Source organism: Pedobacter africanus (genome assembly GCF_040548825.1).
In the GTDB taxonomy this organism is placed as follows: Bacteria; Bacteroidota; Bacteroidia; order Sphingobacteriales; family Sphingobacteriaceae; genus Pedobacter; species Pedobacter africanus_A.
In genome coordinates, this window is record NZ_JBEPSL010000004.1 from 288,358 (window position 1) to 346,028 (window position 57,671).

Consider the following 57,671-nt stretch of genomic DNA (forward strand, 5'->3'; position numbering starts at 1 on the left):
AATGGATATTTCAACCGCCGATCCAGAAAGTTACACACTCCTCCCTGCTGTTATAAAGGCAAATAAATTTGAAGGTACATTGCCGGTATTGATCAGGAAAACACCTTCACTTAAAAACAAGGAGGGAAAATTGTGGATAGCCATTACCGCATCTGATGATTTTGATCCAGGAGTATCTGATCAGCTCAGCTATCTTATTAAGATCAATGATTTTCTTTCCAGGCCACCAAGCTGGTCTGATTCTTATTTCGGAAAATATAGCAGTGTCAAATATGGCTTTATGATACAGAAGACCGGTTACACTTCCTTTGATAATCTTGGCGTCAGTGAAATGCGTTTCATAGCCCAGAACTGTAAGAATGCCTTATTAGAATATGAAGCCCAAAATGGGAATATGTACGATGAAGTAGGCGACCTGGTAATTTTCCCTTAACCGTTTTAAAAATCAACAGTAATGAAAAGATATTGCATATTATTTATAATCCTGTCTTGTACACTGATTGCCAGCTGTTCGAAAGATAAGGGTAATTACGACCTGAATCCGATAAATGAGATAAAAATAACTGACAAGCAGCCAGAAAACATTCAAATTTTTCAGTTTGAGACCCTCAAGATCAACCCGATTATAGAACAAACCAGAGAGGTAGATGAAAATAAGCTCATTTATTCCTGGTCAACCTACCTTACTGCTAATCCTCCAACAGCTTTTGCGCTCGGCAGCACTAAAAATCTGGATGCAAGAATAGAAGTAAAACCTGGCAAGTATACCATTCTTTTTACGGTTAAGGACCCACAAACAGGAGTGTCTTTTTTTAAAGAGTATAAAATGGAGGTAAGCACAAGGCTGGGGGAAGGCTGGCTTGCGCTTGAAGATATGCCAAACGGCAAGCAGGAAATTTCTATGATCAATGTGGCAGAAGAGGTCATGCACAACCTTTATGGAAATGCAAACACCGGGCAAACGCTTCCAGATAACAGCTATGTTATAAAAGTATTGAATACCGCTTATGGCCTGCAAAATGTGTTTATTCTAGGCAACAAAAATGCCGTAGAAGTTGACTATATCAGCATGAAAAAATTTGATGAATTTAAAAGCTGGTTTTATACCCCACCGGCAACATTTAATATTCAGAACTATTTTTACGGTACTTTGGGCGCATCAGGCTTTATCATAAATAATGATGAGCTTTATTCTCTAAGTTTTTTAAATGCCAATGACAGGCTAAAATTTGGCGCGCCGATTAAAGGTGATTGGAAGATCTCTGACTTTGCTTTTCCACATACATACAGCGATTATACGCTGCTTTATGATACAAAAAACCAGCGTTTTTTACGGCATTTGTCGTCCGCAATTACCACACTTTCAAATCCGGCCGGATCCGCCTTTGATCCAAATAATGTCGGTAAACAACTGGTATTTGGTGGGCCGGGTTCCGGTAGTTTCTACAACTGTTTGATGAAGAACAATAACGACGATCAATTTGCTGTGTACCGCATAAATGCCGCATACAATGCTTCCGTGATTGCTGCAGAAAAATACGACGTAGAAAATGCTCCGGGGTTAAAAAATGCAAAACTTTTCGCTTCGTCGGGTTTGTACATGCACATTTATTATGCAGTAAATAATGAAATTTATTTGCTTGACATTCCTGCAAAGAAATCAAAATTGGTTTATGCCTTCCCGGCAGGGGTCGAGATCACATCCATTAAAATTAAGCAGTCTATCAATTTAATCGTTAGCTATCCCGATAACAACAGGCAATTTGTGGCTGCAACTTACCAGGCCGGTGAAGGAAAAATATACAAGTTCGCTATAAGCAACACTGGAGATTTTACTGGTAATACCTTTTTTAAGGAATATCATGGGTTTAACAGGGTGAAAAACCTGGAATACAAAAATGGGAGCGCTTATTAATTAACCAACTATTAAAAATAAAAAAATGAATACATTCAAATATCTGATATTACTTCTTTCATTTATTGTTATGAGTTCAGGCAGTTACGCCCAGAACGAGAATTTAACCAAAAAAATCTATGCCTTTGTGACTAGAATGGGCGAGCAAAAACAACTGGATTCTATGAAATCCATATACACTCAAATGCAAAAAACATATCCTGAGCAAGATCATAAGGACCTGCACTATATCTATAGTATAGCTAAAGGAAACCTTGCGCTAGCAATGATCAAAGCAAACGATCCCATGGCAAATCAAATGATAGGCGCCATTCCTGAAGGGCAAATGCGAAGAAACTACCTGGGCTCAATCATCAACCAACTGCTTAAATCGGGTAAAATGACGCAAGCAGAAAAGCTGTTGAAGGACGCGTTAGCCCCTGGTAAAAAAGACAGTGCAAATTATTATACATATAGCTACAACTATGCCGACTTATTATATCAGCTGAAAAGATATAAGGAAGCCCTTCAGTGGATTACGCCTGTAAAAGAAATAGTCGGGTTGAAATCTAAAAATCAAAAAACTTTATACGGATTTATTCTTTACAAGAATAAAAAATATGATGAGTCAATAGAGGTGCTTAGTTCAATGGTAAAGGAAGGCATGGCCAACGATGAAGCAAAACAAGTTTTAAGAGAGGCCTGGATAGCTTCTGGGAACAAAATAGAGAATTTTGACCTTTTTTTAACCGGTTTACTAAAAAATCTAAACACCGATAGAATTGAATACATGAAAGGGCATGAAGTAAATTATGACGCACCTGATTTTAAGTTGGTGAATCTTGAGGGTAAGGAAGTAACTTTATCTTCCTTAAGAAATAAAGTAGTAATGCTTGATTTCTGGGCCACATGGTGCGGGCCTTGTGTTGGTGCTTTCCCGGCTATGCAAAAAGCAGTGGATAAATACAAGAACAATAAAAATGTAGAATTTCTATTTATCAACAGCTGGGAAACCGAAAGCGATATGCTAAAAAGAAAGCAAAAAGTGAAAGAATTTTTGGCAGATAAACCATACAGTTTCAATGTGCTTTTGGATCCGAACCCTGGTACAAAACAAAGTGACTATCTGGTAATTTCAAAATATAAGGTTAAGGGCATCCCCGCTAAGTTTATTATTGATAAAGATGGCAAAGTGCGTTACGCTTTAACAGGATTTAACGGTGGCGATGATGCAACGGTTGAAGAGATCAGTATCGCGATTGATAATTTATTAAAATAATAAATCTCAAAAGATTAAAAAAAGAAGTACAGATAAATTTATCCGTACTTCTTTTTAAAAAAGGTTTATATGTAATTGGCGCATCTTAGTGGGGTACTTAATTTGATTGATCCTTCAAAAGCGAAATATCCTGAACAGGTTGCGGCAAACTTAACGCTGCCATTTCAGCATAGACTGCTGAGTTTACATTCAGGCCCCATTTCTTAAAGAAAATACTCAGATCTTTTCCCGAAACTACACAGGCAGATTTCATAAAGTAATTCATCTTTTGGTCGTCAGTGCCTACCACAGGTTTGTCTACTCTGGTCTTGCTTAATAGCTTTGGATAAAAATCATCACCAAAGGCCAGTCCTAATTGCTCAAACATGCAGAGTCTTACCCACACAGATGCCACATCATTATTAAAATTGCGCTGAGCATCCGGCAAAGCCAGATAAGCTGGCACCTGCTCCCATATTTTATCACTCACCAATCTGTTTTCAGCAGGCGTTAACTCCCTTTGCACGGCTCTCGAAAATATGTTGACTGTTACCTCACCAATTGCGCCCCATGTCCATACCTGTTGGTGTAAGTGGCCCAGTTCATGCCACGGTCCCCAGGTCACATCGGCAGGTTTTAAAATTGCAGAGATTGCAGTCCCGATATAAGCTGTACGGTAATTATAGGCAAACATGTAATAGGCTTTATCCTCATGCTGGGTTAGTAGATACCTTTGGTGAACATTAGGTTTATCCAGATCAGCAGCACTATTAAGTCCGCTAAAATCATCTTCTATCTTTATAACTCTGGATATTTTTGACAATAGCACTTCCTGATCTTCATCCTGATACCTGATGGCAGAAGCACGGTCTGCAACAATCATACAACGCTCGCCCTGCAAGATCACATCAGGCACTGTATTCAATTTAGAAAGCATATCTTTCCATTGGTTTTTTGTAGTAACACCAGCAACGTAGTAAGGAACCTTTTTAAAACCGCTGGTAAAAGTAAGCTTGGCCTTTGCATTGGGATAATCGTTTGTGTACCTGATCCAGATCAGACCATCAACAGTACTGGTAATTTCATTAAGCCCGGCTTTTAAATTAAAGGTAACCGGCTGGGTGTTCCATGTACCATATCTGGAGTAAGTACCAATTAATAAGGTTGGCAACCTTGTACCGGCCTGTTGCTCCACATTTACCTTAATGGTTGAAGAAGTTGCAACAAACAGACCTGTAGCAGAAAAATCGGTAGCTAGCCAGCTCAATTGTAACCTTTTCCTTTCACTTTCAGCCGAAAGGAGTTCTGTTTGTTCAAAAACTACAGGCGTTTCTGTAACGGTTGGGGGCGTAACTACTGGCGCTTCCGTTCCGGGATTATCAACAGGCCTAACTTCTTTTTTCTTACATAGGGTAAATGTAGAGATTACCAAAAGTGCAACAGACAAGTAAAATAACGAGGATGATTTCATAATTAAATTTTTAGTTGCTTCCGATTTGGAATTTATATGACTTCGTACGCCCTACACCTTTAACCTCGAAACCATTGGAATAAATCTCAAGGATGCCATATGCATTTTTATCAGATGTTTCGACCATACCTTCTAAAGTGATACATGGAATAGTGGAATGGTACCCAAAATCCCCGCTATGGTGATGACCGGCAAAAAGGGCTTTGATACAACTATATTTAGCAATTACCTTAAGGATTTCCTGACTGTTCAGGGCAGTAAAACCCCGGGAAAAATCGAGGGGATGATGGGAAAAGATCAGTACTTTATGGCGTTTGGCCTGAGCTTTGGCCAATAAATTGTCCAGCCATTGTAGCTGCCGGCTACTGATCCCTCCGTTGTATTCCTGTGCGTTTACCCCTTTAGCCTGCTTAATACTGTCTACCATTGCGGTTAATTCTTTCTCTTTCCATGTTCCTGCTATATTGGCATACGAAGCTACTTCATTAGTATTCAACATTATAAAAAGCCAGTCCTTTTGTTTAAAGGAATAGTATTCGGCAGGCATGTCAAGTTTTTCATATAAAAACTGATTATCCGTTATACCGTGATAATCATGATTTCCTGTAGTGGTATAAATTCGTTTCTTTAAACCTTTTAGAATGGATAAAACCGAATCCAGATCCTTTGGGTTTCGATCTATTACATCTCCCAGATTAAGAGAAAACTGTACTTTTTGTTTGTTGAGATCGTTAACACATTCTCTCAATTTTTTTAACGAGTTTCGATAATAACGTGTGCCCCTTGATTCTACATCAGCGTATTGAATGTCTGCTATAAGGCCAATACGTATAATAGGTTTCGATTGTTGTGTTTTACTTATAAAGCTATCTGTTGTTATGGCAAGAACGATAAAAAAAAGAGTTAACTTATTCATATGCTTAAAGTTGAATGATTTAGAAATATAAGGAATAACGGTTAGGTCAACACTACCTAACCGTATTTTATTCTTGTTACCAGCCTGGATTTGGTGTCAGTTTTGGATTGAGTGTAATTTCATTGGTTGGAATGCTTTCCAAATAATCGCGGTTGGTTTTAAAGCCATATCCATTCGGTAATTGAGTTTGGTAAGGGTCAAGAAAACCATTAGCATCAGTTTTATAGTTTATTTTTTTACCCACCCATTCCGTAGCGTCGTAAGGATAGCCTTTTGGCCTTTTATTTAATAAAAGGTTGTGGGCTCGCCACCTCATTAAATCTGCATAACGAAAGCCCTCGGCTCCTAACTCTACAGTCCGTTCCCGGCGAATCTCCTGTAATTCATCGGATATGGCATACCCATAATCCGCGTACGTATTGCGCAAAGGATCGGATTGCACTACGAAACCCGGCATACCCACACGATTACGAAGTAGATTTATGGATTTGGCATAGTCAACAGCTTCGCCCAATTCTGATTTAGCCTCCGCATAATTCAGTAAAGCCTCCGAATAACGGAATACAATAGCGCCGGTTGTACTGTTGGTGTTCCATGAAACGCCGCTTCCAGCCTGCGGGTCTTTGGGATCATTGCCTTTTCTGATTTGGAAACCAGTATTATTTAAAGTTTCACCAGATTGATCGAGGAAAGGCTTGCTGAATACACCCTTCCCAAATCCGTTATCCCACATCACCGCATTTGGGGTCCAGACGGTTTGCGCCAGCCTTGGATCACAGTCCTGACCTATTTTAGTCAGGAATTTGCTACCCTTGACGGCTTTACCCAAATTTATAAAATCGTATGGGGTACCTGCTTTTGATAAATAGTGCTGTACCTGCTGAAGTGTAAGCATATTTCCTGCAGTACGGTCTGAAACATAAATTTGGAAAGAATGCCCCAGTTGCAAGCCAATGTCATATTTTTTCCAAAGCAAAACTTCCTTATTATTCGATTGGTCGGTCAACGAAAATAGCTTGCAATAATCCTCATTTGGGTTACCCGTAGAATATATACCGGTATTATATTGCGCTTTCATTAATTCTTCTGCAGCGTTTACAGCAGCCCTGAAATATTTATTAGGGTCGGCACCAGCAGTTCCAAAATCTGTTCCGCTATGGTATTTTTGCCAGGAACCTTCAAATAAGGCAACACGTGATTTAAACAATAATGCAGCTTCCTTGCTCAACCGGTTATTGCCCCCAACCGCTGCTTTTAAAGGATTCAAATATTCAATCGCTTTATCCAGGTTCGATAAGACAGAGTCGATGACCAGGGTTCTCGGATCGCGGGCTTTGTACAATTCCTCTGAGTTCGTTTTCAACGGATCGCTGAACCAGGGTACATCCCCATAGGCAACCACTTTTTCAAAATAGAACCATGCCTTAAAAAAATGGGCTTCCCCTAAATAGTGTTTGTAGGTGTTAAAAGGTTCTTTACAGTTTTTATAGTTCGCAAAAAACACATTAACACTTTGAATATCTGCCCACCACCAGGTGGTCGGTGTTGTTGTGCCCGAAGCTGATGTTGACAGTGAACGTGACCCGTTCCATATTGTGCTGGGTACTGCGATGATCTGGGTATCAGAACCTCGGGTACCGTCCCATCCGATCAGACCGGTATAGCTTCCAACAACACCAAAAGATGGAAACCCCGCATAAAATTGAAGTGTATATTTCTCCAGGTCGCTGGCGGTTTTCCAATAGGCATCATTTGACACCTGGATTAAAGGTTCTCTATCCAGATAATCTTTTTTACAAGAACCAAGTATGATCACACATAGCAATCCAACTTGCAAGAGTATATTTTTTTTCATTTCCTGTTTGATTTAAAATTAAAACGAAATATTCAGGCCCATTGCCCAGATGGCTTGTGAGAATATAGACTTTCCATTCCCATATTCTCCCACATTGGCGGTTTCAGGATCAAACCCTACAGGTATCTTACTGGAGGTCCAGATGTTCTCTCCTGAAAAATACAGCCTTGCCTTGCCCAGTCCTACCTTACTGACGGCAGCTTTGGGCAAAGTATAGCCAACCTGTAGGTTTTTCAGCCGTATGTACGCCCCATTTTGTAAATAACGGGTTTGTACCTGTTGGTTTTTAACATATGTAGCTGCAGTACTATAAGGGCGTGGGAAATAGGCATCGGTGTTTGGCCCTAAACCGGAATACCTGCTTTCTTCAGCATCACGATAATAATTCAGGTGGTTAGGGAACAGAGAGGTCTGGTTCCAGTTGTTGAATCCCCAGAATATGTTTCCGGTTAACCACAGATCGCGTTTTGCTGTACCCTGAAGGAAAATGGAGATATCCAGGCTTTTATAATTTGCAGACAGGTTTAATCCGAATTGATAGCGCGGTGTAGTGTTTCCGATTACCTTACGGTCGCCAAAGTCGTTAACCGTATTTTTACCGTTATTGATCACCCCGTCGTTGTTCAGATCTTTATATTCTACATCACCGGTACGCCATACCTGGGCATTGATAAAATTCTGCATTTTGCTGGAATTGATAAAATCAGCCCTTTCCTGTGTCTGAATAAGCCCTAGGGTTTCATAACCCCATATTTCACCAACTGTTTTCCCTGTATAATCAGTAGTTAATATACCAGTTGGATTATTGTATTTGGTCACAACACTGGTATTGTCAAAAAGCATTCCTGTTACACTGTAATTAAAATCATTGCCAACTTTGTCTCTCCAGGTTAGTGAAGCATCCCAGCCCCGGGTACGCAGTTCCGAATTGTTTTCAAGTGGAATGGTAGCTCCCAGAACTGCGGGGAGAGCCTGTGCAGGTCCAAGCCTGTTAAATGTTAATCGTTGATAATAGTCAAAAGTAAGCTGCAATTTGTTATTGAATACTGCCATATCAATTCCCACATCAACTGTTTTTGAAGATTCCCATGTGAGGTCCGGATTGATCAGGTTAGGTGCAGTAGTGTATGCGGGGCGTTTAGAATTAAGAATCCAGTTTAAGTTTGGTTGTATCCTCAGGAGGGCAAGATCCTGGTAGGCAGTAACATCCTGGTTACCTAAATTACCCCATGAGCCTCTTAATTTTAAGCTGTTTACATGTTTTGAAATGTTGGCCCAGAATTTTTCGTTAGATACATTCCATCCTACGGAAAAAGAAGGGAACCAGCCCCAGCGATGATGCTTGGCAAATTTAGAAGTGCCGTCATATCGGGTGTTTACTTCCAGCAAATATTTATCCTGATAGTTATAATTAAATCTTAGAAAATAACCCTTTGTTGCCCAATGTGCAAGGGTATCAACAACCTGCATTTCTCCTGTCGCAGTGGTTATAGAGGGTACTTCGGGAGTGATCAGTTCACGTTTAAGCCCCCTCATGTAATCGTACCGGTTGGATTCCTGCTGATAACCTCCTAAAAAGGCAAAATGGTGTGCCTCCAATATGTCAAATTTGTAGGAAGAGAATACATTAAGCGATTTATAAGTTGAATTTGATTTGGATTTTGTGATGTAAGATGGAACTGTAGACGCAATTGGCGTAAGGGTTCCATCGACCTGATCTTCATAAGCAGTAAGATTTTCACCTACAAACTGTTTAAATGGAAGTGATACAGAATAATCTGCATTTATGGACCAGCCTTTCAAAGGGGTAATTTCAGTTGCAAGTCTTTGCAGCACCTCTCTTTTTGTGGTTTTTTCGTTACCTGTGCGCATCAAAGGCACTCTTGATAAAGCCGAATATTGTCCATTGGGGGATTTTAAATATTGGTTAGGATGGGTACGTAAGATATGGTGGATCACCATTGCGTAATTACCTTCACCATTGTAAACCGGATTTATCCTGTTTTCTTCTGTAATACGCGTATTTGAAGTTAGCTTCCACCAGCTGTTTAGGTTTAAGTCAATTTTGGAGTTCAGGTTAATGCGGCTATAGTTGTCCTCTGCCATTTTTAAGATGCCTTTTTCGTATGCATGTCCTGCAGATATGAAATAGGCTGCATCCTTTCCACCACCTTTTACAGAAATATTCTCCTGGCTCCGGCGCCCATTCCCGAAATGAATGTCAACCCAGTCGTTATTACCGTTTGAAAGCTGATAAGTTGCCCATTTGGTAGGGTTGCTTGGATCCGGAACGGTTTCAGGTAAGCTTGGGTCCGCCTGCCTTGCAAGAATCCTGTCTATTGTTTCCTCAGAAAACAACCTTGCTACACCCTGATTGTCATGAAATTCATTCATTGCTTTTACAAAAGTGTAAGAGTCAACCATCCTGGGTTTGTTGATAATCGATGTAATGCTGGAATTAGCAGATGCCTCCACCTGAATTTTTTGATTCTGCTTTCCGGATTTCGTCGTTATGATAAGTACACCGTATGGCGCCCGCGCACCATAAATTGCTGATGCAGCAGCATCTTTCAGAACGGATATATTGTCTATATCATTTGGATTAACGGTATTGATGTCGCCAGCTGTCCCGTCTATGATCACATACGGTTTTCCCTGTCCGCGTATTTGCATACCCGGACTTGCACCAGGTTCAAATCCGCCGTTACCGTAGCTGAAGTTAACACCTGATACCGTACCTTGCAATGCCTGTGTAACATTGGTTGTTGGACGGTTCTGGAGCTTTGAACCGTCTACTACCTGCACTGATCCGGTAAGATTTGTTTTCTTCTGGGTACCGTAGCCCACAACAACAACCTGATTAAGCCCGGTAATATCCTGCTCCAGCTTCAGGTTCAGATAATCCTGGTTCTTTACAGTGATCTGTAAGGTCTTATATCCGATATAGCTAACCTCTATAATGGCGTTCTCTGCCACATTCTCTATCGAGAATTCACCTTTTTCATTAGTTGTGGTAGTTTTACTCGTCCCTTTTACCTTAACAGAGGCACTTGGGACTGCCTTACCGGCTTCATCGGTAACCCGTCCGCGAATATTGATTTCCTTAAATTTTTCAATTAAAATCTGAACTACAGATGCTGGCTTCTGGCTCAGTATGATAGACTTTTTCTTGATTTCGAAGTCCAGGTTTTGATCCCGGAGAATGGTCTCTAAAGCCGATGTTATCGTTACACCATGCAAATTGACATTTATAACTGCCTTTTTCCTGACCAGCTCAGATTTGTACAGCACGATGTATCCGGTCTGCTTTCTGATATGTTCAAAGGCCGATCGCAGACTGATATTGTTTTCTTTCAGCGTTATCAGTTGGGCGGAAGTCGAGGCGCTCACCTGCATTAGAAAAGTGATCATAATGACGATAATTAGCTTCATAATACGCAACATTGAGCAAGGTATGCCATATGGAGAATTGCACCTGATTAGATGAATAAATTTCATAAATTTGTTTGTTTTGGTTGATTTGTGTGCGCCTGATGATCGTCGAAAATTAGCTGGCAAACACGTTATACAATTACATAAATCCTTACAGGATGATAAATCAAAACGTTTAATCAGGTTCCGGCTATAACCGGGATCTGATTATTGCTTTGAGCTGGGTCAAATTACTTCATAACCAGTATCCTCCTTCCCTCTATTTTAAAATGAATACTTTTTGTTGATTCCAGCATTTCCAGCACAACGGATACGTTGCTGTAACGCGATACCCCTCCGCCAAATAACTGGTTCTTGTCTACACCATCTGCAAACGTAACATCTACGTCGTACCATCTGGCAATTCTCCTCATGATACTTGCCAGCGTTTCGTCCTGGAAAAGAAAAACCCCATCCTTCCACGATATTTCGTCTTCGGCATTTACATTTTTAACATTAATGGTATTGCCATTTGATATTGACTGTTGATCTGGTTTGAGCAGTCGCGCAGAATTCCCGTTCGAGACCTTTACACTTCCTTCAACCAGAGTAGTCCTTGTCTCCGGTTCATTTGAATAACAATTGACATTAAAATGTGTCCCTAAAACTTCGACTTCCTGTTGATTCGTCTTTACAATAAAAGGATGTTTTTTATCTTTGGCAATTTCAAAATAGCCTTCGCCCTGAAGCTTGACTATTCTTTTGCCATTTTCAATTAAGGAAGTAGCATACGTGAGACTCGAAGCGGCATTTAAATAGACCAATGAGCCATCGGGCAAACGCACCTGGTAGGTTTCGCCTTTGGCAGTAGATAAAGTGTTTATCTTGTTGGCCATACTAACCGAACCGCTGACTTCATAAACCAATTGCCCATCAGCAGTTTTGTGGATGGTTACACCTGCTTCTTTAGCCAGTTCGCCCTTTACCACACCCGATAATCTGATCTTTTTACCATTGGCAAGTGTAAGGGTAGCGCCAATTTTTCCGGGACCGACATCCTGCACCAATAGGCTCGTATCCTTTTCATTATTCTCGTAAAAGAAGTAAACCCCAAGCAGGACAAAAACAATCGCTGCCGCCATACCTGCAATACGAATCCATAGCTGATCTGTTCGTAGCCTGGTTGGTTGATTTTCCTTGCCTTTATTGATTGCTGACCACATTTTATTGCTTATCGTATCCAGCTTTTTATCAGAGAGGTCAAGTTCTTTGTTTTGGTTAAGCTGAAAAAGCCAAAGCTTTGCAGCAAGTTCTTCCTCAGGACTGTGGTTGTCCCCATCAACTTTCTCTAGAATATCCTTTATATTTTTCTTTGCCATATCAGTAGCGGCTATAGTTCTCTTTAACTGATACTAAGGCGTAGAACCTCCCTTTAAAAATTACTCCAAATGAAGAAATAATTTCAAATACATTGAAAAATCATGCAATCACCTGAATTACAACAATTTTAATTTTATTTAAATTAGGGATTAAGTATAAAAAGTACGTACACCACCAAACCCAGCCTTTCTTTCAGGTGCTTGAGGCCACGTTGTAAATGCACATTTACCGTGTGTTCGGAAATATCCAATCTTTTGGCAATTTCAGCTGCATCAGCGTTTTCTTTATGTTTTAATTCATAAACTTCACGCATGCGGGGTGGCATTGTCGCAATTTCTTTATCGATCATTGTTCTGATATCATTTTCACGAATCAGATAATCCGTTTCATAGCTGTCGACCTCAACAAAATGGTCACCTTTGGTAATGTATTTCCGGATCGTATTTTGACGACGAAAAATATCGAAGATTCTATTCAGAACAGATTTGTATAAATAACCTGAAAGGGTAGTTTTCAGTGCAAATTTTTCCCTGTTACTCAGTATCCATACAAATACGTCCTGTACAACATCCATCGCCTCATTTTCGTCCTCCAGTTTTTTTAGAGCAAAAATATAAAGGAGTTTATCGTACCGGATATAGATTTCTTTAAACGCAGCATCGTCGCCTGCCCGGCATAGTCCTGCCAATTCTGAATCGCTGTGCTTACTATAATCTAACATTATTTTCTATTCCGATAAATTTACGAAATAATTAAAAAAACTCAATGCCACCCTGTTTTGTTTATAGCTACATGAAACAGAGTTATGGCATCCTGTTATACCGATGGAAAGCTGGCGAGCCGGAGTTTTTCCTGGTTCATCCAGGCGGTCCTTTCTTCGTCAATAAAAATGATGGTACCTGGACCATTCCCAAAGGAGAACCAAATGCAAACGAGGAGCCTCTGAACACTGCGATCAGGGAATTTGCAGAAGAAACTGGTTATCGCCCGTCAGGGCATTTCATTCCGCTTAATCCGATTGTACAAAAAGGCGGCAAACAGGTAAATTGCTGGGCGGTTGAAGGAGACTTAGATCCAGTCAAAATCCACAGCAATACCTTTGAATTGGAATGGCCTCCAAAATCGGGAAGAAAACAAAATTTTTCCGAAATAGACCATGCCGGCTGGTACCATTTTGAAGAAGCGAAAAAACTAATCAATGAAAAACAGCAGGATCTTTTGGTACAATTCAACAACCTTGTAAAAAGAAACATTTAAAATGTCAGGAAATTGCCGGAAACTTACATCCCAGGCAATAAAACACGCCGGTCAGGAATGCTATTGCCGCGTTAACAGTTCACTAGGCGCATAGCCAAATTGTTTTTTGAAAGCAAACGAAAAATGAGACAGGTTTTCAAAGCCTACTTCGTAGCAGACCTCCAGCGGTCTTTTTTTCTTTTGTGTAAGCTGGTAATGGGCCAGTTCCAGTCGTTTTTGCGTTAGCCAGCGTTGCGGTGTCATAGCAAAGGCTTTCTTAAAATCCCGTTTAAAAGTCGTAAGGCTTCTCCCGGTAAGGTAACCAAACTTCTCTATCGGCAGATTAAACATAAAATTCTTTTCCATGTAATCGCTCAGGTTAATCTTCCCGGGTTCTTCAAAATTGGCAAGCACATCATCAATCTCCTTATCCAGTGTCCTGAGGATACTGATTGCTTCCATAATCTTAAGGGCAGCAATATCTTCGGGTATAGCTTTCATTTCAAAATACGGAATAAGAGAGGCCAGGCAACTTTCCAGCAAGGGATGGTTGCTGAAACTATAGATTTTCCGGGATGTAAAGTGACCGGGATTTATATTTTTGCCTGCATAAAAATCCCTGAGCCTTTCTGTCGACAGGTGCATCACTACCGTTTTATGCGGATGCCCATCTTTAGGATAGTTGATAATGGTAGCCAGCTGATTCCTGGGAATTAAAAAGATATCACCCTTCCCAAAAACATAGGTCGCATCCGCCTGCACAATCCTGGTTTCACCGGAAAGGAACCATACCAGCATATGCTGATCAAACATGATATCCGACTTGAAAAATTTATCCTCATAACAGGAAAGCTTGATATCTTCAGTTATATACTTTGCTAAATATTCCATTTTATACCTGTTAATTTTTCACTTAGTTCCCACAACCGCTTTGCATTGCCTTCGTCCAGGGAATATAGCTTTACCCCATTCGAAGCAGCTGATTCAGGTGCTAATTTAGCAATATCTGCATCTTCACAATACACCCCGCCAATATTGTTTAATAAGGGGCTGGTTGCACACCAAGCTGTTGTAGCAGCACCTTGCGGAATTGTTTTTAATGAAGCAGCTACTTCGGGCAGCATATTACCCGTTGCATCTACGAAACCCATTTTCTGAAACAACTCCAACGGCGCCTCTCTTCCCAATTCGGTACCACCAATAGAACCGGGATGTACCGAATATGCGCTTACCTGAGCTGACCCGCCGCGATTGTCCAACTCCATTGAAAAGAGGTTGACAGCCGTTTTAGATTGCCCGTAAGCTTGTAATGTTTCGTATTCCCTGTGCAGAAAATTAGGATCATCAAAATCAAAAGGAGCAAATTGATGCCCCTGTGAAGACACATTGACTACCCTGGCACCATTTGCTTTTTTAAGGGCGGGCCACAATTTAGCAGTAAGCTGGAACTGCGCTAAATAGTTGGTAGCCAATTGTGACTCTATACCACGGCTGTCTCTGCGTAGCGGCACCCACATAATACCCGCATTGTTGATCAGCAGATCCAATGATCTTCCTGATGCAAGAAACCCTTCTGCAAATGCATCAATTGATGCCGGCAACATCAGATCCATTTCCGCGAGCTCCACACCCGCAATCCCCTGCAGGTTTTTCTTTGCTTTCTCCATATCCCGCGCAGGTACGATAACCGTTGCGCCTGCCCCGGCTAAAATGCGGGTAGTTTCCAATCCGATGCCGGTATTACCTCCGGTTACAATAGCAATTTTACCGTTAAGGTCAATACCTTTAATTACTTCGGCAGCGGTTGATTTGGCATTAAACCCCGATCCTATCGGACTTTGCAATGCTCCCTGGTTGTTGTTCTGTATCATTTTATTTCTTTTTATGGATACAAAATTAGGGCGCATGATTTTACCTTACTTTGTTTAAAAGGCCGAATTCACTTTGTTTAAAAGACCAGATAGAAATAACAAGCTTTTTAAATACTGTTTTCCATCTTCTAGAGCTACCGGTTATTCACTTCAAAACCTCCGTAACTGATGCGCATGCGTGTGAACAGGTTGTTTGCCGATCAGCATCACCAAAAATTGACAGCCAACACTTTCAGTACAAAAACAACGTTTAATCAAAAAAGAAAGGTACCATGAACAAAAAATTATCACTCTTACTTTTCTCTATGCTGGCCTTTTTAACAAGCTCTGGCCAGGATAAGCAGGGCAAAGATACCGGGGGGCAAATACAGCAGATCTCCAGGGAACAATACAACAGCATTTCAAAAGAAATCAAAACATTCAAGTACAATCCCACCTACCAGGTAAGGTTTACCGCTCAATTCTGTACCTATGAGATCTATATAAACGATATGCTCGCCAACTTCTCCTTTACCACCGGCAACTCCGCCGGAGAACAGCATGCAGACATTCCTCAATACATCCTGCAAAGCGGGCCACAGGAAATAAAAATAAAAATTTATCCCAAAGCGATCCAGGATGGCAAGCTGGAAGACAAATTAAGGCAAGAAGCTGCATTCAGCGCTAGAATCGTACACGGTGAATATGGAAAAACCGACTGGGACAGCTTCACTCAGGTTGCAGCGCTAAAAGTGCCCATAAAAGGCGGAGAAAATGCAATCGAATATAAAACCTCATTTAATGCTCAGGTACCTTACCAATCAGAAGGTTGGAAAAACGGCATTGATCTCAGTAAGGAACAAAAAACTGATCTGATCAAGGAAGCCCTGTCTATCAACCAACAGTTCGCCAGGGCTTATCGCTATAAGGATATCGAGCGCATTGCTTCTATGATCTATAACCGGGAAAAAGAAGTTACACAATCCTTCTTCTTTCGTTCGGGCGAACCTAAGAGTTATGATGATGGCTGGGAAAAAATACAAAAGGAAGCCGATGAAATTCAGAAAATCAAAATAAGCGTTCAATACGACCTGAGGTATTTCGGCAATGGCAAAGTTGTCGCCTTACTGCAACATCAGGGAGAAGACCGTGATTTCCCCGTAATAGAGGCAGAAACAAATGAAGACTACATTTACTATGCCTTATATCTTTACCGGCCGAAAGCAGGCGCTCCTTTAAAAATTATTCGCTAATTTAACACGACCTATGTTCAATATTTTTTTCCTCCTCTTAGTATTTACCGGGATTGTGACCTGGATCTGCTTCAGGCTTAAGGCCGGGAAACAAAGGCTAGTTTTTCTGCTGGCCCTCATCATAGGCATTCCTGCAAACCTGTTCTTTGACTTTAAATGGGGCTGGAAAAACCGGGAAGCGAAATTGATGAAAGCATATGCCGAATGCCTGCAAAAAAATTTACCGTTCGGGGCACACAAAAACTATTTTAAATAAATAATGAAAAGATAATGAAGTTAGCGCGACAAAAGTTTTACATCACCTTTTCCCTGGTTCTGGCCAGTTTATACAATTGTGCCCAAGAGCAGCCAGCCTTAACAGAAAGCAATTTTCTGTATAGTCATGAGCCGGCATGGAAGAAACTATATGGGGTTAAAACCCCGTTCCGAAAGCTGCAGGACCAGGTTACTGAATATCAGACCCCTGCGGCCGTAAATGCTCCGGATAAAAAACAGGTATATGCCATCAGTGTGACCAACTATGCAAAGACAATTACGGAAATTTCTGACAAATACAAACCCAATTACAGGCTAAAGGTTGTCTATACTTATGGGAATAACAACATCATCAAAAGCAAAACAATTTACGATGACAACCTTGATGGAAAAGGCTGGCAATTCAATGAGAAATTTCTTTACAGCTACCAAATTGATAAAAACGGAAACCATTACAACGAAGTTATGCAGTCTACCGATCCCAGGCCAGGCGCAGATGCACCGGTTCCCCGAAAAGTAAAAGCTCTTTACAATCCTAAAAAGCAGCTTGTTAAATATACAGAAGCAGGTTATACCTACCAGTTCAGCTATAATGACAAGGGGGATATCATTCGGGAGCATTACAGCGAAGCAGAGAAAAGTCATGGAGAAACCGTCTACAAGTACATTTATGATGCGAAAGGAAACTGGATCAAACGGGAAACCTTCCGAACCAATTCATTTAAAGACAATCTGCTCGAACAGGTTGTAAACAGAAAAATTGAATATTGATGCCTGTTACGAGCGTTAACCATTCATGTACCGTTATAGCAATTCGATATGAAACGAAAAAAAATAATTCTTACTTTCCTGTGGTTGGCCCCGCTGATCTTTGCTCTTATTACACTGGCCTCATACGATAAAGATATTGACGATATCAGGCTGGGCTTCCCCGAAACTTTTTATTCCAAAAATCATGGAATGAATCTGAATACCGGCCAAATGGGAGAAGCTGTATCATTTCGTACCGATGAGTTTCTAAGGAATGTCGGATTTGCATTGCTGGTTACACTGATATTACTGATCTGCTATGCACTGTTTAAAAAAAAGAATACAAATCGCTACAATAACAAAAAAAATGGTCATAAAAATAAATTCTGCATCCATCGATGAACTTGCAAATATCGATCCCGCACAGGTTAGCTCGGTTTCTATCGAAGGCTACTTAAGCAACGAGAAACTGGATATCCTCAACCAGTTGCTAAACACAAACACCCAAATAAACCTGGTTGTAGTGACTGACCCTGGAGAACCTGAAAAGAAAGACCATTTTACTGGTCTCCAGCTCATCAGCCAGCTGAATAACATCAGGAATTTAAACGTATTGTGCTTTGGATCCCAGCCCCTGGAAAACCTGGAACCACTGCGCGGCATCTACAACCTGGAACACTTTCGGCTTAGCGGGAATTATAACAAGAAGATCGATCTCGATCCTTTACTGGAATCTAAAGCGCTAAAGGTTTTGGAACTTGAATTCGGACTTGCTGATAAAAAGCAATACAAAATCATCAATCAGCTGACTCAGCTCGCTCAGCTGAAAGTATCCACCCTGGATGTAGCAGCAATAATGCCTAACGACAGAATTTCTGAACTAACCGTTACCAATACCCTGAAAAACCCGGAACTGATTACCGCGGCATTCCCTAACTTAAGCAGCTTCAGCATCAGTTATGCAAAAGGTCTGGAATCCTTTGACTTCCTTTCCAGCCTCAAAAAATTAACGCAGCTATCCATTGGCTACACCCAGAAACTCAACCAGCTGCCAAAACTGGCAAACCCGGAGAACATCAACTCTTTGATCTTTCTCCATACACCAAACTTCAAAGGCATCGAGCAAGTCCTGGCATTTGAAAACCTGGAAAGTCTGGCCATAAACGAATTCGATAGTATTCCGGTTGGCGAAGTGGCCAAACTTGAAAAACTAAAAAAACTAAAGCGAGTAGTCCTTAACTTTAAAAAAGATCCCGATCAGGAGCAATTTGAACAACTGGCTTTGAAGAGCGGATGGAAGACAGATTTTAGCCTTTAAACTCATCCACGCATCACCCACAGTTCAGCTCAGCTTATTTTCTCAACGCTAATATCCTCCAGCCGGTAGGATTCGTCAAGCTGGCAATTTATCTGCATATCCGGATACTCTTGTTTTGCTTCACATACCATCACTACCACATCTTCGGGATAAAAGTATAAGCCTACGACGACTAAGGAATGTTGGAGATCTGAATAATCACCTGCTGTAGGCCGATAATCTGATTGTTGAAAAGCAGCATCGGTCAGTTCAGTCGCGATTTCATTTTTAAGTGCCGCTAATCTATCGGCGCTTAGACCGCTCGCCCAGGCCGTTGCATTTGAGATCAGCTCCCTAAAATCCGACTCCTCGGGAACGTCCTCCTTGTCCAGATCGAATTCGGCCACAACTTTAACGAAGTCCGGCAGCGTAAAATAGCCAACCATGCAGCCGTCTTTTAATTTTATGTCTTCAAAAATTTTCATAGGATAGTCATTATTCTTGCCACAATTTCATCCGCAGAATACTCAAAGTATTTTCCGTTTTTATCTTTATTGCGTTGGAAAAGTTTAGGATCGTAACCCTTAAAATTAAATGATAGTAGTGAATGATAATAGCCATCGAGGTAAAGACCAAACTGATCAGAGAAACTGTCATCACCCTCAACCGGTTCACCAAAGGTTTTTAAGCGCTTAACAATCTCCCTCAGTTCTTCCCTGGTTATGTCTCCGTTAAAAACCGGATCAGGTAAACTTATTTTAAACGCAAGGGGTTCTGCCCCCTCTTCTTCCCACCATTCGCCCAGGTTAAACCGCGACATATCTTTCCCCGTAAGCGAGTGTAATTTATCCTCCAGCTTTTTGTACTCTGTCAGTTCCTCATCGCCATGCTCATCACAAAAGTTGGTATAGGCTAAAATCGCTTCCAAAACTTTCGGGTAGCGCTGCTCAGCTGTTTTCAGATCAGGTTCCAGTTCGTTTCTTAATTGCATAAGGCTTAAATTTAAATACGAATACATTTCAGGAAGATTTTAATTTCATTGTGGTTTGTTTTAATCGTTATGGATCACAATTGAAAAGGTTTATAAGATAATGCCTTGTCAACAATTTCTTCCGGACTCAGCTCATCGTACTCCAGTTCAAAAAAATAATTACTGGCATTGGGATCTGGCACATTTGCTAAAAATACTTCCAGCATCTGGTCATTCTCTGCTTTAGTTGCCCCTGAAGCATTCTGTATCTTTTCAGCCAGTTCAATTAGTTCGGTTCGTGTCATGTGGTTTGGAATGAAATTAAATTTAAAATCTTCTGATGAAATAAACAATCACGCAGATCAGTGGAATAAGGATCGTGATCGTGCCGCAAATCAGCATGATCGGCCCTAAGCCCATTCCATCCTGCGGGTCTCCTGTCCTTCGGGTAGCTACGTACCAGAACCAGAGCGCAATCAGGATGTTTATTGCAATACTTACCTGGTAAATAGTAATGTCTTTTCCTCCACTAAGGGAAGACCAGATCAACAGACTATACACGATACTTAATAAAATAGCGAGCCCGAGAATGATTTTGGTTAGTTCAGACATATGCTCAATTTGTTTGCTAAAATTATGCCATGATCTGCTTCCTGCATTTCCATTGAAGCGGGATACCTTTCATCTATTATTTCACTCTCCTTACCTTAAATAATCATAGATCGTTTGATTAACCGCCAGTCTTTTCAGTCTGATCAGAGATTCCAGGTAATAATAATCTGCATAGGTAATGGAACAATCCAGGCCACTATTTGCAGGTTTGTTCCCTGTCGTATGTAAAAGAAAGGCCGAATTGCTATCCCTGCTTTGGTAATGGCGGGATGACAGCTCCGATATCATTTGACCAGCCAGCTTAAAATATTGAGCGGCTTTAGTCCGGTCAGGTACAAATGTAGACAGTTCAATAAGCGCCGAAGCGGTGATGGCTGCAGCTGACGCATCTTTTAACCCATGTTCTGGGTCATCAAAATCCCAAAACGGGATTAAATCAGCAGGTAAACGCTTAATATATACATCTGCCAGCTTTTGCGCAAAATCCAGGAACCGGCTGTCCCTGGTCTCCCGGTAGGTCACTGTATAGCCGTAAATGGTCCAGGCCTGCCCACGGGCCCACATGGACTCATCCGAATAACCCTGATAGGTAATGCCCCTGATCTTTTTCCCAGATGCCGCATCATACAGCACCACATGGTAAGCAGAATAATCAGCCCTGAAATGATTTTTCATCGTGGTTTCTGCATGTTTGACAGCAATGTCATACAGAGATTTACTTCCCCCATTTTTACTTGCCCAAAACAACAACTCCAGATTCATCATATTATCAGCGATCGTGTTGTGAGGCCATTTCTCTTTTTTAATCATAAATGGCCAGGATAAAATCGTACCCACCTTCGGATTAAATAAAGTAGCCAGGGTATCCGCCGATCTCAAAATTGCTTTTTTATACCCCGGATCATGACTTAGCCGATAACCATTACCAAAACTGCAGAAAACCTGGAAACCAAGATCATGATCCACCGCAGGCCTCCGCGTGAGCGGATTCAGGTAACCCGTAAACCTGTCCGCCTGAATTTTCCATTTCGCATCCCCCGTATATTCATACAAGTACCATAAAATACCTGGCCAAAACCCGCTTGTCCACTCTTCTTTACGAACAAAGTTCCAACGCTTACCATCCTTTTCAATATCCCGGGGAAAAACACTGTCCCGGTTGATCTGAGCCAACGTTTTACCCGCCTGTGTTACACAATAATCAAGATTCTTTTCAACATCAACCAGATCTCTGGCAAGCTGAAAGCAGCACATTAAACTGGCCAAGGCGATTAATGGAATAATGACATTCCGTTTAGACAACATATCCGATCTCCTTTTTAATTTATTCATGCCGCTATCGTTCTTCAATGAAATCCAGATCAGTCGAAAAAGATTCTTTCATTTTAATCAATGACCAAAAAGCAATCGAAAGGCATAACAAACCCACTACAGCCCCTGCATAAATCAATGAATCATCCAACAAGGTATACAGGAACTGAAACAACAAGCTCAAAGGAACAACAGCTGCCCTTACAAAATTAGGTACTGTTGTAGTTACCGTAGCGCGGATATTGGTACCGAACTGCTCGGTAGCTATGGTCATAAAAATGACCCAGTAACCGACTGAAAAACCCAGAAAGACACAAATCAGATAAAAAGTTTGAAGGGACGCGTTTTCTATAAAAAAGTAACAAGTTATCCCAATCGTAGAAAGACATAAAAAGACAAATACCACTTTAATCCTGCTTTTCAGTAGCTGACTTAAGATGCCGCTGGCGATGTCTCCAAACACCAGCCCCCCATAACAACAGGCAACAGCTGATCCCGCATCTACCACTCCCTGCACCTTCAGCACCTTACCAAATTCAGGAGAAAGCGTAATTAAAATCCCAACGACAAACCACAAAGGAACTCCGATAATAATGCACCGGAGATACTTCAAAAAGATGCGCCAATTACTGAACAGCAAAAGAAAATTTCCCCTGGAAGTTTCTTGCTGACTGACTTTATAGAACATCCCGGATTCAGACACCCCTATCCTCAGCAACAGCAGGGAAAGACCAAGCCCGCCCCCAATAAAATAAGAGACCTGCCAGGTAAAATACTGGGCAATGTAATAGGCCGCAACAGCACCACTTACACCTACCGAAGCCACAATGGTCGTTGCCTGGCCTCTTTTCCCCTTAGGCATCAGTTCCGCAACCAGGGTAATTCCTGCGCCCAGTTCACCAGCCAGACCAAAACCCGCAATAAACCGCCAGAGCGCATAACTTTCAACAGAATGCACAAACCCATTGGCAATATTGGCTATAGAATATAAAAATATAGAACCGAATAAAACAGAAAGTCTTCCTTTCTTATCCCCTAAGATCCCCCAAAAGATTCCACCGAGCAACATCCCCACCATTTGGACATTCAGTAAAAAAATTCCGCTATCGGTCAGGGCTTTTCCGCTAAGTCCGATAGACTTCAAACTGGGCACCCTGACAATACTAAAAAGCAAAAGATCATAGATATCGACAAAATAGCCCAGAGCGGCCACAATTACTGCTGCATAAACAGCATAGGTATTGGTTTTCTTTGGTACCTGGTTTAACACGCTTAAATGATTCATATGATTTATTGATTTCCTTTTTTCATGCCATGGTATAAAAAGCGCAGCATATCGCCCCTGGATTTACCCTGAATGGTTTCCAGTTTCAGTCCGGACAATTGCGCCCATGAACTTGCTGTCTGCTGATCCAGCGCAAGGGAAAGGTCAGCTTTCCAGCCTGGCAAAAACCCCTTCAATCCCATAGACTGCACCATTTTAAAATCAGGACTGGAAACAGGAACATCCTGGTAATAAATTAAGGTTTGCCCCTGCTCCAATAGCCTGTCCTGCAGGGCACCAAGAGGAACATCCTGAACAGCAATTTTCTGCTCAATAGCCAGAGCCGCCGCAACTCCGGAAGCCTGCCCCATGGCCATCCAGCAGGGCTCCATTCTCAGGGTTGAAAAACCGATGTGGCTACCTGACACCGGCACAGGAAGCAACAGGTTTCTAATCACTTTAGGCACAATAACACCATAAGGAACCGTATACACCTCAGTATCATAACTCAAAAAACCATCGAGATGAACCTTACCCGGTTCCCTTTTCCTTACCCCATGAGAGTCTAGCGCATAATGACTGGAAGTAATGCTGCCGGTGTGTAAGGGCGGACGTTTTCCCGGTGCTACAGGAAGGGCATCCTTTGCGGTAAAAAAATAAAGACCTTCAAAACGCCTTCCTTCCCTGACGTACACCTGTCTTGGAAAATTGCGGTTGTCCGTATATTCATCTTTCGCCAGTCCCCATTTCAGCACCTCTTTTCTAAACGATTCAGGGAGTTCTGCATCGTGCTGCGCAAAATAAAAAAGCCCAAGGGTATAGTTTTTCAGCCGCTGAGCAAAGGCATCCCTCCAGTCCCAACCAGAGGTTGGCCATGGCCAGTTTTCCTCCGGCAGATCTGTAGAGATAAATGCCTGGTGCTGATTGTTCGCGTCGGTCTTGTTATTGGGCAGCATCACCGTATTCACCAGCTTTGCCAGTCCCCATTTATCTCCCGGAATATCAGATCTACCTCCTTTTAAAATTATATTTCGGTTATCTTCCAGCATCTGCCCCGTTACCTTTTCCATTTCAACACCGGTATTTCTACCTGTTAAGACATCACCGATCAGTGACAAATATTCATTACGGTTATAGCGCTCAGGTTTCTCTATAGCAACCTGTTTACCAGGTTCGCTGGTCAGACATACGCGATAATTGTAAGCCTGTACCGCGTTGTCTCCCTGCCCGGTACTACCTGCCTCCTCCGGGCCGCCCCAGTATTTATAAATCCGGCCGGCTCCAGGCTCGTTAAATTCCTTTTTTGCTTCCCGGCCTACCCTGAACGGAACACCTGCAGCAGCGCCCAGATCGCCTTCATAGGTCGCATCAATAAATACAGCGCCAGCATAGGTTTCCAAAGCACCAGTCTGTCTATTTGTAACCTGGATACGCTTAATAAGCCCATCTGTAATGCTGACGTGCTGAGGCTCGGCATCGAATTGCCGCATTTTTAATACTTTGATCCGATCGCCATGTTCCTGCAGCATTTGCTCAAAAACCAGTTCCGCCACAGCAGGCTCAAAATGGTAACCGTCACTACACATTTTCACCTGCATTGATGCTTTACCGAATTTTTTAACATAGTGTGATTTTACACGGGTCAAAAATTCCATAAAAAGCCCGGTTGTCGCTCCTCTGGTCGCAATATCAGTTGCACCCAAACCATTTGCAGGCAGCCCGCCTATATGAGCCGTTCTTTCCAGGATAACAGCAGTTTTTCCCGACCGGGCCGCCGCAATAGCAGCCATGATACCTCCCGGATTGCCACCTACAATAACAAGATCGTATTGGGCATAAGTATGCGTTGCGGTTATTACACAAACAACCATTAAAATATAATACTTAAACATATAACATCATTTAATAAGATTCAGGAAAGACATCTTTTGATCACCTTGAAATTATCCTGCTGGACCTTTTCCAGAAACATTTTTGCTTTTTCCACTTTAGCCAGTGCTACCGGATAGTGATGGTAGATTTCCAGAAGGGCAGCTGTGATTTCCGCAGCCGGAGTTTCATCTATCAGAAAATACCAATCCTGAAGGCCAATGTCCCTCCACATCTGCCCCTTCTTGGTATCACTGGGTTGCTTGACATGTATTGCCGGTATTCCATCGGCTATGGCCATAATGGGAGAATGTGGTTCTGCGCTGACCAGCGCTAAAGATCTGGCATAAACTGAAGCCGCTTCATCAGGCAGCCAAAAGCTATCCCGCCAGACCACGTTAGCCTTGATCTCATCGGGAAGCGGATCAAAAAGCGTTTCTTTTGAGAATTCCACCTGGTAGGTCACTTCCGGGCATAGTAAAACCTTAAGTCCGGTCTCCTTTACCCAGGAAATGATTACCTGGCGGAACTTGAGCGCATCTTTCTCTTTAAACAACTGCGAAACCTCGTCTCTCCATTTGTCTTCATCAGTAGGCACTTTGCCTTTGAGTTTCCAGTTGGGCGTGTAACGCAGGCGTGGAATCACGCAAATAAATTCAGCTTTTTTCATTCCCGTATGATGCAAATATTGATCGGCCTTCAGATCATTTTGCACATCGATCGCAAATGTTGCGTCGGGCGCAAACTCCTGAACCGGACACTTTAAGCTCATGGACTTAAGATATCTAAGGGACTCCGTATCCCGGCAATAAAAAAAGGAAGCATGATTGATCAGTTCTTTTAATTCTGTGCTGACCTCATCCAGAGAAACCCCATAAACGCCAAACGGCTTTTTGGTCTGGTCCCACCATGCCTGCAGGTTCGCATAACCTGCAACATATGGTCCTGAATTGTGCAGCATCAGGGTACATTCGCTGAACGCATTTTGCAGTTCTTCAGACATCCCCCCTCTGAACTTAAGGTCCTTGATGATGGTCAGTTTGGGAAAGCTTTCCTGCAACAGCACATCTACACCCCTGTCCAGGGTATTGGGCCACAGGATGACCTCCACCTGGGGCAGGTATCGTTCAAATAACTTCAGCACACCAAAAGTATGTCCGATATCTCCTATGTTGATGGTCTGCCAGGCTGACCGTAAAAGCACCTTGTGCTTCTTCCTCGCGGGTTCAGCCGAAAGCACTTCCATCACCGGCGCTAAAAATGCCAGAGCAGTTATAGCAGTAGCCTGTTTGATAAAATTTCGTCTTTGAGGTATCATAGATTACGGCCTTTTATCCTTCCATAGCGAAAAATTATCCCAATAGATCTGGAGAACCTTTCCCTGACTGATCATATAATCGATCAGGGTTTTGGAGGTATATAGTTTCATCGGATTCAGGTCTTTCAGGCCATCCGGATTTAATGCGCCCGGTGCGTGTGTACAGTTGTTCACATCCAGAATTACCTGCTTGGTTCCTCCATCAGGGGTCACTGCAAGATAAAATCTCCCATTTACCGCATCACCTTCCTTAAAATAATAATCAATAGTGACCCATTGACCTACAGGCACATCGAGTGTCGTATTGGTTTGCTTCCATATATCCGTAAACAGATCTGTTCCAGGATCATAGGTCTGCCCGGTTATCCTGAAATTAAGTTTGCTACCGACTGTTGCATTTGGTTTAACAATGTCCACCTTGATCCTGAAAGGATCCGGATTGGTGCTCCAGGTATTGTTGTTCCAGAACTCAAATATGGTAAGCCAGGTGAGTGTCTGATTCCAGTTTTTAATGGCACTAAAATCACTGCTCAGGTACATCCTCACCGACTGATAAAGCTCTCTGACCCCGTTACCATTGTTCGCATTGGCCTGTACCCGGCCCTTGCTAAAATTTAAGGCATTAGCCTCGGCCAGCCAGAGTTTTAATACTTTATTCCCCGGGTTCACCGGATCAGGAACAATCCTTGCATACCGCATGGTCGTATCACCACCCTCATAGCTGAAAAAGAAATTATTAAAAACCGGAGCAAGGTCCGTTTGCCAATTGTTCGGGGCGCTCAGCTGGTTGTCAATACCATTGATCTGGTCAGTCTGAGCAGCTAAAGCAGAGATGGCACAAGTGCCCTCGAAACCAGAATTGAAAATAAGCAGCGGATTAACAGGCGTCATTGCCAGATCTGAAAGATCGCTGACCACAACATCATCTAAATCGATAATGCCTGAGCTGGTCGTATAGGCGAACTTCAGATCACTCAAAGACTGGCCCGGAGTAAGCGCCGCTTTTTCATCATACACTTTTGTCGTTCCTACCCACAAATCCCATTTATCAGGCGACAGCAGATCCTGGGACCCGGCAGGTGTGGTATAACGGATCAACACATCTGAATTGTTAATTACCCAGGTTATTTTTTGACTACCCGCAAAAGCAGCGGAATTAACAGTGTTATCAGGATTTGACCTGAGGTAAAATTGTCCGGGAACAGCCCCCATAAATATACCCAACCTGGAATGGACAAGCGCATTGTTTTCTCGTGGTGTACCTGTCAGGGTATTAACGCCTTCCACAAACCCCGCTCCCAGCTGTAAGACAGCAGAAGTATTCTCATTGGCGACAGCATTGAACGAGGTACTGATCTCTAAACTGACCTGCACGACTGAAGGCAGGGGAGCAAAGTCCGTTGTCCTGGAGAAATAACCGTAATTGGCACTTGCCGTCCGGTCAAACCTGAGCTTACCATTGTTGATGGAAACTGCAGTGCCCGGCCCGGTGGTACCAATGGAATTAAACTGGTCTGTCCCGGGAAGTGTACTTACGTAGTCAGAAACCGTTGCCGAAGAATCAAAATTCTGCGTAAACAACGGCCCAGACAGCATGTTAGCCAATTCTTTGAACTGGATGGTTTCACTTTTTAATGCTTGTATCCCGATCTCTTTGCAAGAAATGTTGATTAGAACAGACAGCACAAGCACGATTAAAAATGGAAGATATACTATGGATTTCATAATCTGAGTGATTTGATGAATGATTGGATTATGGGTTGATGGTTACTGTCAATTCCTTTTTCAGTTCGGCACTCCCGGAAATGTTGGCATTATAACCGATAAAGACAGCTTTGTATATCCCTTCTTTGGTATACACATATTTGTACGTACTGATCTTGCTGTCTGCAATACCCTTGATTGGCACAGGCCTGTCTGGCCCGTAATCTTGTGTCCCGATGCTGAAGCCTTTACTGATGGCCCAGTTCTCGGTTTCAAGATTACGGTTGGCATCTGTGACTGAATGTGCAACCAGCGAGATCCTGGAATTGCTAAGTGTTGACCTTGAAGGAGCAATATTTGCTTGCTTATCAAAAAGCCGGAAGCCTGAAGTGGGAATATCTCCTTTCTTTTGCAATCCGACACTACTTTCCGAGTTCAGCAAGAAATTCTCTACCCGCCAGGTCCTTCCGATCCCGTAAACGCCCTGGTCCTTTACCTTATACCTGAAGGCGATAAAAATGGTTTGCGCATTTGCAGCAAGATCCGTGATGTCGATCTCCCTGGAATAAGTAAATACCGCGGTTGTGGCCAGCGTAAATCTGCTGGTTATATCTGTCCAGTTTGCCAGCTGAATGTCTGAAAAAGAACTGCCACCATTAAAATCTGTAGACACCAGGACTGAAAACTGTCCCTGTTGTGTCCCAAATTCAACACTGCTCTGAAAAGAAAGCCTCAGTTTTCCGGGCTGTACAATTCTGCCTTCCCTGAAAGTATAATCATGCAGGGGCTCACCGGAATAAAAGCTAATCAGCTGGGCATCTCCTTCAATTTTGAACTTCACTTCTTCCCCCACCTTATAGGCATTCTTCTCAGTAGCAATACTTAGATCAGGAGGATTAACGGCCAATTCGTCCTTACAGGAACTGAATGTGAGCGCAAATAGCAATAGGATATATAAAGATTTCATGTTCTTGTATGAGGTTACCAGTTGGGATTTTGGTTAAGTGCAGGATTTAAACTCAGCTCTCTTGAGGGAATAGGATATAGCAAATGCTTTTCAGCCACATTTTTATAGGCAAGGGCATAAAAACTGCCTGGTATATCCTTGGCCATTTTTGTCTCTGTACCTTTCATGGTCGGGATAAACAAACCCCAACGGATCAGGTCCGGCTTTCTAAGTGCTTCAAAGCACAATTCCCTTGACCGCTCATCGACCAGCGCATTAAAGAAATCTGTTTTATTGGTCAGGCTATTGGCTCCGGTAAATAAGGAGGCATGTGCCCTTGCTCTGACCAGGTTCAGTGCATCAACAGCAGCAGTTGTAGGGCCATTATGGACCTCGTTTTCTGCTTCAGCGTACATCAACAGTACATCAGCAAACCGCAGGAGCGGGAAATTAGTAGGTGTGGCATTGTTTGATTTTGGGAAAACCAGTTCCCATTCCCTGCGATATTTACCAACTCTTCGGGTGTACAAAGAAGCTTCTGTAGTTGAAGTATAATAAGTCTTGGTTCCTGTGGCGCTATAAATATAAGTAGCCACAACGCAGTCCCTTCGCACATCACTTGCCTCAAAAGAACGGTACAGTTTTGCTGTCGCATTTAAAAAGCCAAAGGCATTCCCAATGATGTCATTATTACTGGAGTAAATCCCGATCCAGGCGCCAACGGAACCTGTTTCACTAAAGCCATCTGCTCCATTCCCCCAAAATTCGACTTCGAAGATACTCTCCTTAATGTCGTATTTATCCTGAGCATAATTGATAAAGATCTGTGTATAATCAGGGTTTAGCATATGTCCGGCCTCCCCGTCATCGATGACTTTTTTTGCCCAGGCACTTGCTTCCTGATACTTCGAAAGATCTTTTAAAGGGTAACCTGCCATGTATAGACAAACCCTGGACAAAACGCCCCTGACTGCAGATTTATTGACCCGACCACCAAATCCAAAAGTTTTAATAGGGGCCACTAAAGCTTCCGCGCTCTTCATGTCTGAAAGTACCTGTTCGTAAACTTCCTTTAGGGGTGATCTGGCAATATCGGTATCATCCGGAGAACTTGCTGGCTGGAGTACCAGGGGCACAGCACCAAAATTCTGGGCCAGCAAAAAATAGTAATACCCTCTTAGAAACAAAGCTTCGCCCCTGATCTGTAACCTGATCGCTTCATTTACTTTCAGGTTATTGTCTACATTGGCCAGCAGCGTATTTGCCCTGTTTATGCCCATATACAACTCTCTCCAAAAACCTGAAACATAGGTGTCCGAAGAAGTAAAATTATAGACCTGCGGACCCGACACCACAGCACTGGTATTGTAAAAACCCTCATCCGCTTCTATCCCCACCCTTGAAATATAATGTCTGCCATATAAATCGAGCGAGCCCAGCGGATCATAGACCCCGGCCAGCGAGTACAGCAATTGCTCCTCGGTCTGGTAGTAGTAAGACGGTGGAAGAAAGTCCTTTGGCTCCACATCCAAAAATTTCTTGCAAGACATATTGGTACATAAAAGAAGGAGAGTTAAAAAGTAATAGATCTTTTTCATATTCATTTGAGGCTATGCGGTTAAAATGTGGCGTTAATACCCAATACAAAGGTTTTGGCCTGCGGATAAGCGGAAAAGTCAAAACCAGGAGTTAAATTGGAATTCCTGGCGGATACCTCAGGGTCCATACCTGAATAATTAGTCCAGGTGAGTAGATTCTGCGCAGATACATTGATTCGTAATCCGGAAAGGTAAAGCGGCCTGAGCATTTTCTCCGGCAGATTGTATCCCAGGGAAAGTGTTTTCAAACGCAGGTAAGAACCATCCTCAATCACTCTGGAGGAAAAGCGGCCTAAGGGGCCCTGACCACCTGACCTGTAATTGGCATTGGTCTGGTTTTCCGGCGACCAGCGGTTCAGGTAACTTGCAAACTGATTGGTCTCCAGCCTAATGAGCCCATTTCCTTCAAACAGCAAACGGTTAGCGTTATAGATATCATTCCCATAAGACCATTGAAAAAGCACGTTCAGATCAAAATTCTGATACGTCAGGTTGTTTGAAAAACCTCCGGTATGTTTAGCAAAACCACGTCCGATAATCGTCTGATCATAATCGTCAGTTGCCCCATCATTATTCAGGTCCCTGTATTTAATATCACCCGGCTGTATGGTTTCTCTGCTGTTGCCGTTTGTGGGCACATTGAGTTTTAATTTATATTTACCAGGTTCGGGGCTATCGAAATCGGCATACTGATACACCCCATCAAAAATATACCCGTAAAACATAGCAGCAGGCTGGCCCACTTTAGCCAGGTATAAGGATGAATTGTTATACTGGCTTTCCAGCTGGACGAAGGAGAAAAGATTCTCCTGTCCTCTGGTCAGCGCCAGGATTTTATTGCGGTTAAAGCTAATGTTGAAACTGCTTTTCCAGGAAAATACATCGTTTTTGATGTTTACAGTGCTTAGGCTTAACTCCAGTCCTTCATTTCTGATCTTTCCGATATTTTTATACTCCTGGCTAAATCCGGTCGTGTAAGGCAGGTCAGCATATAACAACAAATCACTTGTCGTTTTTCGGTACACATCTGCCGTAAAAGCCAGTCGGTCCTGAAACAAACCCAGATCGTAACCCAGATCTATCTGCTGGGTGACTTCCCATTTCAAATTCCTGTTGCCCAAACTGGTAGGAACAAGTCCTTTGGTGGGCATGGCATTGTTGAAAGAATAGGAATCAATAATGGGCATCTGTAAGGTCCCCAGGTAGGCAAAATCATTGACACGGTTATTCCCGGTATTTCCGATGCTGGCTCTGATCTTCGAGCTGGAGACCGCTTTAAAATTCTTTAGAAAAAGTTCTTCCTTCATGTTCCAGGCCACAGCCGCAGATGGAAAATAACCCCATCGGTGGCCGGGTGCAAATTTGGATGAGCCATCTGCCCTAATGGTAAAATCAAGCATATACTTTGATTTCAGGCTATAACTGAACCTGCTGTAAAATGAAGATAAAGTAAATTCAGAATCGGAAGCCATACTGTAATAAGGTGTTCCTTCATCAAAACCGGAAAACCGCAGCTTTTCATTGGGAAGGTTCTGTACAGAAACGCCTTGGATTCTGGTGCGGCTTCCCTGGAGTGAGAAACCGCCGAGAATATTGATTTTGTGTGTATTATTAAAGGTTTTCTGGTAAGAAAGTGTATTTTCGTTAGACCAGTTGTATAGATCGGTATACCTGACCTCTCCGTTTATTCCCCTTACATTTAAAGGATTCAACGGGGATCCCTGTGGGGTTTTAGAATTGTAAAATGCCTCAAACTGTCGCTTTCTGCTGTTGGCCGTACCAGTAACTTTTAAAGTCAGATTATTGCTGATGGCATAATTCAGATAAGCATTGGCAAGCAAATCTAAACTGGTATTGGTGCGGTCGAAATTTTCGGCTGTAACAATCGGATTTACCCGTGTATAATTGGCATCGATGATATCCGGATCGACGTCCTCGTCGATAAGGTTCAGGTTTGGATCACCACTAAGCGGCCGGTACCCCCATACATTAGAGAAAAAGAAAGAAGAAGAATTCCCTCCGTTCAACGCCAGTACCGGTACTCCATAAGATGAACTGTTGCTGTAATTTACACTGATACCGGTTTTTATCTTTTTGCTAAGACTCTGATCCAAAGAAAAACGTCCCTGGTACCGCTTAGAACCTGTATTAAGGATGATCCCATGCTGATCATATAGGGAACCCGAAACCGAATATTTAGTCAATTCATTTCCACCCCTTATGGCCAGATTCTGAATGAAATAAGGACTCTGTTTAAAAACCTGGTCATGCCAGTTAATGCCCTTTGTGTTTCTATAGGATTCAAGGGTACGCCCATCTTTCAGATACCTTTCTGTAGCATGGACGGTATTAATTTCCAGCTGGTATTTTACATAGTCATAGGGTTCCATAACAGGCAGTTCCTTACCCACCTGCTGGAATCCATAGGAGCTGTTTATCGTGACCACAGGCTTGCCTGCTTTTCCTTTTTTTGTCTCAATGATGACTACCCCATTTGCAGCCCGCGCGCCATATATGGCCGTGGCAGATGCATCTTTGAGGATATTTAAAGAAGCAATGTCCTCATTATTTAATGACCTGGCGTCAAAGTCCTCTACCGGAAAACCATCAATCACATATAAGGGAGCTGTACTCTGGGTCAGCGACCCAACACCGCGGATGATGATTTCCTGTGCGGCACCGGGCTGACCATCGCTGGCTGATACCTGGACACCAGCCACACGGCCTGCCAGCGCTTCAGAAAATGAAGCAACCGGTGCTTTATTCAGATCGGCTATATTGACCTGCCCTACCGATCCGGTCAGGTCTCCTTTCCTGGAAGTCCCATAACCGATGACCACCACCTGGTCCAGATCCGTCGCGGTTTCACGTAAAATGACATCGATGACTTTCCGGGAACCAATAGTAATCTGCTGGCTGGCGAAACCAATAGCAGAAAACAACAGCACATCTTCTTTTGCGAGGTGTTTAAGGTTATACTTGCCGAGCTCGTTGCTGGTTGTACCAGTCGTGCTGCCTTGAATTTTCACGCTGACTCCCGGAACAGGTTTTCCCTTTATATCAGTTACTGTTCCGCTCAGCGTCTGCTGCATTTCAGTTACCTGTGCTGCGCCTGAGGGATTTTTTTTTTCCAGAACGATCACACTGTTCCGCCTGACCTGATACCCAATATTCTTGTCTTTCAACAGGAAATCCAATACTTCTGATAATTTGGCCCCTTTAAAATTCAAAGTAACTTTTTCCTTATCATCCAGGAGTTGATTGCCGTAAAAAACGGTAAGCCCGGTTGCTCTTTTTATCTGTTCAAATGCTTCGGCTAAAGTAATGTTTGTTCCAGCTATGCTTATCCGCTGTTGGTCCCCCTGTTGGCTTTGGGCATAAGTGTTGCGCGCCATCAGCATCAAAAACAACAGCATAAGTTTTAATGACCTGGTTGTCCCGGCCCAGGTAAGAATCTGAATCGTCATGAAAGATTTTTATTTGGTTTGGTATAACTACACCCTTTTTGGGATAACGGGTGAATAAAATTTAATAAAAATGAAAAATATACCTCTATTTCAAATGAAGCACATTTCCCGAAAAGGAATGACTGATTTGCGAGGTCGTCTTCAAGTCATCTAAAAACTCATTTAAACGTTCTTTTTCAAGCAAGCCAGAAACAGCGTAAGTTCCCAATCCCGGGCGATCTAAAATGACCTTGACATCAAACCAGCGTTCCATGACATCTTTGATCTCAGCCAGAGGCATATTGTGAAAATAATAAACACCTTTCATCCAACTGAGCACATTATCGCCTTGAAAAGTGCGCTTGACAAGCCCACTTGCAGGATCATAACTGGATTGGTAGCCGGGCTCCAGTTTCAGCAAGCTACCATCAGTAGCCGTCAAGGCAACCCGACCTTCGACCAATGAGGTTTGTTCAATAAGCCCATAGGTATTTACATTAAATTTTGTTCCCAACACACGAATAGCGGTATTTTCGGTATGGACGATAAAAGGTTTATCCCTGTCTTTTACAACCTCAAAATATCCCTCTCCCTGCAAATAAACCTCCCTTGTATCACCCCCGAATAAAAACGGAAAACGCAGTTCAGAATCCGAATTCAGCCATACCTTTGTCCCGTCAGAAAGCACAATTCTATGGTCTTTTCCGGCCGGCACCAATAAAGTATTGAGTTCGGTAAGCGCAGGATGACTGGTTTCTTTTTCAAGTTCAGTGGTCGAGCTTTCCTTTTTCCCAACAATGGGCATGCTTCTGCCATCACCCAATACCAGGGCTACCTCCTTTTCTTTTTTTGATACCGGCACTGAAGCTGTCGGAGGCAAGTGTTCAGAATCCGAAAAATACCTGGAAGCTAAAAGACCAAAGATGAGCAGCACAAACATAGCCGCAGCGATATTTCTCCAATACGGCAGTCGCTTTGCCGGCACATTATTCATCTTAATTTTAACACCTTTCAATTCTGCTTCCGGATCAAGTCTTTCCAGAAAAGCTTCGGTTTCCAAATGCCTGTTTTGCTCCTCAAGCGATTCCCACAACAATTTAGCCGCAGGATCATTTCTTAACCTGCTTTGCAACAGCTGTTCATCGGCATCTGACAGCATACCCGCCAGCCGCTCCATATAATACTGCCTTATGTCTTGATCTTTAGGAACCATATATAAAATAGCTTGAAATCAGGTTAATCGGTTTTTGTTTTTATTAATGTACTCACGCAGATTCTTCAGCCCGATCTTAAGATGCGTCTTGACTGAATTGATGCTGATGCCCATTACATCGGCAGCTTCCTGGTATTTTTTATTGTGCAGATAAACGATCTGAATGGCCTCTCTGCGTTGTGCGGGGAGTTGTCCTAAAGCCTCGTCCAGGGATTGGAATATCGTTTCAGGCAAAGGTTCTTCTACACTTTCACCAGCATTAAAAACAGTGTATAACTCGCTCTTCTGCTGTACAGACTCCAATTGACGCAACTTATTCAGGCACCTGTTCTGAACGGACCGGTACAGGTATCCCCTGATCTCCCCCTCCAGCTTCATGTATAATTTCTTTTCCCATATCTCCATGAAAAATACCTGCACCAGATCTTTAGCCTCCTGCTCGTCCTTTAAAAAAAAATACGCATTCAGGCACAAAAGCTTAAAATACTTCAAAAAAATAGCATCATAAGCATTGATGTCGCCTTCTTTAAGTCTTAGCAAAAGTTCTGAATCAACTTTTTGGTTCATGAAGCGGGACTACACTAATTTTATATTTGGTTACAGCTTAAATTTATAAAAATTTCCTTTTTAATTTCAGGAAGCCTGAAATTAAAAAGGAAATTAACATGGATACATTAGACTACAACAAAAACCAACAATCGGGTGAATACAATTTTATTTTTTTCACATTTAAACCCAGGATCTTGACCGATGGACGCTTATCCGAGCATTCTGTATTTTTTTGTAAGACTGGGTCTGATCAAATAAATAACGGCAGGGAGCCAATCTGCGGGTTCGTTCCCATATTGTTTGCGAAATTCATCATCTTAGGGTTGAAATCGCGATCCATTGCTTTTCATAGCGGTGATGATGCGTTTGGGTTTTAATCACGGATAAGGCATTGACCACTATAAATGCATCGATACCTTTAAAATGGCAAGACATATTTGCCGATGAGCTGTGTAAACAGGCAGCATTGGCTGAAGGCAAGTTAACCTAATCGGTATCAATAAAAAAGAACTGAAAGCGTCTGCGTTTATAAACGCAGACGCTTTCAGTTCTTTTATAGATTTACAGCTGCCGTTGAAAAAAAGAGCCACTTATCTTATAGACCGGTTTGCCGGGTATCAAAGTATTTGGATAGTACCCACCTGAGTTGTTGCCCCAGAGTTTTGCTTCATTCGCTGTAAATGAGCCCCTGATCAGTACATTTTCCACGAACGTTTCCACTTTGATCTCCGTTGTGGATGGATTAATGAGGGGAACGGCGTACTCATCGATCATGGCTACACCGCTGCCATCGCTGATCATTAAAGCACTGGTCGGACCATAATCAGGATCTAAAGTTGTTTCTGAGGAATAGTTTCCTATTCCTTTAAAATCCGCAAGGTTAAACAAAGCCGTTGCCCCATCAAAAGGTGCCGTGCCAGAGGTGAGATATAGATTTGAAGTACCATTCCCTGTGTACCAGAAACTACTGCCATTGGGATCAGTACTGCCCTCATAGGTAAACACATCATTCAGATAAATTTCAAAATGATCGTAAACCAGGTTAAAACCCAGGTCGCTCAGGCTGATTCTTTTTGAACTCTCCGTTTTGTCCTGAATGCTCAGCTCATCAATCACACCGGCCACCTCATGGGTCAGGGGATCAAATTTCTCCAATCTTAGGCTCAGGTTGAATATAAATTTATCTTTTTGTGTGCTGTAACGGGTGTTTGGGAAAGTCGTACTGGCAGACGCTGCCCTATAGGCAATGTCCGTTCCATTCCCTTCCGTCGCCTCATTGTTTTGAATGCTGTAAGTGCCGGGTTTTGGATTACCGTTTTCATCTAAAGGCAAACTGACCCTAAGCGTTGAATAATCGTAAAGGTCATCATCCAGACGGACAATAAACTCAAACCCTTTTCGGTAGTGCGCAGTCGCCGAAGGTGTCCCAGAATAAACATCAATAAATGTTCTTCTGGCACTCATGCTGCTTTCTTTTTCTGCTCCATTGTATTTGAACTTGACATTCTTCTGGTCATTCGACAATGGAGGCGGTGGAGGTGGTACCGGCGCTGGCTGTTCTACAAACTCGAACAGGTCTTCCTGCTTCCGGCAACTGCTGAAGGCAATCAGCAGCGTAAGACAAATGTAAAGTAATCTTATGGTGTTAAATGTTCTCATTTTCTGTGTTTTTAAAGCATGCTAATTATAACCTGATGCCAACTCCGAGTGTATAATACGTTCCCTGGTAAGCCGACTGGTATCGGTTGTCTACACTGTCGAAGGCCCCTTCGGTTACCTTATATTTTCCATCACCATTGATGTCCTGCATCTGCAGGCTACGGGCATTTAAAATGTTCTGAACCCCGCCCTTTAGCTCCCATGTTTTAGAGAGTTTCTTAGAAAAACTAAAATCCAGTAAATTCTGTGGCAACTCATAAATATTGGGATAATCGATGTTTCCTATTCCGAATAGGCGTTTACCGATTACATTGTAAGCTACTGTCATTTTTAAACCGCTTTCATCGTCGGTATAATTGACAGCACTATTGATCAGATAAGGCGACTGTCCGTACATCGGCCTGTTTTTATCCTGAAGGCCAGCTCTTGCCCCTAAATTCACCCTGCTGTATACATAAGTGGCATTAAAAAGTACAGATACTTTTTGCATTTGCCTGTTCAGCCAGTTCTGTTCCGAAAAAAAGCGTTGCATCCCTAAGATGAACTCCAGTTCCGCTCCATAACTCTTCGCCGATTCCGCATTGCCCCATTGAAAATTATTCCGGCTGCTGGTACCTGCATAATAATAAAACTCTATGGGGTTCTTGAATTTTTTATAGAATGCCCCAATGCTGATCATTTCACCCAAACCAGGGTAATGTTCAAACCGCACGTCCAGGTTATCGATATCGGTTTGGGTTTTCAGATCGGGATTCCCGTAAGCCAGTCGTCCGGTATAATAATCCTTATAGAAAAAGCTGGCGATCTCCCTGAATTCAGGACGGTTCAGTGTTTTGGAATAGGCACTGCGGATCAGGCTACTTTCATTCAGGTTATAACTGATGTTCAGGGATGGCAACACACTGGTGTGTTTTCTGTCCAGATCAATTTTGCTATTTGCCAGTTCACCAGTGGTCTGATAGGCAAACGTATGCAGCTGCTGTCTGTTCTTTTCTACCCTGACACCACCGCTGATCTTTAAACTGCCGAGTGGAATTTCTGCGGCTAAATATCCGGCCTGGAGTAAGTTTGAAGCTGTATAGCTGTTCTGCCTGCCATAGGTTTCACCGATCACTTGTCCGGGGCCGTATTTGGGGTCATCACTCAGGTAGCCCAGTTGTATAAATTCGAAGGTTCGGTCTTTATCCTCTATAAAAATCCCGGCTTTCAGCTGAGGTTTGAAGCCAGAAAAGTCAAAGTTCTGAACAACATTCAGTCCAGCTGTTCTGGACGTATCGGGCAGGTTGATGTACTGACGGCCACGATTTGCCGCAGAAACAATGTTACGATCCAGGTTACGTTCCAGTAAGGAATAAGTGCCGTAATATTTCGCTGGATCCACAGAAAATTCCCTGCTTCGCTGGTCAGGATCGTTGTACCGGGTTTGGTTATAAGAAACCAGCCAGTCAATTTCCGTTTTCTTATTGAAAAATTTGTGACTTCCGGTCAGTTGCCCCAGGTAAGTACCCCTGTAATTGTTTAACAAAACTTTTTGTGCCAGATAACCCTCATCAGAATCTGAGGCCTCTTCTCCGGCAATTCCGGCGCGATCCACAAAAGCTGAGCTGCCCAGATGCGTATACAGATTTTTGAATGTAATCTCATGATCTGCGTTGATATTTAGCGACAAATTTAATAAACCATTGACCCTGACATCGTGTTCATAGGACTGATCGGCAAAAGTATATTCCCTGGTAAACTTATTTTCCCCACCTGCAAATTTCCCTGTATTTCTTGAGATGACCTGGTAGCGGTAGGAATTGGTATAACTTAATGCGGAAACCAATCCGAACTGGGTATTCTTGCCCAGGTAGAAACGCCGGGCAAGATCCATATTGAGCCTGGTATCCAATGGCGCAGTTTGCTGTCCGGCATCCCAGTTCTGGTTGAATGTTTTAGTCAGCGGTCTGCGGTCTTTGACCGGCATCAGGTCTATTCTGCCATCCAGGTTCCTGGCTTCCTTGAAAGCTTTGGGTAGTGCATACGTTCCGTCGTCATATCCCAGCCAGGATTTGCTGCCCTGCGGCTGCTGATAAAAGCTGCTTAGCGTCGTGCCTTGTCTGAATGAGGCCTGATAGCTCACATTGAATGCGTTTTTTACCGGCATTCCTGTGGTATACACCTTAACTACACCTCCGGCAAAATCACCCGGCAATTCCGGTACTGCAGTCTTATAGACCAGGATCCGGTCGATCATGCTGCTGGGCATAATGTCAAAGGAAAAGGCACGGCTATCGGCCTCAAAGCTCGGAGCTGTTACGCCATTGAGCAGCACTGAATTGTATCTTTGAGGGAGGCCACGAACGATAATGAACCGGTTTTGCATGACACTTACACTCGGAATCCGCCGCACCACTTCGGCGGCGTCCCTGTCCTGACTACGGGCGATCTGCTCTTTAGAGATCCCACTCACCACTGCATCGGCATTTTTGATCTCGTCAACGATTGCCGCGTTTGTTCCGGTCTCCTGTACCCTGCGGGCAGACACGGTGACCTGGTTCAGCTGTCCTTTATCTTTGGTCAGGGGAATGTTCAGTATAAAGGCTTTATTTTCAGTAACCAGGATTCCGGTGACCTTTTTGCTGCCATAACCAATGGAACTGACCTCTGCACTATAATTGCCTGCAGGGAGATTAAAATTGTAAACACCTGCGGTATCGGTACTGGTGCCTTTTCCGCCAATGCGGATGGAAGCACCGGCAATTGCGCTCCCGTCTTCACTATCGGTGATCTTGCCGGAAACCTTACCAGATTGCGCTTTTTTGACCGGAACTGGCCGGGCAATAATCAGAATACTGTTCCCAGCCTGCTTATAAGTAAGTACGGTACCGGCAAACAATTTGGTTAAGACTGCAGCAACCGTTTGTTGTTCTACCTTTAAAGTGATGAGGGGATTGTTGTTCTCGAAAAGGTTGTGCTGGTATTCAAAGCGCATCCCGGTGATCTTTTCGAGTTCAGGGATCAGCTCAAGTAGTTTTTTTCCGGAGAAATTAACCGAGATCTTGCTGGAATTGATGTCCTGTGCAGACACTCCTGCCGTAAAATTTAGGGACAGTATCAGCAGGAATAATAAAAATAGAAAGTGTTTTTTTTGTTTAACGATGTAATCGTATAGTTTAAAAATCATAATTTTGAGTAGTGAATTGTCATTAATAATTTGTTAATGGCCGTTTTTAGAGCCCTGTTAGCGCAGGGCTTTTTCTTTGATGTTCTTTTATCTTATAGGCACCCCTTTCCTTTTAAGTAAATGATATTTTTTTTGTGCTCAAATTCCAGACTACCCAACATTTTTAACTTGAGTAATACTTGTTCCAGTGGTAGGTTCTCAAAACTGGTTGTATAAAGGCAGCTGAGCATTCCCGGGTTTTCGGCCTGAAATACGACTCCATATTGTCTTTCCAGATCGGCTAAGATCTTCCCAAGCTCAGTACGGTTATAATATAGGCGGTGTTCGATCCAGCCATTGATGGCTCCCAGATCAATGGTAGATTTGTTGAAATGCTTACCGTTAAGGGAATAGTTCAACTGCTCAGCAGGCAGGAGGATCATTCCTTGTTTACCCGTTTTTTCAGTCACTTGTACCTTACCTGTTTTGACACTGACCTGCATCCCAGGTTCGCTTGCATAGCTTCTGATGTTAAATGAGGTACCCAGCACCTTGGTATTGAGCTGTTGCGAGTGAACGACAAAAGGTCTGGATGCATCTTTTTTGACCAGGAAAAATACCTCCCCATTGTCTAAATAGACTTCGCGCAGTTTTGCGAACTTTTCTGGCACCCGTATTTGCGTACCGCCATTCAACCAGATCTGGGAGCTGTCCGGGAGCAGGATCTTTTTTATCTCTCCATTTTTAGTGCTATAGCTTTGGAGTCTGGCCCTGATGGGCGCCTCTGGCTGTTGTTTGTAGATCCATAGTGTAGCCATACTGAACAAAAAAAGAACGGCAGCGACTTTCATCCACCAGAAGTTTCCGAACTGCTTTTTAGGTTTCGGGACTGTTGCGGAACGAATATTCTCCCAAAGACCAAACCTTATGGTTTCCTTTGTCGAGTCGTCGCGAAAAAGGTCGATCGGTTTATGGTCATCTGCAGAATTGAACCATTTTTCAAATTCATTTTTTATTTTATCATTCATCTTTTTAAGCTGCTACAATAGGATGTCTACCGGGAGCCAAAAAAGTCCGTTAATAAATTGTTAAATGTCAGTTAAATTTGATGAGCAATGATTTCGGATATCAGCAGGATGGAAAGTGTTTCTGCTGAATAACTGCCCAGATGTACCCTCAGACGCTTTAATGCATCCGATATGTTGTTTTTTACGGTTTTTTCTGAAAGCATCAGCTCAAGGGCAATCTCCCGGATGCTTTTTCCTTCCTCCCTGCTCAGGGTAAAGCACTTGCGAACATTATCCGGCATCCTTTCCAGTTCGTCCGTTACCAGGCGATCGACCTCCTTAAAAAGTACGAGCTCATCAGTTTGGGCTGAAACAGGCGTTTGGTATTGGAGTTCCGCTTCCCTGGTCAATTTTAGTTTTTCACGGCGATAAAGTGAATACAACTGATTTTTAGCTGCGGTAAACAAATAAGGCTCCATCCCCGTCCTTACAGAAAGTGAGGCCCTGCTGTTCCAGATGTAAATGAAAATATCCTGAACAATGTCCTGGGCCTGATCCCGATCTTTTAATCTCCGGTAGATGATGGAATACAGGTATTCCCAATACCTGTTGAACAAAACCTCAAAGGCAGCATGATCGTTACCCTTTATAGCACCCAGCAATTCCTGGTCAGTTGAGTTCTTCATTTAGAATTTATTCGATGCAAAGCTAATTCATTAGTATTAAAAAATTGTTAAAGGCAATTAAAGCTGCACAGGCTTAAGCTTCTATAAAATTCGGTTGCTCCGTGACTTGGCCTTCATCACCGCTTTCCTGCAATATTTGAGAATAAGCAGTGTTAGGTAGCTTTTTATCCATGAGATTTGACCGCAGGGTTAACTTTTCATACACTGCAAAGTAATTGTTAACAAAATGATAATTTACGGTTAGCTTAATGTTTCCTAATTTTGGCGCATGCAGATAGCAACCTATGTGGTTTATGAACTGTTGATCAGGCTTAATGAACTGAACGCAGATGTTGGGGACTTTGTTTCCTGCAAGAAAACAGAACAGGGAATTGCTGTACAGACAACCTCAGGTGAGCTTATTATACCAGAAAGCCTATATCATAGGCAATTTGCGAACCCAGCAGAAATCTCAACCATTGAACTTTTGTCTTTACTATAACTGTCTCGTTTAACACTTACTGGTTCGACTGCAGAATCCGAGTACCTTACTTAAGGCCTCCTTCGGAAAACCGGTACCTTTTTCCGAAGCAACCTGGGTTCAATCTGCATTTGATCTGCTTTCAATCCGAAAGCTGTTATAAAACAAAAAGCCACGACATCCATCGGGGCTCTTTGTTATCAACTAAACCTAAACTTTATAAATACTAACCAAATATTTATGCCACAAAAGTAAGGCAGCGATATTAAGGGTTTGTTAATTATGGATTATGATAAAAGTTTTTTGTTAAAACAACGAAATTCGTACTATTCTACTAATTGTAAACAAAGTTTGGATAAAAATGCTGCTTGATATAAATCGTGTCTCTCTCATACGATTCTTCATCAGCCCCTACTATCAGTTTTATCTCAAGCAACCATTTTGCCTGATCACCAGGCTTGTCAGGTGTTAAATTGATGCCTTTAACATAACCATCCAATTCCTTCAAAGGAATCATTGAACAGGCAGGACAAGACCTGATCAGTTTCACCCGCTCCTCCAAAATATCAGTCTTTCCTAATGAAAAGTCTTTCCCCTGCATAGGTGCTTTGATGTAAAGTTTCGCACTCATATCAGGCGTCTGCACTTCGCTCCAAAACACACGGTAATTACCTGTTTTAAAAATAATGGGTTCTATATTTAAATCGGTGTTTTCAGTAAACAAATATTGGCAGGTTGCTTTCTCCGGACAAGCGGTTAAATTCTTTTCATCAATTTCAATTTTTGGTTGTTTCTGTGGCTCCTTGTCTTTAGTGCAGGAAAGGTTAATCAGAATAACTGTCAATAGTATCAACAGATGAATACTTTTCTTTTTCATAATTTGTTTGTTTTTTAGCTAATACGGGTATGAGCGAAGCTTTGCTACAACGAGTGTGTTAAGCTTAGGTTAAGCTTTTAAAGAAGTATAAGAAGAAAGCTTAATATACAACACATGTTAATTATACGTATATTTAATGTAAACTAAATGTTAAGTAAAAATGACCCGTCTGCTCAAAATATTCGGTGTATGCTGCCTCCTACTGACCATGCCTTATGCTTATGGCCAGCAAAACAGTTACAACACTAGTTTTGAGTTTTACAACGATACCTTCAACCTGGAGGTAGATTCATCGATTATTGTGAACAATGATGTCACTTTATCCAAGCAACAGATTATTGCACACTATGACCGCGTAAGCCAGGGCAAGTACGATGTGATATTGAGCAAACTGCTAAACTATAAAAAGGAACACCAGCTGAACGACTGGCTGTATTACCAGCTGATCAGGAAAACAGCCCAGGCCATTAGCCCTAAAAAGGAAAACTATGAACGCTATACATTCTATAAATGGTTTTTTCTGGGTAAGTCGGGCTATGATGCCAGACTAACCATTTCCGATAACAGGATTATCTTCTATGTTTATAATGACGAAGATATATCCGATATTCCTTTTGTAAACTACCAGAATAAAAGATATATGTGCCTGAACCGCCACGATTATGCCTATGCCGACCTGAACAAGGTTCCTCCATACGAAATGATCAGCATGCCGGATGCCAAAGAAGCTTTTTCCTATAAAGTGACCAGGATGCCCGATTTTAAACCGGAAGATTATTATGAAAAGCAGGTACAATTTAACTACAAACATAAAACCTATCACTTTAACATTAAACTGAACTCAGACGTAGAGGCCATTTTTGCCAATTACCCGGTGGTAGATTTTGAATCCTATTTTAACATCCCATTAAGCAAAGAAACTTACGGCTCTTTAATTCCCATTCTTAAAAAGAACCTGAATGGGATGAACCAGAAGAAAGGCATTGATTATTTGATGCGCTTTACCCGTTACGCATTTTTATACGAGGATGACGACAAGCAGTTTGGCAAAGAAAAGCGGCTATCGCCCGAAGAAACATTGTTTTCAAAATACAGCGACTGCGATGACAGGGCTGCCTTATTTTTTTACCTGGTAAAGGAGATTTATGATCTGCCGATGATTGCCATGCTGTACCCAACACATATTACCATGGCCGTACAATTTGACAAGCCTGTAGGCCAGCCTATTGTTTATAAGGGTAAAACCTATTCTATATGTGAGCCTACTCCGCAAAAGGAGAACTTAAATATAGGACAGCTTTCTTCGAACTTAAAGAACCTGCCTTATAAAGTGGTTTATGCTTATGAACCTGGCTTAAAATAAAAAACCGGCTGTTCTTGGTTAGAACAGCCGGTTTTTTATTGCGCTTTATGTAAGCGTATTAATATTATAGGTTTGCCAGTAAGTTTACACCATCAACTGTAGCCCATTTGCCACCTGTTAAAGCAGCACCTGTTGCAGTTGTAGTAGGTCCCCAGTTAGTGCCTGGGAAGCTTGCAGCGCTAACAGTGAAACCCGTTGCTCCTGTAATAAATAGATTTGGTGTATTGGTAACTTTAACGTTTGTCAATTTGATTTTACCACCCACAACCTGGTTATCATAAGTAGCTACATCTTTAATTTGAACTGCACCACCATTAAAAGCTGTAGGTGTAGTTTGGCTAGCATAACCATCAATTATGATGTTGCTATAATCACCATTTCCTTGAGCTTTGAACTGAATAGCATCCAACTGGATTTCGCTTTGGTCTTCAGTTACCGTACCAGCAGCTCTTTTCAAGGTAATATTGGTTACTTTTGGTCCGAAAGCATTATTTACACCTTTTGCTTCAATTTCCATTCCGTAGTTAGCTTTAACAGTTTGGTAAGCAAACCAATTGCTATTGTTTTGGCCTTTCCAGCCATCTTGCCAGTCGAAAGAATCATCTGAGTTACCGTAAGAAATTAGGTTTTTACCGCTAACAGTACCACCGTAGAATTCGAAACCATCATCGTTACCTTTATAGGATACCAGGTTTTCCAATGTAGTACCTGCCCCTACAGAGTAGAACGAGAAACCATTATGTTCTTTTTTATTAGAAGTAATTACCTGTCCTGCATATTCTACCCTTACGTATTTTAATGAACCTCCATTATGTTGTTCGTTGCTTCCGCCGTAAGGTAAGTCTAATCCGTCTTCAGATTTTGCTGATTGTGGAGCAGGTGCTGTAGCTGAATTAACTATTGGGGCGTCTCCGTACATGATGATGCCTGCCCATGATCCGGCCACCTTAGACTTCTCCGTGAACACAATAGGTTCATCTGCTGTTCCTTCTGCAATCAGTTTACCTCCAAGTAAAACTATCAAGCCAGCTTCACCATTGGTTTTATCAGCGGTAATGGTTGATCCTTTTTCAAAAGTGATGGTAACTCCTGATTTGATTTTAACCATGCCTTTTAATGTATAGTTTCCGTAAGCAAAAACTTTACTAGTCGCCAATTCACCGCTGATTTCACCCTCTACCGGCTGCTTTACAATCGGATCATCGTCGTCACTAGAGCAGCCTGTAAATATTGATGCTGCGATTGCAATTGCGTAAAATACTTTTTTCATTTTTAAAAGATTTATGTTTATCTATCTATTTTTTCTTTAATACAAAACTACCTCTTGAATATTGCCTGTATGTTAACACCGGTTTACGCTTATATTACTGATTCGTTAAACCAATGTTAACAACAGTACTTTTAGAAAGTATAACCTAATCCTAAAGATATACCTACACCTCTTTTGTAATCCTTGACTCTCAGGTCATTTTCATAGATTGGCACCGAACTTTTCTCTCCAAGTTCTATTTTATAAAGCGGGTTCAAGATATTTTCTACTCCTACTTTTAAATCCCATTTATTTCCAAGCTTATTGTTCCAGATAAAGTCCAGCTTCCCGAAAGGCTTTTCATAATAATTATCCAAACCATTGGTACCTACCGCATAGATCCTTTCCCCATAGATACTATAGGCTAATGTCATTGTACTTTTCCATTTCTTGCTAAATTCAGTTTCGTGCTTAATATCAGCATTAACCAGCCATGGCGACGCACCTTGTAATTTTCTAGTATTGTCATTACCTATGGCAGCTGTTTCAGAACTATTTTTTATTTTGTCAATAGTTACTTCTGTAAACATCAGCGAGGTATTAAATCCAAAAGAGAAATCAGACAAAGATTCGGATATACGTCCTAGCTGTAGCAACAACTCTAGTTCAGCTCCATATAAGATGGCCTTCTTAGAGTTATTGTATGTAATCTGTAAACCACCACTACCTGCAGATTGAACAAATAAACGTTCAATAGGATTGTCAAGATATTTTGCAAAACCAGTCACAGCTATCATTTCCTTATCTGATGGAAACAATTCATATTTAGCATCCAGGTTATAGTTTTTACTGTTGATCACATTCGGATTACCTGTTTCAATGGTAGCATCCGGGTTCACAAATTCCAATGGAAATGCCTCCATAATTACTGGTTTAGTCAGCGTTTTAGATGCCGACACTCTAAAATTTGCCTTTTCAGTTAAAGCATATTTAAAGTTCAATGAAGGAAGAATGTCAAAGTTGTTTTTAGTCACTCTTTGAAAAGGATCGTTAAAACTTCCTGAGTTCCTGAATCTGGTTAGCCGCTGGGATTGTTCAAACCTCACACCGCCATTCAGATTAGCCTTATCACTAAGTCTCAACGCTAAATCTGCATAACCTGCGTTTACTCCTTCCTGCATTCTTGCCTTGTAGGTAGCATTTGAACCTTCTCTGTAAGTAAAATTACCCGCTGATATTTCAGAGGCTAGAGTTTGATCTGGTTTGTTCGTAGGGATAGTTACACCATTTGATGCCATATCCTGAGAAACTAAGAATCTAAAAACAGACTCCATCTTGTTATATGAACCATTGTAACCCAAAGACAATTTATGTGCTTTAGTCAGGTCTTCGTTTCCGAACTTCCAGTTATATTCCAGTAAGCCGGATGCGAAAAAGCTACCATCAAAGTCCATATACTGTCTTACTACGCTATTGCCTGAATAACTTATCGCAGTGCGTCCATCATCAAGACGCGCACCTTTGAAAGATTTTCTATCCGGCAACTGGTATTTAGTTAAAGAGTGAGATATACCTGCGCGAATATTGTGTCTGTCATCTTTAGTTAACTTATAACTGGCAAACAATTGGTTGTTTAGGAAATCTGTTTTCTGCAATTGGTTTAGCCTGATGAATGCATTTGTAACAGTTGCCTGGCTGTTGGTATAACCCAGTTGATCCTGGATCATATTTTCAGTACTCCTTAGATAAAAGGCATTATAACTTAAATTTAGGCGCTCGGAGTTATAATTGATTGATCCTAGTAAAGACGAATTGGTAGCAAATCTATACTTAGTAGTATATAAATTATTGTCATATACCCCTTGAGCCGTACTGAAAAAACGATCTACTCCCTCTCTAATCTGGAAGCTGTTGTCTGTGTTTACCGAAATAAGGTATTGTATAAACTGCTGGCCTTTTAAGTCGATTTTCCCGGTATGAAGAATACTAAAGCTCGAGTTTACAGGGGCAGTTATTTTTTCTACGTCAAAACCGGAACCAAATTGCGAATTGGCTTCAGAAGCCGACATCTGATAGGCTGCTGGTACCTTTCCAAATACTTTAGGTAAATCCCTTTCTTTTCCAGTGAGTCCAAGATAATCAGAAAAAGAGTTTGCTTCTTTTGAAACAAGGAATTTCCGGAAATTATTATTTGTAGTAAATCCCGCACCGAAACTCACTTTAGTTAAATTCTTTTGCCCCCTGGCAGTCAAAATATTAAATGTTCCACCAGCAAAATCTCCATACAAGCCCGAATTAAAGGTTTTGTAGGTTTCCAGTGCGCTTACAATATCAGTTGGGAATAAATCCAAAGGGATAATCTTTTTGAAAGGGTTGTTTGAAGGAACCGCAAGTCCGTTGATCAACAGGTTATTGTACCTGTCTTCCAATCCCCTTACAAAAAGGCCCCTACCATCTACCTTAGTAATACCGGTAATCTTGGTCAGCCCCTCTTCCACATCACTTACGCCCTTACGCGACATTTCCTGAATACCAATACCCTGCTTAATCTCAGTTGCATTCTTTTGGCTCATCAATATTGCTGTCTGGCTTTCTCTGCCAGCCTGCCCGGTTACTACTACTTCATTCAGCTTCTGTGAGTTGGATTCTTCCAAAGCAATATCGAGTACGGTAGTACCGCTTTTTACTTCTACATCAGCGATGGTTTTAACAGTGTAGCCAATATAAGTCGCTTCAAGCATGTACTTTCCGGCTGTCAATCCGCCTAGAACATATTTACCATCAACGTCAGTCGAGGCACCTTGTGTCGTACCCTTAATCTTAACTGTAACACCAATCAGTGTTTCGCCAGTTTTCTTATCTGATACTTTACCTGAAATTTTTCCTGTTTGCGCAAATACTGTAGCGCCGATAATTAAAAACAGCACTGTAAATAGTGCTTTTTTGAGGTGTAGTTGTGATTTCAATTTGCCGTATATTAATTTCCAGCAAAGCTATTACCACAATGTTAGCTATATGTTAGCTTCAAATTACCATTCGTTTACCCAAATGTTAAGAAATCATTAAATGGCTTTCAGATCAATATCTTAGGCCTACTTTTTTGCAAATAAAGTGCAATAACCAAATTGGGCCGATTAACAGGAACTTAACATCTTCTAAAAATGAAGGTTTCTTCCCTTCAATCTTATGACCTATAAATTGCCCTATCCAGGCCAGCACGAAAATTACCAGGCAAACCAGCCATAACGCAGGGCCGCCAGCGGCTTCAACTTTCTCCAGCTGCACAATAAGAATAGACATTCCAAAGATCAGCAGCAACATCAGGTACGACATTACCGGCGACAGCCTGTAATAATAATACACCGAAAAGGCAATCAGAAATGAGGCCCAGTTTACATAACCATTGTACCTGCCCAGAAATTCCAGATGTGGAAATGGGATGGCCCAAACCAGGCCCAGCAGGCTAAAAACAATTAAAGGAACGCAAACCCAGTGAATGGTTTCGTTGGTATGGTTCTGGTGGCTTTCCGCATACTTGTCAAAAAGCATATCTACCTCACTTTTGGTATTGGCCCCTGTCCCTTTGTTTTGCTCCTTCTTCATGTCGTTATTGGTTTAACTGTAAAAATAAAAAAAAGCGATGGGTAATCCCATCGCTTTTCTAAAATATAATAGGTTAACTATTTCGCAAATGAAACGGAACGTGTCTCCCTGATCACTGTTACCTTAATCTGACCAGGATACGTCATTTCTGTCTGTATACGGTTAGAGATATCAGCAGCAAGCAATTCGGCCTGCTGATCGGTTACCCGCTCGCTCTCTACTACCACGCGCAATTCCCTACCTGCCTGGATGGCAAATGTTTTCTCTACACCAGGGTAAGAAAGCGCCAGCTCTTCCAGCTCTTTTAAACGTTTGATATAACTTTCTACAACCTCACGACGGGCACCCGGACGCGCACCTGAAATCGCATCACAAGCCTGGATAATCGGCGAGATCATAGAAGTCATCTCTATCTCGTCGTGGTGGGCACCAATGGCATTGCAAATTTCAGGGTGTTCTTTATATTTTTCAGCCAGCTGCATACCCAGGATAGCGTGTGGCAGTTCCGGATTGTCATCAGGCACTTTACCTATATCGTGTAGCAATCCGGCACGTTTAGCCATTTTAGCATTTAAGCCCAGTTCTGCCGCCATAGTAGCACAGAAATTGGCTACCTCGCGCGAGTGCTGTAATAAGTTTTGTCCATAAGACGAACGGTAGCGCATACGTCCAACCATTCTGATCAGCTCTGGGTGTAAACCATGAATACCCAGGTCTATCACCGTACGTTCCCCAATCTCTACAATCTCATCCTCTATCTGTTTCTTTGTTTTGGCAACAACCTCTTCAATACGGGCAGGGTGTATACGGCCATCTGTTACCAAACGGTGCAGGGCCAAACGGGCAATCTCTCTTCTTACCGGGTCAAAACCAGATAAGATAATGGCCTCCGGTGTATCGTCTACAATGATCTCGATGCCTGTAGCGGCCTCAAGTGCACGGATATTACGTCCCTCGCGTCCAATTACACGTCCTTTGATCTCGTCGCTTTCGATGTGGAAAATAGATACGGTGTTTTCAATGGCCGCCTCAACAGCGGTACGCTGTATGGTTTGGATGACCACCTTTTTAGCCTCTTTGGTAGCGGTAAGTTTAGCCTCGTCTACAATATCCTTTACCTGGATCATGGCCTGGGTACGGGCTTCCTGCTTCATGCTTTCTACCAATTGCCCGCGGGCCTCATCAGCACTCAGGCCGGCAATGGTTTCCAGCTGTTTAATGTGCTGGTTTTTCAGCACCTCAACTTCTTCCTGTTTCTTTACCGCAATTTCTGTTTGCCTTTCCAGGTTCTTTTTATGGTTATCCAGTTCCTGCTCTTTGCGGCTCGCATTTTCCAGTTTCTGGTTCAAAGACTGCTCTTTCTGTTTCAGCGAGTTCTCGCGCTGGTTGATCTGGTTGTTCTTTGAGTTTACTTCCTGCTCGTGCTCAGATTTCAGTTGCAAAAACTTCTCTTTTGCTTCCAGCAACCTGTCTTTCTTCATGATCTCGGCTTTGCTCTCGGCATCCTTGAGCATCTTTTTCACCTTGGTCTGGGCAGCAGTCTCCTGCGCTTTCAGCAGGTTCCTGAGCAGGAACCTCCCTATTAAAACACCAACCACAAGGCCGGCCAGTACATATCCTAGTATTTCCATTCTCTATTATTATTTGTTGTTTAATCAGATACAATCCTCTTGCAAGCACCAATCCCTCCGGGACTTTAATCTTATCTGATTACTTATAATTCTTTTTATCTATATCCTGAAACCACACCATCCGTAGTTTCAAAAAAAAACCGCAACTAAATCCTTGAGCCCCTCGTTTTAAAAACCTCAACTAATTATAATTAGGATTTAAGTCATTTTCAGGTGCACGAATGCAGATGAAATACACCCTCTCAATCCTATAAATATTGAAGTGTTAAGTTTTAAAAATAGTGAAACTCAAAAACCTAGCTGCGGCTATGTCTTTGTGCTAATCTTAACTTATGTAAAGAACGTACTTATTTTGAAAAAAAATCGTTTAATAAACTATCCAGTTCTTCCACCTTCTCGGCAACAGCTGTGTCCTGATTCTGGACCTTGTTTTCTACCCTCAGTACTGCCGTTGCATAATGCAATACTGCCATAGAAAGCAAATCCTGCTTATCTCTGACCGCATAATTTTCCTGATAGTCTTTTATGCGCTCATTAATAATCTTGGCTGCCCGCCTTACAATTTCTTCTTCCTCGGTATTTACCTTTAAAGGGTAGATACGGTCGGAAATAGTTATTTTTATCGAGATTTCTCCCATTTCTTAGCTTTGTTTCACTTTTCAGATATTGCTTACTTTTTAAGCAATACAACACACTTATCTATTTCACGCACAAATTCGTTAATTTTTTGCTTTATATCAAGTGTCTTTTCACTTGTGCCTTCAATACTTTTCGCCAACTTTAAAACCCTCAACTTCTCTTCAAGGTCTGCATTCTTGTTTTTTGAAGTATCAAGCGCAACCTTAACCGACTCATTTTCCAGCTTTAACAGGTCATTTTCTTCTTGTAATGCACCACAAAGCTCTATTAAGCGAGCTGTTTTCTGCAATACGGAGGTTAATTGATCTGCAACTGATGACATGAAAAATATTTTATTTTCTAATTTCTGCTTTAACTGTTTGTGCTAAGTTATGTATAATTTTTTGCATAACTGCATCAATCTGTTTATCGGTTAAGGTTTGCTCCTCATCCTGAATCGTAAAATTCAATGCATAAGATTTTTTACCCGCCGGCAGCTTATCCCCAACATACACGTCAAACACCTGTATGTTCCTGATCAGCTTCTTCTCGGCCTTTAAAGCAACCGCTTTTAAGGCATCAAAAGTAATATCTGTATCTACCAGCATAGACAGGTCCCTTCTTACAGCAGGATATTTAGGCACCTCCTGGTTCACAATTTTATTCTTCCTTACCATATCCAGCAACAGCGCCCAGTCAAAGTCTGCATAATACACATCCTTATCTACATCTGCCTTTTTCTTATCAGCCGCAGTAGCCCCACCAAAAGTCACGATAGCCTTCTCGCCCCTCAAATATTTCAGGCCGAAAGCGAAATTCGCATCCTGTACTTCCTCAGTTTGATAGCCTGTAATGCCCAACCTGCCAATAACCGCATCAACTGCAGCCTTCAAATGGTAAAAGCTAACCGGCGCAGGCTTCTGGTTCCATTGTTCTGACTGGTTTGCTCCTGAAAGCAGTACCAGCAGGCGCGGGCGCTCCACATATTTTCCTGCAATCAAATGATAGGTTTTGCCAAACTCATAAAACTTAATGTCGGCCGTTTTCCTGTTCTGGTTATAAGCAACACTTTCCAGGGCAGGCATCAGCAGTTCCTGGCGCATTACGTTCAGATCTGAACTTAAAGGGTTCAGGATCTGTACCGCCTCTTCCGGATTTTTAGAATAAGCCCCCTTGGTTAAAGAATTGCACCAGATTTCTAAAAAGCCATTCGCAGTAAGCATATCAGCAATTACATGCTGGGTTTGCTCTTTATCGGGTTTGGCACTATACGATAAAGACGCATTTATTTTACTTGGGATCTCGATGTTGTTGTAACCATAAATCCGCAGCACTTCTTCCGTAACATCACATTCACGGGTCACATCTACCTTAAAAGCAGGCACTTTCAATCTCAGTCCCTCAGCAGTCTCGGCCTCTACGGCTATTCCTAAAGCAACAACAATTGCCCTGATCTCTGCCGAAGGGATCTCTGTACCGATTAACCTGTTGATATTGGCATAACTTACTTCCACATCAAAAGGCTTAACGGGCTCCGGATAAATATCTGAAACCTGGGAAGCAATTTTGCCGCCAGCCAGCTCACTGATCAGCAATGCTGCACGTTTTAAGGCAGTAACCGTCATATCAGGATCTGTACCGCGCTCAAACCGGAACGAAGCATCTGTTTTAAGCCCATGTCTTTTCGACGTTTTACGTACAGAAACCGCGTTAAAATAGGCACTTTCCAAAAACACATTTGTTGTGGTTTCGGTAATACCAGAACTCTTGCCACCAAAAACACCCGCAATACACATCGGCTCTTCTGCATTGCAAATCATCAGGTCTTCGGCCGAAAGCTTGCGCTCAACACCATCAAGTGTTACAAAAGGTGTTCCTTCAGCACATTTCTTAACGATAACCTTTGCCCCTTTGATCTGGTCTGCATCAAAAGCGTGCAAAGGAACGCCCAGGTCATGCAGTACATAATTGGTGATGTCTACAATATTGTTGATTGGCCTGATGCCAATTACTTTTAACTTATCCTGTAACCATTCTGGTGAGGCCTTAACCGTAACACCACTGATGGTTACACTACTGTATCTTGGCGCAGTGGCAGTATCTTCCACCTGCACTTCAAGCTTCAGCCCCTCATTATCTACCTTAAAACCAGAAACATCAGGCATCTGTAACGATGAACGGAAATACGCGGCCAGGTCCCTTGCCACACCTAAATGTGAAGCGGCATCGGCCCGGTTCGGGGTAAGGCCAATTTCAAAAAGATAATCATCTTCCAGTTTGAAATAAGTTTTTGCAGGAGTACCTGTCACTGCATCCTCAGGCAAAACCATGATTCCGTCATGAGATACGCCCAAACCGATCTCATCTTCAGCACAGATCATACCTTCCGACACCTCGCCTCTTATTTTTGATTTATTGATCTTAAATGGTTCTCCTTCGTTTGGATAAACGGTAGTACCTACCGTGGCTACCACTACTTTTTGTCCCTGTGCCACATTGGGTGCGCCACAAACAACCTGCAAAATTTCGGGTCCGCCAACATCAACAGTAGTTACCCGCAGCCGGTCTGCATTCGGGTGCTGCACACAGCTCAATACATGACCTATAACCAAGCCCTCCAGGCCACCGGCAACAGCCTGTACTGTTTCCAGGCTCTCTACTTCCAGGCCAATATTTGTCAGTATCAGCGAAAGCTCCTGCGGGGTTTTATCCGTTTGAATGAATTGTTTAAGCCAATTGTATGATATCTTCATGTCGCGTATTCAAATAAAACGCAAAGATATTATTTAATGGCGAAAGCGGAAAGCCCAAAAAGCCCTGTGAAATTAAAAAGATAAATTGTTAATGGAAGCTCATATTGCTCAGAATGGCCACACATGCGCCGGCACCAACTACCAGCAGTATGACGCCAATGATCAGCAGCCTTAGTGCTGGTTTTAAGGGCTGATCGTTAACGGCTTTAATGATGAGCTGGATAAATCCGATCAGCAGCAAAATGCCTACAGCGACCCAGTAAAGTAAAAAAACTGCCATCTCTATTGCTTTGGTTTACAAATGTAAATTAATTGAGGTTTAATTTTTCTCTTATTGCATCTATTTTATGGTCCCTGTAAAAAATATTCATGGTTTCGAAAGGGATGATTTTCAGCTTATCACTTACAATATGCACACATGATTTTTTAACGGCCCTAACATCGAAGTCCAGTGGATCCATAAAGTTCATGATAATGATCCTGAACAGATTGTTGTAACTCAGACTGTCAGACTGCACCCTGGGCAAACAGCACATCAACTCTCCGAATGTCCCCTCGGCACAATCTACAGAAACCCCTGTGCTAAACAAATTGAGCATATGTGCTTTTAGTTTTTCATCGTGCTCAAAAACAATGGTATTTTTTGAATTGTTGAGCAGATCTTCCGGGTTAACAAGATGCGTCATGGGCAATACTTCCTCGTCCAGCTTTAAAGCATAGGCCATACAAAGCGCATCTGGATTGCAAGGCACCGGGATCAGGTCCTGCGGTTTAAACAGCGGGTATTGCTCATAAATTTTACGCCTCACCTCTGTCAGCGTGATCCTGCCCTGCTGATCATTATAGTTGTCGTTCCTTCCCGCCACCTGGGTAGGCTGAAAAGTTACGCCCCTTATACATTTCTGCTTTAAAGCATAATCCAGTATTTCCCCGATTTCATGATCATTCACCCCTTTCTGAAGGGTAACTACCAGCGTTGTGGAAACATTGAACCGGTTCAGGTGATCAATGGCTTTCTTCCTTACCTCCGTCAGGTCCTCGCCCCTCAGCTTTTCCAGTACATCGGCGCTAAAACTGTCAAACTGCAGGTAAATTTCAAAATCGGGCATATAAGAGGCCAGCTTTTCTACAAAGCCAATATCCTTTGCTATCCTGATGCCATTGGTATTTACCATCAGGTGTTTAATAGGCTTGGTTTTGGCCAGGTCAAGTATTTTAAAGAAATCCGGATGCACGGTAGGCTCCCCTCCCGAAAGCTGCACTACATCCGGCTCACCTTCATTGGCAACCACCACGTCCATCATTTTATTGATTTCCTCCAGTGTGCGGTGCCGTCCATAATTTGGGGATGACATGGCATAACAGGTCGGACAACTCAGGTTACAGCGGTCCGTTACTTCTATTATCGTAAGGCAGGAATGCTGCTCATGATCTGTACACAATCCGCAATCGTAAGGACAGCCATAATGTACCTTGGTATTAAACTTCAGGGGCATCTCCGACTGCTTATTGTAATTCCTGATCTGCTTGTAATATTCAACATCATCAGCAATCATGACCTTACTGTCGCCATGTACCCTGCAGTTCTTCAGCATAAACACTTTTGCGTCCTGAAACACAATCTTGGCATCGCAAAGCTGCAAACATTCCGGGCAAAGGCTTTTGGTATAATCGTAGTAAATGTAATCTCTGGTCTTCATAGGTATAATCGTTTCGCTGTGCGGATGATGAATTTATAATAATACAGAAATATAAACAATGCCGACCAATGTATACTGCTTAAATTTAAAAAAAGAGGCTGGTAAGGTTTAATGAACTCCACGGCAAACCGGTATAAAAAATACAGCACCATAAACAGCTTAAAGCGATCGCCATTGATCATCTCTTTTTTGCTCAGCCCGATAAAAAGACCGCATAGCAAAACCATATACAGCATCTCGTATAACGCTACCGGATGCCTTTTTAAGCCATCACCCAGATCCATTCCCATAAAAAACTTAGTCGGGTTCCCAAACACGGGCTCATCAATACCCATCAGGAAACAACCAATCCGTCCTATAAACAGCGCCACAATAATGGGGATCACATAAATGTCGCCCGATGCTATTTTTACCCCGATTGCCTTTTTAACGAGCTCTACCCCAAACAGGCCGCCAAGTAAGCCCCCGGCAATGGTTTTACTCTGATACAGTACTAAAAAACTAAGCTGCCCAAGTTGCCCTGGTGTTTCCAGTATGGCAACTACCCTGGAACCAACCAAAGCACCCAGCATTGCTCCAAGCATAATCCACAGCCTGTTTTCATCAGAAATCGAATCTTTAATCCCTTTTTTCAGGAAATAGTATAAACGCACGCCAACAAAGAAGGCCAGCAGCTCAAAAATATAGTGCCAGTGGTATAATTCTCCAAAGAGCTTAAATTGAACGGGAAAACTCAAAACCAATACTTAAAAAAACAACCGGGCCATAATGGGCAGGTGATCCGAAGGATAACGCCGGTTTTTACTATCACTCAGCACGCCGAACTTCTGTACCTTAAAGCCTTTGTTCACAAAAATATAATCGATCTTGTCCTTCAATGGAGCATTCCATTTAAAGCTGTTAAACGTACCATCAGGCCCATAAGCGGGTTCCATGGAGATTTCTTTGGTATCACTTAAAAAAGTTTTGATGGTCGCAATAGCTTCTGTTTCCGGTGTAACATTTAAATCGCCTGTCAGCACCACAGGCAATTTAGGTGCAATTTCCTGGATCTTCTTTTTGATCAGCTTAGCCGATTCAATTCTGGCCTGTACGCCCACATGATCATAATGGGTATTAAAAACCATAAACTCTTTTTTATTCCATTTGTCGTACAGTCGTACCCAGGTACAAATTCTGACAATTGCTGCATCCCAGCCCCTGGATGGCTTTTCGGGCGTATCCGATAGCCAGAAAGTACCGCCATCTTTTTTTACAAATCTTGTTTTATCAAAATAAACAGCAGAAAACTCGC

The 57,671-nt window shown here is 42.3% G+C and carries 49 protein-coding genes (2 of these 49 only partly in view); 11 read left to right on the forward strand and 38 right to left on the reverse strand.

Translation table 11 applies throughout. The annotated features are described in order from the left end of the window. The 3 genes in view from ABIE26_RS20860 to ABIE26_RS20870 are tightly spaced (at most 25 nt apart) and all read left to right on the forward strand, a layout consistent with a single transcriptional unit that may run on beyond the window. Positions 1–433 carry the 3' portion of a DUF4843 domain-containing protein gene (locus tag ABIE26_RS20860; RefSeq protein WP_310145414.1) on the forward strand. The gene continues 260 nt to the left of window position 1, outside the view, so the window shows 433 of its 693 coding nt (coding positions 261–693); the start codon falls outside the window, past its left edge; its stop codon occupies positions 431–433. Between the two features lie 21 nt (positions 434–454). Beyond that, complete coding sequence (locus tag ABIE26_RS20865) at positions 455–1,915, forward strand: PKD-like family lipoprotein (RefSeq protein WP_310145416.1); 1,461 nt, start codon at positions 455–457, stop codon at positions 1,913–1,915. Positions 1,916–1,940: 25 nt separating this feature from the next. Beyond that, the gene (locus ABIE26_RS20870) at positions 1,941–3,173 is read left to right on the forward strand and encodes a redoxin domain-containing protein (RefSeq protein ID WP_310145418.1); all 1,233 of its coding nucleotides are present in this window, start codon (positions 1,941–1,943) and stop codon (positions 3,171–3,173) included. Between the two features lie 97 nt (positions 3,174–3,270). Here ABIE26_RS20870 and ABIE26_RS20875 read toward each other — a convergent pair whose 3' ends face one another. The 6 genes from ABIE26_RS20875 to ABIE26_RS20900 form a co-directional block, all read right to left on the reverse strand. Then, a complete protein-coding gene (locus ABIE26_RS20875) occupies positions 3,271–4,623 on the reverse strand; it encodes a M60 family metallopeptidase (protein WP_310145420.1) in 1,353 nt (450 codons plus the stop codon). A gap of 10 nt (positions 4,624–4,633) precedes the next feature. Then, positions 4,634–5,539, reverse strand: a complete 906-nt coding sequence (locus ABIE26_RS20880) for a metallophosphoesterase (protein ID WP_310145422.1) — start codon at positions 5,537–5,539, stop codon at positions 4,634–4,636. Between the two features lie 76 nt (positions 5,540–5,615). Beyond that, a complete protein-coding gene (locus ABIE26_RS20885) occupies positions 5,616–7,394 on the reverse strand; it encodes a RagB/SusD family nutrient uptake outer membrane protein (RefSeq protein WP_310145423.1) in 1,779 nt (592 codons plus the stop codon). A gap of 18 nt (positions 7,395–7,412) precedes the next feature. Then, entirely contained in the window at positions 7,413–10,826 is a 3,414-nt protein-coding gene (locus tag ABIE26_RS20890) for a TonB-dependent receptor (protein ID WP_310145425.1), read from the reverse strand. Between the two features lie 230 nt (positions 10,827–11,056). Then, positions 11,057–12,184: a FecR family protein gene (locus ABIE26_RS20895; protein WP_310145427.1), complete on the reverse strand. Its 1,128-nt coding sequence runs from the start codon at positions 12,182–12,184 to the stop codon at positions 11,057–11,059. Between the two features lie 143 nt (positions 12,185–12,327). Then, a complete protein-coding gene (locus ABIE26_RS20900) occupies positions 12,328–12,906 on the reverse strand; it encodes an RNA polymerase sigma factor (RefSeq protein WP_310145429.1) in 579 nt (192 codons plus the stop codon). A gap of 71 nt (positions 12,907–12,977) precedes the next feature. Between ABIE26_RS20900 and ABIE26_RS20905 the strand changes: the two genes are divergently transcribed. Next, on the forward strand, positions 12,978–13,442 hold the full coding sequence (locus tag ABIE26_RS20905; RefSeq protein WP_310145431.1) for an NUDIX domain-containing protein: 465 nt from the start codon (positions 12,978–12,980) through the stop codon (positions 13,440–13,442). A 60-nt stretch (positions 13,443–13,502) separates the two neighbouring features. On the opposite strand, the gene ABIE26_RS20910 is transcribed toward ABIE26_RS20905, so the two are convergent. Next, positions 13,503–14,312 (reverse strand): AraC family transcriptional regulator, encoded by an 810-nt coding sequence (locus tag ABIE26_RS20910; protein WP_310145433.1) that lies wholly within the window; start codon positions 14,310–14,312, stop codon positions 13,503–13,505. Then, a complete protein-coding gene (locus ABIE26_RS20915) occupies positions 14,300–15,292 on the reverse strand; it encodes an SDR family NAD(P)-dependent oxidoreductase (RefSeq protein WP_310145434.1) in 993 nt (330 codons plus the stop codon). Before ABIE26_RS20915 ends, ABIE26_RS20910 begins: the two co-directional genes overlap by 13 nt. A 272-nt stretch (positions 15,293–15,564) precedes the next feature. On the opposite strand from ABIE26_RS20915, the gene ABIE26_RS20920 reads away from it, so the two are divergent. The 5 genes from ABIE26_RS20920 to ABIE26_RS20940 are packed head-to-tail and all read left to right on the forward strand — an operon-like array spanning position 15,565 to position 18,847. After that, a complete protein-coding gene (locus ABIE26_RS20920; protein ID WP_310145435.1) occupies positions 15,565–16,524 on the forward strand; it encodes a hypothetical protein in 960 nt (319 codons plus the stop codon). Positions 16,525–16,537: 13 nt separating this feature from the next. Continuing rightward, positions 16,538–16,780, forward strand: coding sequence for a hypothetical protein (locus ABIE26_RS20925; RefSeq protein WP_310145437.1), 243 nt, complete (start codon positions 16,538–16,540; stop codon positions 16,778–16,780). Positions 16,781–16,794: 14 nt separating this feature from the next. After that, positions 16,795–17,550, forward strand: a complete 756-nt coding sequence (locus ABIE26_RS20930) for a hypothetical protein (RefSeq protein WP_310145438.1) — start codon at positions 16,795–16,797, stop codon at positions 17,548–17,550. A 48-nt stretch (positions 17,551–17,598) separates the two neighbouring features. Then, entirely contained in the window at positions 17,599–17,931 is a 333-nt protein-coding gene (locus ABIE26_RS20935; RefSeq protein ID WP_310145440.1) for a hypothetical protein, read from the forward strand. Then, positions 17,897–18,847, forward strand: coding sequence for a hypothetical protein (locus ABIE26_RS20940; protein ID WP_310145441.1), 951 nt, complete (start codon positions 17,897–17,899; stop codon positions 18,845–18,847). The genes ABIE26_RS20935 and ABIE26_RS20940 overlap by 35 nt, the downstream gene beginning before the upstream one ends. 29 nt (positions 18,848–18,876) lie before the next feature. Here ABIE26_RS20940 and ABIE26_RS20945 read toward each other — a convergent pair whose 3' ends face one another. The 18 genes from ABIE26_RS20945 to ABIE26_RS21030 all read right to left on the reverse strand — a co-directional run bounded on the left by ABIE26_RS20945 (position 18,877) and on the right by ABIE26_RS21030 (position 42,123). Then, a complete protein-coding gene (locus tag ABIE26_RS20945) occupies positions 18,877–19,311 on the reverse strand; it encodes a hypothetical protein (RefSeq protein WP_310145443.1) in 435 nt (144 codons plus the stop codon). Further along, complete coding sequence (locus ABIE26_RS20950) at positions 19,308–19,817, reverse strand: hypothetical protein (RefSeq protein WP_310145445.1); 510 nt, start codon at positions 19,815–19,817, stop codon at positions 19,308–19,310. Before ABIE26_RS20950 ends, ABIE26_RS20945 begins: the two co-directional genes overlap by 4 nt. 74 nt (positions 19,818–19,891) lie before the next feature. Beyond that, positions 19,892–20,101: a hypothetical protein gene (locus ABIE26_RS20955; protein WP_310145448.1), complete on the reverse strand. Its 210-nt coding sequence runs from the start codon at positions 20,099–20,101 to the stop codon at positions 19,892–19,894. A 22-nt stretch (positions 20,102–20,123) separates the two neighbouring features. Beyond that, positions 20,124–20,408: a hypothetical protein gene (locus ABIE26_RS20960; protein WP_310145450.1), complete on the reverse strand. Its 285-nt coding sequence runs from the start codon at positions 20,406–20,408 to the stop codon at positions 20,124–20,126. Positions 20,409–20,498: 90 nt separating this feature from the next. Further along, positions 20,499–21,740, reverse strand: a complete 1,242-nt coding sequence (locus ABIE26_RS20965) for a glycoside hydrolase family 88 protein (RefSeq protein ID WP_310145452.1) — start codon at positions 21,738–21,740, stop codon at positions 20,499–20,501. Positions 21,741–21,744: 4 nt separating this feature from the next. Further along, complete coding sequence (locus tag ABIE26_RS20970; protein ID WP_310145454.1) at positions 21,745–23,004, reverse strand: MFS transporter; 1,260 nt, start codon at positions 23,002–23,004, stop codon at positions 21,745–21,747. A 5-nt stretch (positions 23,005–23,009) separates the two neighbouring features. Then, entirely contained in the window at positions 23,010–24,875 is a 1,866-nt protein-coding gene (locus ABIE26_RS20975) for an FAD-dependent oxidoreductase (protein ID WP_310145456.1), read from the reverse strand. A 20-nt stretch (positions 24,876–24,895) separates the two neighbouring features. Continuing rightward, on the reverse strand, positions 24,896–26,170 hold the full coding sequence (locus tag ABIE26_RS20980) for a polysaccharide pyruvyl transferase family protein (protein WP_310145458.1): 1,275 nt from the start codon (positions 26,168–26,170) through the stop codon (positions 24,896–24,898). Between the two features lie 3 nt (positions 26,171–26,173). Continuing rightward, the gene (locus tag ABIE26_RS20985) at positions 26,174–27,895 is read right to left on the reverse strand and encodes a hypothetical protein (RefSeq protein ID WP_310145460.1); all 1,722 of its coding nucleotides are present in this window, start codon (positions 27,893–27,895) and stop codon (positions 26,174–26,176) included. A 28-nt stretch (positions 27,896–27,923) separates the two neighbouring features. After that, positions 27,924–28,841 carry a DUF5017 domain-containing protein gene (locus ABIE26_RS20990; RefSeq protein WP_310145462.1) on the reverse strand — a complete coding sequence of 306 codons (918 nt, stop codon included), beginning with the start codon at positions 28,839–28,841 and terminating at the stop codon, positions 27,924–27,926. 14 nt (positions 28,842–28,855) lie between these two features. Beyond that, a complete protein-coding gene (locus ABIE26_RS20995) occupies positions 28,856–30,370 on the reverse strand; it encodes a RagB/SusD family nutrient uptake outer membrane protein (protein ID WP_310145464.1) in 1,515 nt (504 codons plus the stop codon). A gap of 68 nt (positions 30,371–30,438) precedes the next feature. Further along, entirely contained in the window at positions 30,439–33,885 is a 3,447-nt protein-coding gene (locus ABIE26_RS21000; protein WP_310145465.1) for a TonB-dependent receptor, read from the reverse strand. 85 nt (positions 33,886–33,970) lie between these two features. Continuing rightward, positions 33,971–35,077, reverse strand: a complete 1,107-nt coding sequence (locus ABIE26_RS21005; protein WP_310145470.1) for a FecR family protein — start codon at positions 35,075–35,077, stop codon at positions 33,971–33,973. 18 nt (positions 35,078–35,095) lie between these two features. Further along, entirely contained in the window at positions 35,096–35,644 is a 549-nt protein-coding gene (locus ABIE26_RS21010; protein WP_310145472.1) for an RNA polymerase sigma factor, read from the reverse strand. A gap of 543 nt (positions 35,645–36,187) precedes the next feature. Continuing rightward, complete coding sequence (locus tag ABIE26_RS21015) at positions 36,188–37,285, reverse strand: hypothetical protein (protein WP_310145474.1); 1,098 nt, start codon at positions 37,283–37,285, stop codon at positions 36,188–36,190. 25 nt (positions 37,286–37,310) lie between these two features. Then, positions 37,311–40,451: a TonB-dependent receptor gene (locus ABIE26_RS21020; RefSeq protein ID WP_310145476.1), complete on the reverse strand. Its 3,141-nt coding sequence runs from the start codon at positions 40,449–40,451 to the stop codon at positions 37,311–37,313. A gap of 92 nt (positions 40,452–40,543) precedes the next feature. Beyond that, positions 40,544–41,458, reverse strand: coding sequence for a FecR family protein (locus ABIE26_RS21025; protein WP_310145479.1), 915 nt, complete (start codon positions 41,456–41,458; stop codon positions 40,544–40,546). Positions 41,459–41,529: 71 nt separating this feature from the next. Next, positions 41,530–42,123: an RNA polymerase sigma factor gene (locus tag ABIE26_RS21030; RefSeq protein WP_310145481.1), complete on the reverse strand. Its 594-nt coding sequence runs from the start codon at positions 42,121–42,123 to the stop codon at positions 41,530–41,532. Positions 42,124–42,391: 268 nt separating this feature from the next. Between ABIE26_RS21030 and ABIE26_RS21035 the strand changes: the two genes are divergently transcribed. After that, positions 42,392–42,604 (forward strand): hypothetical protein, encoded by a 213-nt coding sequence (locus tag ABIE26_RS21035; RefSeq protein ID WP_310145483.1) that lies wholly within the window; start codon positions 42,392–42,394, stop codon positions 42,602–42,604. 313 nt (positions 42,605–42,917) lie between these two features. Here the strand turns inward: ABIE26_RS21035 and ABIE26_RS21040 are convergent, their stop codons facing one another. Beyond that, a complete protein-coding gene (locus ABIE26_RS21040; protein ID WP_310145485.1) occupies positions 42,918–43,460 on the reverse strand; it encodes a hypothetical protein in 543 nt (180 codons plus the stop codon). 160 nt (positions 43,461–43,620) lie between these two features. Between ABIE26_RS21040 and ABIE26_RS21045 the strand changes: the two genes are divergently transcribed. Continuing rightward, positions 43,621–44,823: a hypothetical protein gene (locus ABIE26_RS21045; RefSeq protein WP_310145487.1), complete on the forward strand. Its 1,203-nt coding sequence runs from the start codon at positions 43,621–43,623 to the stop codon at positions 44,821–44,823. A 64-nt stretch (positions 44,824–44,887) separates the two neighbouring features. Here the strand turns inward: ABIE26_RS21045 and ABIE26_RS21050 are convergent, their stop codons facing one another. The 11 genes from ABIE26_RS21050 to ABIE26_RS21100 all read right to left on the reverse strand — a co-directional run. Beyond that, positions 44,888–46,093: a hypothetical protein gene (locus ABIE26_RS21050; protein WP_310145489.1), complete on the reverse strand. Its 1,206-nt coding sequence runs from the start codon at positions 46,091–46,093 to the stop codon at positions 44,888–44,890. Between the two features lie 131 nt (positions 46,094–46,224). Continuing rightward, a complete protein-coding gene (locus ABIE26_RS21055) occupies positions 46,225–49,038 on the reverse strand; it encodes a TonB-dependent receptor (protein WP_310145491.1) in 2,814 nt (937 codons plus the stop codon). A gap of 112 nt (positions 49,039–49,150) precedes the next feature. Beyond that, positions 49,151–49,675 (reverse strand): DUF962 domain-containing protein, encoded by a 525-nt coding sequence (locus ABIE26_RS21060; protein WP_310145493.1) that lies wholly within the window; start codon positions 49,673–49,675, stop codon positions 49,151–49,153. 77 nt (positions 49,676–49,752) lie between these two features. Continuing rightward, on the reverse strand, positions 49,753–51,306 hold the full coding sequence (gene rny, locus ABIE26_RS21065) for a ribonuclease Y (RefSeq protein ID WP_084241376.1): 1,554 nt from the start codon (positions 51,304–51,306) through the stop codon (positions 49,753–49,755). A gap of 347 nt (positions 51,307–51,653) precedes the next feature. Beyond that, on the reverse strand, positions 51,654–51,944 hold the full coding sequence (locus ABIE26_RS21070) for a cell division protein ZapA (RefSeq protein ID WP_084241377.1): 291 nt from the start codon (positions 51,942–51,944) through the stop codon (positions 51,654–51,656). 32 nt (positions 51,945–51,976) lie between these two features. Beyond that, positions 51,977–52,267, reverse strand: a complete 291-nt coding sequence (locus ABIE26_RS21075) for a hypothetical protein (RefSeq protein ID WP_310145497.1) — start codon at positions 52,265–52,267, stop codon at positions 51,977–51,979. A 10-nt stretch (positions 52,268–52,277) separates the two neighbouring features. Continuing rightward, the gene (gene pheT, locus ABIE26_RS21080) at positions 52,278–54,677 is read right to left on the reverse strand and encodes a phenylalanine--tRNA ligase subunit beta (RefSeq protein ID WP_310145499.1); all 2,400 of its coding nucleotides are present in this window, start codon (positions 54,675–54,677) and stop codon (positions 52,278–52,280) included. A gap of 88 nt (positions 54,678–54,765) precedes the next feature. Then, positions 54,766–54,957: a hypothetical protein gene (locus tag ABIE26_RS21085; RefSeq protein WP_310145500.1), complete on the reverse strand. Its 192-nt coding sequence runs from the start codon at positions 54,955–54,957 to the stop codon at positions 54,766–54,768. 28 nt (positions 54,958–54,985) lie between these two features. Then, entirely contained in the window at positions 54,986–56,377 is a 1,392-nt protein-coding gene (locus ABIE26_RS21090) for a radical SAM protein (RefSeq protein ID WP_310145502.1), read from the reverse strand. After that, complete coding sequence (locus tag ABIE26_RS21095; protein ID WP_310145503.1) at positions 56,374–57,114, reverse strand: prolipoprotein diacylglyceryl transferase; 741 nt, start codon at positions 57,112–57,114, stop codon at positions 56,374–56,376. Before ABIE26_RS21095 ends, ABIE26_RS21090 begins: the two co-directional genes overlap by 4 nt. Positions 57,115–57,123: 9 nt before the next feature. Continuing rightward, positions 57,124–57,671, reverse strand: the 3' portion of a protein-coding gene (locus tag ABIE26_RS21100; RefSeq protein ID WP_310145505.1) for an endonuclease/exonuclease/phosphatase family protein. It continues 289 nt past the right edge of the window; the window shows 548 of its 837 coding nt (coding positions 290–837); its start codon lies off the right edge, out of view — the gene reads right to left on this strand; it ends in the stop codon at positions 57,124–57,126.

Coding starts and splice junctions, on each gene's coding strand:
- ABIE26_RS20865 (WP_310145416.1), top strand. CDS start 455: ATGAAAAGATATTGCATATTATTTATAATCCTGTCTTGTACACTGATT.
- ABIE26_RS20870 (WP_310145418.1), top strand. CDS start 1,941: ATGAATACATTCAAATATCTGATATTACTTCTTTCATTTATTGTTATG.
- ABIE26_RS20875 (WP_310145420.1), bottom strand. CDS start 4,623: ATGAAATCATCCTCGTTATTTTACTTGTCTGTTGCACTTTTGGTAATC.
- ABIE26_RS20880 (WP_310145422.1), bottom strand. CDS start 5,539: ATGAATAAGTTAACTCTTTTTTTTATCGTTCTTGCCATAACAACAGAT.
- ABIE26_RS20885 (WP_310145423.1), bottom strand. CDS start 7,394: ATGAAAAAAAATATACTCTTGCAAGTTGGATTGCTATGTGTGATCATA.
- ABIE26_RS20890 (WP_310145425.1), bottom strand. CDS start 10,826: ATGAAGCTAATTATCGTCATTATGATCACTTTTCTAATGCAGGTGAGC.
- ABIE26_RS20895 (WP_310145427.1), bottom strand. CDS start 12,184: ATGGCAAAGAAAAATATAAAGGATATTCTAGAGAAAGTTGATGGGGAC.
- ABIE26_RS20900 (WP_310145429.1), bottom strand. CDS start 12,906: ATGTTAGATTATAGTAAGCACAGCGATTCAGAATTGGCAGGACTATGC.
- ABIE26_RS20905 (WP_310145431.1), top strand. CDS start 12,978: ATGAAACAGAGTTATGGCATCCTGTTATACCGATGGAAAGCTGGCGAG.
- ABIE26_RS20910 (WP_310145433.1), bottom strand. CDS start 14,312: ATGGAATATTTAGCAAAGTATATAACTGAAGATATCAAGCTTTCCTGT.
- ABIE26_RS20915 (WP_310145434.1), bottom strand. CDS start 15,292: ATGATACAGAACAACAACCAGGGAGCATTGCAAAGTCCGATAGGATCG.
- ABIE26_RS20920 (WP_310145435.1), top strand. CDS start 15,565: ATGAACAAAAAATTATCACTCTTACTTTTCTCTATGCTGGCCTTTTTA.
- ABIE26_RS20925 (WP_310145437.1), top strand. CDS start 16,538: ATGTTCAATATTTTTTTCCTCCTCTTAGTATTTACCGGGATTGTGACC.
- ABIE26_RS20930 (WP_310145438.1), top strand. CDS start 16,795: ATGAAGTTAGCGCGACAAAAGTTTTACATCACCTTTTCCCTGGTTCTG.
- ABIE26_RS20935 (WP_310145440.1), top strand. CDS start 17,599: ATGAAACGAAAAAAAATAATTCTTACTTTCCTGTGGTTGGCCCCGCTG.
- ABIE26_RS20940 (WP_310145441.1), top strand. CDS start 17,897: ATGGTCATAAAAATAAATTCTGCATCCATCGATGAACTTGCAAATATC.
- ABIE26_RS20945 (WP_310145443.1), bottom strand. CDS start 19,311: ATGAAAATTTTTGAAGACATAAAATTAAAAGACGGCTGCATGGTTGGC.
- ABIE26_RS20950 (WP_310145445.1), bottom strand. CDS start 19,817: ATGCAATTAAGAAACGAACTGGAACCTGATCTGAAAACAGCTGAGCAG.
- ABIE26_RS20955 (WP_310145448.1), bottom strand. CDS start 20,101: ATGACACGAACCGAACTAATTGAACTGGCTGAAAAGATACAGAATGCT.
- ABIE26_RS20960 (WP_310145450.1), bottom strand. CDS start 20,408: ATGTCTGAACTAACCAAAATCATTCTCGGGCTCGCTATTTTATTAAGT.
- ABIE26_RS20965 (WP_310145452.1), bottom strand. CDS start 21,740: ATGAATAAATTAAAAAGGAGATCGGATATGTTGTCTAAACGGAATGTC.
- ABIE26_RS20970 (WP_310145454.1), bottom strand. CDS start 23,004: ATGAATCATTTAAGCGTGTTAAACCAGGTACCAAAGAAAACCAATACC.
- ABIE26_RS20975 (WP_310145456.1), bottom strand. CDS start 24,875: ATGTTTAAGTATTATATTTTAATGGTTGTTTGTGTAATAACCGCAACG.
- ABIE26_RS20980 (WP_310145458.1), bottom strand. CDS start 26,170: ATGATACCTCAAAGACGAAATTTTATCAAACAGGCTACTGCTATAACT.
- ABIE26_RS20985 (WP_310145460.1), bottom strand. CDS start 27,895: ATGAAATCCATAGTATATCTTCCATTTTTAATCGTGCTTGTGCTGTCT.
- ABIE26_RS20990 (WP_310145462.1), bottom strand. CDS start 28,841: ATGAAATCTTTATATATCCTATTGCTATTTGCGCTCACATTCAGTTCC.
- ABIE26_RS20995 (WP_310145464.1), bottom strand. CDS start 30,370: ATGTCTTGCAAGAAATTTTTGGATGTGGAGCCAAAGGACTTTCTTCCA.
- ABIE26_RS21000 (WP_310145465.1), bottom strand. CDS start 33,885: ATGACGATTCAGATTCTTACCTGGGCCGGGACAACCAGGTCATTAAAA.
- ABIE26_RS21005 (WP_310145470.1), bottom strand. CDS start 35,077: ATGGTTCCTAAAGATCAAGACATAAGGCAGTATTATATGGAGCGGCTG.
- ABIE26_RS21010 (WP_310145472.1), bottom strand. CDS start 35,644: ATGAACCAAAAAGTTGATTCAGAACTTTTGCTAAGACTTAAAGAAGGC.
- ABIE26_RS21015 (WP_310145474.1), bottom strand. CDS start 37,285: ATGAGAACATTTAACACCATAAGATTACTTTACATTTGTCTTACGCTG.
- ABIE26_RS21020 (WP_310145476.1), bottom strand. CDS start 40,451: ATGATTTTTAAACTATACGATTACATCGTTAAACAAAAAAAACACTTT.
- ABIE26_RS21025 (WP_310145479.1), bottom strand. CDS start 41,458: ATGAATGATAAAATAAAAAATGAATTTGAAAAATGGTTCAATTCTGCA.
- ABIE26_RS21030 (WP_310145481.1), bottom strand. CDS start 42,123: ATGAAGAACTCAACTGACCAGGAATTGCTGGGTGCTATAAAGGGTAAC.
- ABIE26_RS21035 (WP_310145483.1), top strand. CDS start 42,392: ATGCAGATAGCAACCTATGTGGTTTATGAACTGTTGATCAGGCTTAAT.
- ABIE26_RS21040 (WP_310145485.1), bottom strand. CDS start 43,460: ATGAAAAAGAAAAGTATTCATCTGTTGATACTATTGACAGTTATTCTG.
- ABIE26_RS21045 (WP_310145487.1), top strand. CDS start 43,621: ATGACCCGTCTGCTCAAAATATTCGGTGTATGCTGCCTCCTACTGACC.
- ABIE26_RS21050 (WP_310145489.1), bottom strand. CDS start 46,093: ATGAAAAAAGTATTTTACGCAATTGCAATCGCAGCATCAATATTTACA.
- ABIE26_RS21060 (WP_310145493.1), bottom strand. CDS start 49,675: ATGAAGAAGGAGCAAAACAAAGGGACAGGGGCCAATACCAAAAGTGAG.
- rny (WP_084241376.1), bottom strand. CDS start 51,306: ATGGAAATACTAGGATATGTACTGGCCGGCCTTGTGGTTGGTGTTTTA.
- ABIE26_RS21070 (WP_084241377.1), bottom strand. CDS start 51,944: ATGGGAGAAATCTCGATAAAAATAACTATTTCCGACCGTATCTACCCT.
- ABIE26_RS21075 (WP_310145497.1), bottom strand. CDS start 52,267: ATGTCATCAGTTGCAGATCAATTAACCTCCGTATTGCAGAAAACAGCT.
- pheT (WP_310145499.1), bottom strand. CDS start 54,677: ATGAAGATATCATACAATTGGCTTAAACAATTCATTCAAACGGATAAA.
- ABIE26_RS21085 (WP_310145500.1), bottom strand. CDS start 54,957: ATGGCAGTTTTTTTACTTTACTGGGTCGCTGTAGGCATTTTGCTGCTG.
- ABIE26_RS21090 (WP_310145502.1), bottom strand. CDS start 56,377: ATGAAGACCAGAGATTACATTTACTACGATTATACCAAAAGCCTTTGC.